The 43,201-nt window shown below is 62.8% G+C and carries 41 protein-coding genes and 2 pseudogenes; 30 read left to right on the top strand and 13 right to left on the bottom strand.

The window, feature by feature from the left end; all coding sequences use genetic code 11:
• Positions 1-59: 59 nt before the first annotated feature.
• The 6 genes from AAHM40_RS22770 to glnT form a co-directional block, all read right to left on the bottom strand.
• Positions 60-398: a P-II family nitrogen regulator gene (locus tag AAHM40_RS22770; RefSeq protein WP_342246703.1), complete on the bottom strand. Its 339-nt coding sequence runs from the start codon at positions 396-398 to the stop codon at positions 60-62.
• Between the two features lie 11 nt (positions 399-409).
• Positions 410-1,729, bottom strand: coding sequence for an ammonium transporter (locus AAHM40_RS22775; RefSeq protein WP_342246704.1), 1,320 nt, complete (start codon positions 1,727-1,729; stop codon positions 410-412).
• 418 nt (positions 1,730-2,147) lie between these two features.
• Positions 2,148-3,470: an FMN-binding glutamate synthase family protein gene (locus AAHM40_RS22780; protein ID WP_028630315.1), complete on the bottom strand. Its 1,323-nt coding sequence runs from the start codon at positions 3,468-3,470 to the stop codon at positions 2,148-2,150.
• A 20-nt stretch (positions 3,471-3,490) separates the two neighbouring features.
• Entirely contained in the window at positions 3,491-4,165 is a 675-nt protein-coding gene (locus AAHM40_RS22785; RefSeq protein ID WP_342246705.1) for a GltB/FmdC/FwdC-like GXGXG domain-containing protein, read from the bottom strand.
• 11 nt (positions 4,166-4,176) lie between these two features.
• Positions 4,177-5,076 (bottom strand): class II glutamine amidotransferase, encoded by a 900-nt coding sequence (locus tag AAHM40_RS22790; RefSeq protein ID WP_342246706.1) that lies wholly within the window; start codon positions 5,074-5,076, stop codon positions 4,177-4,179.
• 39 nt (positions 5,077-5,115) lie between these two features.
• Entirely contained in the window at positions 5,116-6,450 is a 1,335-nt protein-coding gene (gene glnT, locus AAHM40_RS22795; protein ID WP_342246707.1) for a type III glutamate--ammonia ligase, read from the bottom strand.
• Between the two features lie 356 nt (positions 6,451-6,806).
• On the opposite strand from glnT, the gene AAHM40_RS22800 reads away from it, so the two are divergent.
• On the top strand, positions 6,807-7,400 hold the full coding sequence (locus tag AAHM40_RS22800; RefSeq protein WP_342246708.1) for a helix-turn-helix domain-containing protein: 594 nt from the start codon (positions 6,807-6,809) through the stop codon (positions 7,398-7,400).
• Positions 7,401-7,530: 130 nt separating this feature from the next.
• Here AAHM40_RS22800 and AAHM40_RS22805 read toward each other — a convergent pair whose 3' ends face one another.
• Positions 7,531-7,965 carry a helix-turn-helix domain-containing protein gene (locus AAHM40_RS22805; protein ID WP_342246709.1) on the bottom strand — a complete coding sequence of 145 codons (435 nt, stop codon included), beginning with the start codon at positions 7,963-7,965 and terminating at the stop codon, positions 7,531-7,533.
• The gene (locus AAHM40_RS22810; protein WP_342246710.1) at positions 7,962-9,278 is read right to left on the bottom strand and encodes a type II toxin-antitoxin system HipA family toxin; all 1,317 of its coding nucleotides are present in this window, start codon (positions 9,276-9,278) and stop codon (positions 7,962-7,964) included. Before AAHM40_RS22810 ends, AAHM40_RS22805 begins: the two co-directional genes overlap by 4 nt.
• 158 nt (positions 9,279-9,436) lie before the next feature.
• On the opposite strand from AAHM40_RS22810, the pseudogene AAHM40_RS22815 reads away from it, so the two are divergent.
• From AAHM40_RS22815 to AAHM40_RS22825, 3 genes and pseudogenes are all read left to right on the top strand, one after another.
• Positions 9,437-9,643, top strand: a pseudogene (locus AAHM40_RS22815) (cupin domain-containing protein); the annotation flags it as partial.
• A gap of 354 nt (positions 9,644-9,997) precedes the next feature.
• Positions 9,998-11,005 carry an acetoacetate decarboxylase (ADC) gene (locus AAHM40_RS22820; RefSeq protein WP_342246711.1) on the top strand — a complete coding sequence of 336 codons (1,008 nt, stop codon included), beginning with the start codon at positions 9,998-10,000 and terminating at the stop codon, positions 11,003-11,005.
• 288 nt (positions 11,006-11,293) lie between these two features.
• Positions 11,294-12,037: a class I SAM-dependent DNA methyltransferase gene (locus AAHM40_RS22825; RefSeq protein WP_342246739.1), complete on the top strand. Its 744-nt coding sequence runs from the start codon at positions 11,294-11,296 to the stop codon at positions 12,035-12,037.
• Between the two features lie 63 nt (positions 12,038-12,100).
• Here AAHM40_RS22825 and AAHM40_RS22830 read toward each other — a convergent pair whose 3' ends face one another.
• Positions 12,101-12,790 (bottom strand): GNAT family N-acetyltransferase, encoded by a 690-nt coding sequence (locus AAHM40_RS22830; protein ID WP_342246712.1) that lies wholly within the window; start codon positions 12,788-12,790, stop codon positions 12,101-12,103.
• Between the two features lie 406 nt (positions 12,791-13,196).
• On the opposite strand from AAHM40_RS22830, the gene AAHM40_RS22835 reads away from it, so the two are divergent.
• On the top strand, positions 13,197-13,895 hold the full coding sequence (locus tag AAHM40_RS22835; RefSeq protein ID WP_342246713.1) for an ion channel: 699 nt from the start codon (positions 13,197-13,199) through the stop codon (positions 13,893-13,895).
• Positions 13,896-14,069: 174 nt separating this feature from the next.
• Positions 14,070-14,495: pseudogene (locus tag AAHM40_RS22840) on the top strand (GNAT family N-acetyltransferase); the annotation flags it as partial.
• A 410-nt stretch (positions 14,496-14,905) separates the two neighbouring features.
• Here AAHM40_RS22840 and AAHM40_RS22845 read toward each other — a convergent pair.
• Positions 14,906-15,874 (bottom strand): DMT family transporter, encoded by a 969-nt coding sequence (locus AAHM40_RS22845; RefSeq protein ID WP_342246714.1) that lies wholly within the window; start codon positions 15,872-15,874, stop codon positions 14,906-14,908.
• Between the two features lie 159 nt (positions 15,875-16,033).
• Between AAHM40_RS22845 and AAHM40_RS22850 the strand changes: the two genes are divergently transcribed.
• The gene (locus AAHM40_RS22850; protein WP_342246715.1) at positions 16,034-16,921 is read left to right on the top strand and encodes a LysR family transcriptional regulator; all 888 of its coding nucleotides are present in this window, start codon (positions 16,034-16,036) and stop codon (positions 16,919-16,921) included.
• Between the two features lie 138 nt (positions 16,922-17,059).
• On the opposite strand, the gene rlmE is transcribed toward AAHM40_RS22850, so the two are convergent.
• Positions 17,060-17,680, bottom strand: coding sequence for a 23S rRNA (uridine(2552)-2'-O)-methyltransferase RlmE (rlmE, locus tag AAHM40_RS22855; protein ID WP_028628065.1), 621 nt, complete (start codon positions 17,678-17,680; stop codon positions 17,060-17,062).
• A gap of 271 nt (positions 17,681-17,951) precedes the next feature.
• On the opposite strand from rlmE, the gene AAHM40_RS22860 reads away from it, so the two are divergent.
• From AAHM40_RS22860 to AAHM40_RS22935, 16 genes are all read left to right on the top strand, one after another.
• Complete coding sequence (locus tag AAHM40_RS22860; protein WP_342246716.1) at positions 17,952-19,580, top strand: NAD(P)/FAD-dependent oxidoreductase; 1,629 nt, start codon at positions 17,952-17,954, stop codon at positions 19,578-19,580.
• Between the two features lie 11 nt (positions 19,581-19,591).
• On the top strand, positions 19,592-20,323 hold the full coding sequence (locus AAHM40_RS22865) for a TrmH family RNA methyltransferase (protein ID WP_342246717.1): 732 nt from the start codon (positions 19,592-19,594) through the stop codon (positions 20,321-20,323).
• Positions 20,324-20,790: 467 nt separating this feature from the next.
• Positions 20,791-21,657, top strand: a complete 867-nt coding sequence (gene purU / locus AAHM40_RS22870) for a formyltetrahydrofolate deformylase (RefSeq protein WP_342246718.1) — start codon at positions 20,791-20,793, stop codon at positions 21,655-21,657.
• On the top strand, positions 21,654-22,577 hold the full coding sequence (gene folD / locus AAHM40_RS22875; protein ID WP_342246719.1) for a bifunctional methylenetetrahydrofolate dehydrogenase/methenyltetrahydrofolate cyclohydrolase FolD: 924 nt from the start codon (positions 21,654-21,656) through the stop codon (positions 22,575-22,577). Before purU ends, folD begins: the two co-directional genes overlap by 4 nt.
• On the top strand, positions 22,559-23,800 hold the full coding sequence (locus tag AAHM40_RS22880; RefSeq protein ID WP_342246720.1) for an FAD-dependent oxidoreductase: 1,242 nt from the start codon (positions 22,559-22,561) through the stop codon (positions 23,798-23,800). Before folD ends, AAHM40_RS22880 begins: the two co-directional genes overlap by 19 nt.
• A gap of 54 nt (positions 23,801-23,854) precedes the next feature.
• Positions 23,855-24,157 (top strand): sarcosine oxidase subunit delta, encoded by a 303-nt coding sequence (locus tag AAHM40_RS22885; protein WP_342246721.1) that lies wholly within the window; start codon positions 23,855-23,857, stop codon positions 24,155-24,157.
• Positions 24,154-27,060 carry an FAD-dependent oxidoreductase gene (locus tag AAHM40_RS22890; protein ID WP_342246722.1) on the top strand — a complete coding sequence of 969 codons (2,907 nt, stop codon included), beginning with the start codon at positions 24,154-24,156 and terminating at the stop codon, positions 27,058-27,060. Before AAHM40_RS22885 ends, AAHM40_RS22890 begins: the two co-directional genes overlap by 4 nt.
• Before the next feature lie 3 nt (positions 27,061-27,063).
• Complete coding sequence (locus AAHM40_RS22895) at positions 27,064-27,633, top strand: sarcosine oxidase subunit gamma (protein WP_342246723.1); 570 nt, start codon at positions 27,064-27,066, stop codon at positions 27,631-27,633.
• Positions 27,634-27,765: 132 nt separating this feature from the next.
• Positions 27,766-28,554: an IclR family transcriptional regulator gene (locus tag AAHM40_RS22900; protein ID WP_342246724.1), complete on the top strand. Its 789-nt coding sequence runs from the start codon at positions 27,766-27,768 to the stop codon at positions 28,552-28,554.
• 483 nt (positions 28,555-29,037) lie between these two features.
• Positions 29,038-29,628, top strand: coding sequence for an amino acid synthesis family protein (locus tag AAHM40_RS22905; protein ID WP_028628075.1), 591 nt, complete (start codon positions 29,038-29,040; stop codon positions 29,626-29,628).
• 26 nt (positions 29,629-29,654) lie between these two features.
• Positions 29,655-30,488: an alpha/beta fold hydrolase gene (locus AAHM40_RS22910; RefSeq protein WP_342246725.1), complete on the top strand. Its 834-nt coding sequence runs from the start codon at positions 29,655-29,657 to the stop codon at positions 30,486-30,488.
• Entirely contained in the window at positions 30,485-31,966 is a 1,482-nt protein-coding gene (locus AAHM40_RS22915; RefSeq protein ID WP_342246726.1) for an aldehyde dehydrogenase, read from the top strand. Before AAHM40_RS22910 ends, AAHM40_RS22915 begins: the two co-directional genes overlap by 4 nt.
• A gap of 12 nt (positions 31,967-31,978) precedes the next feature.
• Positions 31,979-32,464 carry a flavin reductase family protein gene (locus AAHM40_RS22920; RefSeq protein WP_342246727.1) on the top strand — a complete coding sequence of 162 codons (486 nt, stop codon included), beginning with the start codon at positions 31,979-31,981 and terminating at the stop codon, positions 32,462-32,464.
• Between the two features lie 141 nt (positions 32,465-32,605).
• On the top strand, positions 32,606-32,995 hold the full coding sequence (locus AAHM40_RS22925) for a carboxymuconolactone decarboxylase family protein (RefSeq protein ID WP_028628079.1): 390 nt from the start codon (positions 32,606-32,608) through the stop codon (positions 32,993-32,995).
• Positions 32,996-33,076: 81 nt separating this feature from the next.
• Positions 33,077-33,829 carry a GntR family transcriptional regulator gene (locus AAHM40_RS22930; RefSeq protein ID WP_342246728.1) on the top strand — a complete coding sequence of 251 codons (753 nt, stop codon included), beginning with the start codon at positions 33,077-33,079 and terminating at the stop codon, positions 33,827-33,829.
• A gap of 4 nt (positions 33,830-33,833) precedes the next feature.
• On the top strand, positions 33,834-34,397 hold the full coding sequence (locus tag AAHM40_RS22935; RefSeq protein WP_342246729.1) for an NUDIX hydrolase: 564 nt from the start codon (positions 33,834-33,836) through the stop codon (positions 34,395-34,397).
• 302 nt (positions 34,398-34,699) lie between these two features.
• Here the strand turns inward: AAHM40_RS22935 and AAHM40_RS22940 are convergent, their stop codons facing one another.
• The gene (locus AAHM40_RS22940) at positions 34,700-34,993 is read right to left on the bottom strand and encodes a DUF1330 domain-containing protein (protein WP_342246730.1); all 294 of its coding nucleotides are present in this window, start codon (positions 34,991-34,993) and stop codon (positions 34,700-34,702) included.
• Positions 34,994-35,073: 80 nt separating this feature from the next.
• On the opposite strand from AAHM40_RS22940, the gene ribBA reads away from it, so the two are divergent.
• From ribBA to AAHM40_RS22965, 5 genes are all read left to right on the top strand, one after another.
• Entirely contained in the window at positions 35,074-36,183 is a 1,110-nt protein-coding gene (gene ribBA / locus AAHM40_RS22945; protein ID WP_342246731.1) for a bifunctional 3,4-dihydroxy-2-butanone-4-phosphate synthase/GTP cyclohydrolase II, read from the top strand.
• Between the two features lie 364 nt (positions 36,184-36,547).
• On the top strand, positions 36,548-37,573 hold the full coding sequence (locus tag AAHM40_RS22950) for an ABC transporter substrate-binding protein (protein WP_342246732.1): 1,026 nt from the start codon (positions 36,548-36,550) through the stop codon (positions 37,571-37,573).
• Positions 37,570-38,517 carry an ABC transporter permease gene (locus AAHM40_RS22955; RefSeq protein ID WP_446731608.1) on the top strand — a complete coding sequence of 316 codons (948 nt, stop codon included), beginning with the start codon at positions 37,570-37,572 and terminating at the stop codon, positions 38,515-38,517. Before AAHM40_RS22950 ends, AAHM40_RS22955 begins: the two co-directional genes overlap by 4 nt.
• Positions 38,518-38,520: 3 nt before the next feature.
• A complete protein-coding gene (locus AAHM40_RS22960; RefSeq protein ID WP_342246734.1) occupies positions 38,521-39,330 on the top strand; it encodes an ABC transporter permease in 810 nt (269 codons plus the stop codon).
• Positions 39,331-39,347: 17 nt separating this feature from the next.
• Positions 39,348-40,496: an ABC transporter ATP-binding protein gene (locus AAHM40_RS22965; protein ID WP_342246735.1), complete on the top strand. Its 1,149-nt coding sequence runs from the start codon at positions 39,348-39,350 to the stop codon at positions 40,494-40,496.
• Between the two features lie 91 nt (positions 40,497-40,587).
• On the opposite strand, the gene AAHM40_RS22970 is transcribed toward AAHM40_RS22965, so the two are convergent.
• Positions 40,588-41,493, bottom strand: coding sequence for a LysR family transcriptional regulator (locus AAHM40_RS22970; RefSeq protein ID WP_342246736.1), 906 nt, complete (start codon positions 41,491-41,493; stop codon positions 40,588-40,590).
• Positions 41,494-41,650: 157 nt separating this feature from the next.
• Here AAHM40_RS22970 and AAHM40_RS22975 point away from each other — a divergent pair, with 157 nt between their 5' ends.
• Positions 41,651-42,295, top strand: a complete 645-nt coding sequence (locus AAHM40_RS22975) for a hydrolase (RefSeq protein WP_342246737.1) — start codon at positions 41,651-41,653, stop codon at positions 42,293-42,295.
• A gap of 67 nt (positions 42,296-42,362) precedes the next feature.
• Positions 42,363-42,920, top strand: a complete 558-nt coding sequence (locus AAHM40_RS22980) for an antibiotic biosynthesis monooxygenase (protein ID WP_342246738.1) — start codon at positions 42,363-42,365, stop codon at positions 42,918-42,920.
• The last annotated feature ends 281 nt before the right edge of the window (positions 42,921-43,201 follow it).

Here is a 43,201-nt window from a genome sequence, read left to right on the forward strand (position 1 = left end):
CCCCCCCCCCCCCCCCCCCCCCCCCCCCCCCCCCCCCCCGCTTTGGGGTTGCCTTCAACTCAGAGCGCGTCTTCGCCCATCTCTCCGGTGCGTATCCGCACCACGCTCTCCAGGTCCTGGACGAACAACTTGCCGTCGCCGATCTTGCCCGTGTAGGCCGCCTTGAGAATGGCGTCCGTTGCGGCCTGGCACAGCGCGTCGCTGACCACCAGTTCCAGCTTGATCTTGGGCAGCAGCTCCACCACGTACTCGGCCCCCCGGTAGATTTCCGAGTGGCCTTTCTGTCGGCCGTAGCCCTTGACCTCGGTGACGGTCACGCCGTTGATGCCGGCCTCGGTCAGCGCCTCGCGCACCTCGTCCAGGCGGAAGGGTTTGATGATTGCGGTAATGAGTTTCATGGCTGCCGTCCTCAGCTCGAATACTTGTAGCCGACTTCGCCGTGCGCGGTGAGGTCCAGACCGTCCACCTCGGCCGCCTCTTCGACCCGCAGTCCGCCGCAGAACACCGCTGCCACCTTGAAGGCGATCAGGCTGGTGATGGCCGAGAAGAGGATGCTGAACAGAATGGCGCCACCGTTGACCAGCAACTGGTCCACCAGATCACGGCCTTCGGGAAAGCCCAGGCCACCGATGGCGGTGAGGGCGAATACCGGGGTCAGCAGGCCGCCGAGGATGCCCGCCACGCCATGCACGCCGAACACGTCGAAGGCATCGTCCAGGCCGATCATCGGCTTGAGCTTGTCCACCGACCAGACGCACACGGGACCGGCGATCAGGCCGAGCAGGATGGCGCCCATGGGGCCGACATATCCACAGGCCGGGGTGATGGCGACCAGGCCGGCAATGGCGCCGGATACCGCGCCGAACAGGCTCGGACGACCACGGTGCTGCCATTCCACCAGCATCCAGCCCAACGCACCGGCGCAGCTGGCGAGCATGGTGTTGACCATCACCAGCATGGCGAAGCCGTTGGCGGCCAGCGCGCAGCCGCCGCAGAAGCCCAGCCAGCCTACCCACAGGAGGGAGCCGCCGGTGAGGGTCATGGTCATGTTGTGCGGGGCCAGCGTCGGGGTGCCGAAACCGCGCCGGCGGCCGAGCAGCCAGGCACCCACCAGGGCGGCGATGCCGACGTTGAGGTGCACCACGTTGCCGCCGGCAAAATCCTGCACGCCCAGGTTGAACACCCAGCCACCGCCCCAGGCCATGTGCGCCATGGGGATGTAGTTGATGGTCAGCCACACGGTCATGAACACCAGGACCGCGGCGAATTTCATGCGCTCGGCGAAGGCACCGACGATGATCGCCGGGGTGATGGCGGCGAACAGCAGCATGAACAGGAAGTACAGGTACTCAGGAATGGTGCCGACCACCGAATCCTTGGTGATTCCGCTCATGAACAGCTTGTCCAGGCCACCGATCACCGCCTGCAGCGAGCCGCCGTCGGTGAAGGTCAGGCTGTAGCCGTAGAGGGCGAACAGCACCGACATCAGCGAGGCGGTGCAGAACACCTGCATGAGGATCGACAGCACGTTCTTGGTCCGCGCCATGCCGCCGTAGAACAGCGCCAGGCCGGGCAGCGTCATCAGCAATACCACCAGTGAGCAGAGCGCCACGAATGCCGTGTCGCCGCTGTTGATCACAGGTGCTGCTTCCTCCGCATTGGCGGCGAAACTGCCTGATAGAAGGGAAAGGCCCAACATACCGCGGCCCACATGAGAAAACCGGATCATTGCCTGTAGCCTCCAACCGACGGGGATTCGGCCGGCCCGCTGTCGGAATGGCGAACCGGCATTCAGCGCCCTCAGGGAGAGGCCAGGCCAGCACCTTTATCTTCCTGTAGGGCAATTTTATTTCCCAAGAGGCATAGCAATTGGCCTGCCAAGGTCGAAGCAAGCGTTTACATTTCCACTAAGTCGTTGAATATAAAAAGCTTTATCTAGCGACATAGAGGGGCAGTGAATATCGATGGCACGTCATAGCGCGTTTTCTTGGTGCGAATTTGATTTTCTTGCCAATCAATAAAGCAATGTGCTCACCAGGATGGGGCCCCTCCACCCCGCGTAGTTCGCAGGATGGGTCGGACTTGCCCCAACCGAAAAAGAAAAAGGCCGGCGATCGCTCGCCGGCCTTCTTGCAACGCCTCCGGAGTCAGTAGCCCTGACCCGGAATCCAGCTGGTGCCTGCCAAGGGCACGCGGGCCATGGCGGCGGCTTCCACGGTCAGCGCCACCAGGTCCTCGGGGTCGAGGTTGTGCAGGTGGGATTTGCCGCAGGCACGGGCCATGGTCTGGGCTTCCAGCACCAGCACGCGCAGGTAGTTGGCCAGGCGGCGGCCGGCTTCCACCGGGTCCAGGCGCTTGGACAGTTCCGGGTCCTGGGTGGTGATGCCGGCCGGGTCGCGGCCGTTCTGCCAGTCGTCGTAGTAACCAGCGGCGGAGCCGATCTTCTTCAGCTCTTCGTCCAGGCGCGGATGGTTGTCGCCCAGGGCCACCAGGGCGGCAGTGCCGATGGCCACGGCGTCAGCGCCCAGGGCCATGGCCTTGGCCACGTCGGCGCCGTTGCGGATGCCGCCGGAGACGATCAGCTGCACCTTGCGGTGCATGCCCATCTCCTGCAGGGCCTGCACGGCTTGCGGAATGGCCGGGAGGATCGGGATGCCCACGTGCTCGATGAACACTTCCTGGGTGGCCGCAGTGCCGCCCTGCATACCGTCGAGTACGATCACATCGGCGCCGGCCTTCACCGCCAGCTTGACGTCGTAGTAAGGACGACTGGCGCCGATCTTCACGTAGATGGGTTTTTCCCAGTCGGTGATCTCGCGCAGCTCGGCGATCTTGATCGCCAGGTCATCCGGGCCGGTCCAGTCCGGATGACGGCAAGCGCTGCGCTGGTCGACGCCGATGGGCAGGGTGCGCATGCCGGCGACGCGCTCGGTCACTTTCATGCCCAACAGCATGCCGCCGCCGCCCGGCTTGGCGCCCTGGCCGAGGACGATCTCAATGGCGTCGGCCTTGCGCAGGTCGTCGGGGTTCATGCCGTAGCGCGACGGCAGGTACTGATACACCAGGTGCTGCGACTGGCCGCGCTCTTCCGGGGTCATGCCGCCGTCGCCGGTGGTGGTGCTGGTGCCGGCGATGCTGGCGCCACGGCCGAGGGCCTCCTTGGCGTTGGCCGACAGCGCGCCGAAGCTCATGCCGGCGATGGTCACCGGGATTTTCAGGTGGATCGGCTTCTTGGCGAAGCGGGTGCCAAGCACGACGTCGGTGCCGCATTTCTCGCGGTAGCCCTCCAGCGGGTAGCGCGACACGGAAGCGCCGAGCAGCAGCAGGTCATCGAAGTGCGGCAGCTTGCGCTTGGTGCCGCCGCCACGGATATCGTAGATGCCGGTTTCCGCGGCACGCTGGATTTCCTGGATGGTCAGGCGGTCGAAGGTGGCGGATTCGCGCAGCACCGGAGTGTGTTTTTCGCTCATGGAATTGTCCTCGCTGCGGATCAGTACGCGGATGCGTTATCGACTTTGAAGTTGTACAGCTGGCGAGCCGAGCCGTAGCGCTTGAAGCTGGCCGGGTCTGCGTCGAAGCCAGCCCGATTGAGCAGTTCCTGCAGTTCTTCCAGGTGCTCGGCGCGCATCTCTTTCTCAACGCAGTCCGAGCCCAGCGACTTGACCGTGCCCTTCACGTAGATGCGGGTTTCGTAGAGCGAATCGCCCAGCGCATCGCCGGCATCGCCGCACACCACCAGGCGCCCGGCCTGGGCCATGAAGCAGCTCATGTGGCCGATGCTGCCGCCGACCACGATGTCGACGCCCTTCATGGAAATGCCGCAGCGCGCGCCGGCATCGCCCTCGATCACCAGCAGCCCGCCATGGGCGGTGGCGCCGGCGGCCTGGGAGGCACTGCCTTTCACCCGTACCGAGCCGGACATCATGTTCTCCGCCACGCCGACGCCGACGTTGCCGTGCACGGTGACGCTGGCCTTCTGGTTCATGCCCGCGCAGTAGTAGCCGGCGTGGCCCTGGATATCGATGCTCACGGCCTGGTTCACGCCCACCGCCAGGTTGTGCTTGCCGTCTGGATGGGTCACCACCCACTCGCGGTCCTGCATTTCGCCGTGCAGGGACTGGTTCAGTTCACGCACCGAGGCGCTGGAAAGATCGATCGTTTTCATGTGCGTGCTCCTCAGGCGCGTTCCCAGATGTACATGGTGGCCGGCTCCGGCTCCCACACTTTGGCTTTGTCGATGCCGGGCAGACTGGCCAGCGCCTGGTACTCGGAGGCCATGGCCACGTAGTCGTCGGTCTCGGCGAGGATGGCCGGCTTGCAGGCGATCGGGTCGCGGATCACCGCGAAGCCATTGCGGGTGCCGATGGCGAAGGTGAAGAAGCCGTCGAGGTCTTCCAGGGACTTGTCCAGCGCTTCCTTCAGGCTGTCGCCCTGCTGCAGGCGCCAGGTCAGGTAGCCGGCGGCCACTTCAGTGTCGTTCTCGGTTTCGAAGGTAATGCCCTGGCGCTGGAGCTCCTGGCGCAGGCGGAAGTGGTTGGACAGCGAGCCGTTGTGCACCAGGCAGAGGTCGGCGCCGGTCGAGAACGGGTGGCTGCCTTCCATGGTCACCGCGCTTTCGGTGGCCATGCGGGTGTGGCCAATGATGTGGCTGCCTTTCATGTTCGCGAGGCCGAAGCGCTCGGAGATTTCCTTCGGCAGGCCCATGCCCTTGAGGATCTCGATGCTCTGGCCGGCACTCATGATGCGCACGTCGGGGGCGAGGTCAGCGAGGGCGGCGCGTACGCGCTCTTCATCGCAGTTGACCTTGAGCACCGCGGCGCTGGCGTTCTGGAACCAGTCCAAGGAGCAGCCCAGGCGGCCTTCCAGCGCGCCCATCAGATGCTTCCAGCCATAGTCGGCCTCGATGGCCTGCAGGGTCAGCTTGACCCAGCCATCGGCCACTTCATCGCCATAGATGGCGAAGCCAGCGCTGTCCGGACCACGGTCGGTCATGGCTTCGAGCATGGGTTCGAACAGTTTGCCGAGCTGGCCTTCCAGCTCGGGCTTCTTCAGGTAAAGACCTACGATTCCGCACATGGCGTGTCTCCTCGGGGCAGGTAAATGGGCGACGGGCTGTCAGAAAAATTCGGTGTAGCGCTGGATCTCCCAGTCGGAGACGTGGCGGCTGTACTCCACCCACTCCATGCGCTTCTGCTTGATGAATTCGTCGACGATCTCGGGGCCGAGCACCTCGCGGAACAGCGGGTCGGCTTCCAGGGCGTCGGTGGCTTCCTTGAGCGACTGCGGCAGGGTCTTGATGCCGCGCGCGGCGATCTCTTCGAGGCTCAGGTTGTAGAGGTTCTCGTTGCAGATCGTGTCCGGCTCCAGTTGGCGGTCGATGCCGTCCAGGCCAGCGGCGATGATCGCGGCGGTGACCAGGTAGGGGTTGCAGCCGGCATCCGGCAGGCGGAATTCCAGGCGGCCGTAAGGCACGCGCACCATGGCCGAGCGGTTGTTGGCACCAAAGGCGATGAAGGCTGGTGCCCAGGTGGCGCCAGACAGCGAGCGGCCCACCACCAGGCGCTTGTAGGAGTTCACCGTGGGCGCGGCGAAGGCGCACAGGGCCGGGCCGTGGGCCAGCAGGCCGGCGGCGAAGTGGTAGGCCATTTTCGACAGGCCCATGCCGCTAGGGTCGTTCGGGTCGTGGAAGAGGTTCTTGTTGCTGGCGCTGGCGATGGAAAGGTGGAAGTGCATGCCGTTGCCGGCGCGCTTCGGGTCGGGCTTGGGCATGAAGGAGCAAATCATGCCCATGTCGTTGGCGATCTCGCCGGCGGCCATGCGGAAGAAGGTGAAGCGGTCCGCCGACTCCATGGCGTCGCTGTAGGTGTAGTTGATCTCGAACTGGCCGTTCGCGTCCTCGTGGTCGATCTGGTAGATGTCGAAGCCAACCGGCTGCAGGGCTTCGGTCAGGCGCTCGAGGAATTCGCGGGAACGCGACAGGCCTTTGTAGTCGTAGCAGGGCTTATCCAGGTTGTCGGTGGCGTCCACCAGTTGCAGCTTGCCGTCAGCGCCACGGCGGAACAGGCTGAACTCCGGCTCCAGGCCGGTGTTCAGGGTCCAGCCCTTGTCGGAGAGTCGCTGGACCTGTTGTTGCAGTACGTAGCGGGTATCGAAGGGCCAGGGTTTGCCTTCCACGTGGCCGATGCACACCACCCGGCCGTAGCCCGGTTGCCAGGGCACCGGGATCAGGGTGGAGAGGTCGCCACGTGCCATGAAGTCCGGACCGTGGGGCTCCATGCCCATACCGCAGATGGCGAAACCGGCGAACCCGGCACCGTCCTCGGCCACCGCCTTGAGGCCGGAAATCGGCACGGACTTGGTCTTCGCGGCGCCGTGGATATCGACGAACTGGGCCAGCACGTACTTGATGCCGTGCTGATCGATGATGCGCTGCGTTTCAGTTGGCAACATGAGTCTTCACTCCTGGAAAAGGGCAAGGCGGTCGTTGGATGGCAGGCGATCAAGGACAGGGCGGCGCACGACTGCCACCGGGGTCCGGATCGTCTGAATGAGCAGGTAGCGGTCGGGCTTTTTCATTGAATTCCACGCAGGAAACTTAGTTTCCCATCAGGAATGCAAGCAACTTGCCAATCTGAAAGGCGCGCAGAGGAAGAACTCGGTTTGGCGCCGAGCTACTGTTTATATGGGAAAATCCTTTTCACTGTGGGAAAGTCCCGTGTCGCCATCCGGAGCGGGACGCCCGGGCTCGCACTTTCTCAGTGCGAAATTTACTTTCTTGAACTGAAATCGTGCAGGACTCACCACCCATGACCACCGAGACCCCTCCCCGCCTCCGCCTGGAGCAGTACCTGGGCATGCAGATCAAGCGCCAGCGCCAGGCGCAGGAACTGAAGCTGGCGGACGTGGCCCGTATCGCCGGAATCAGTCAGGGCATGTTGAGCAAGATCGAGAACGCCCAGGTGTCCACCAGCCTGGATACCTTGAGCCGCCTCTGCGACGTGCTGGGCATGCCCATGTCCAAACTGTTCAGCCAGTACGACCAGCCCGACGGCAACGCCATCCTGGTGAAGTCCGGCGAAGGCATGGAAGTGGTGCGCCGCGGCACCGAGAAAGGCCACACCTACCACCTGCTCAACCACACCCGCGGGCCGAAGAAGAACTTCGAGGCCTACATGGTGAGCATGGATGACGCCAGCGAGGAGTTCCCCACCTTCGCCCACCCCGGCACCGAGTTCCTCCACCTGCTGGAGGGCGAACTGGTGTACCGCCACGGCAACCAGCTCTACCACATGCAGGCCGGCGACAGCCTGACCTTCGACGGCGACGTGCCCCACGGTCCGGAAAAGCTGCTGCAGGTGCCGATCAAATTGTTGTCGGTGATGAACTACGGGAACGAGTGAGCGCCGGCCCTCGCGGGGTGGGTTTGGGGTTTGGGCGTTGCCGCGCGAGTTGCTTCATCAGTCCGATGAAGTTTGAGCGGCGATGTGCGAGCAGTCGCGCTTAACGATCAGCTTCGGGACAGGCCATCACTCATTCGCTCGGGCCTTTGTCGCCCTCTTCGACCTTGCCTTTTGCAGCAGCACGGAGAGTCGCAGTTCCGCTGAGCGGACCCGTTTGCTTGCGTTGAGGCCTGGCGCCGCGAGCTGGCGTTCTGGAAACAGGTTGCGGCTGCCCAAGCGGCGGCGCATAGATGGTCCTAGCCGCCATGCACAGACCCAGGCGCAGCCCGAACTTCCGCAGAATGCCGTCGATGGTGTTGATGGTCGGATTACCCTTGTCCTTCTCGATCTGGTAAAGGGCCTTGGTCGACAGGGCGCACATGGCAGCGAAGGTGTCCTGGTCGAGACCGGTCACCTCAAGCCGCAGTCGGCGAATAGCCGTTCCCAGGGTTTCCTCCCCCATCGCGTGCCGCATCATGATGTCGTCAATGAGCCGCTTGCGCTCTTCATTGGTGATCGTTTTCATCGAAGACCCCATTCAGCCAGGCGCTTATCCAGATTGTTCAGCGGGATAGACGGCGCGCTTCTGATTTCCGCAGGAAGTTCGACCAGCAGATCCGGCAAAGCCCGAAACAGCTCAGCGGCTCCACGCAGCCGCTCGAAGAGAATGTCTGGGTTGATCCAGTCCCCGAAGTACCCGCAGATCGCTCTCCAGTCCGGGTTCCCCAAATGCTCGGGCACCCACTTGGTCACTCGAGTGACCCCTTCCGAGTCGAGCACCATCGGAGCGAGATCGTAGATCGGCGCCAGCTCGAATCTGCCCCGATACCTGAAAATGGCCGTGTTGCGCCCATGGTTGTCCGAGTTCCCAAGGATACGGTTGAGCAAGTCGCGCCGCAGGTACTCGCAAACCAGCTCCTCGAGCTCGCTGCCCTGGCCATTTTTTCGCCACAGGTAGATCAAGCGGCTGAGCACGTCCTCATGATTCATCCTCGAACCAGGCACCGTGTTCTCACACACCGAATAGATCGACTCGACCGGAATCCTTTCCACCGCGCCATTGTCGGCTCGCCGATCGAAGCGTGGCATCCACAGGCTCGGCTTATCGGCTTCTTCAAGCACAAGTCCATCCGTGGATATCGTGTTCAAGCCGAGCTGCGAGATCGCTTTGTAGTAGTGGTATTCGGCTCGCAGGATGTTCTTGTCGCGCTCAGTGACCTGGTTGCGAGCAAACTTCACCAGCCAATGGCGGCGCGCAAGCGCGTCAGGGAGCATGGCATCGGCATAAAGAGCCCCATCCACTCCCTCGACCATAATCACCTTCGGCGCCTCTCCTTGCGCACCCGTTGCACCGCCCAGAGCAGCGCCCGATTCGTAGGCGTACTCGAGGAAGTCGTTCGTTCTGTCTACAACCTCCTGGCGCGGGAAGGCTTCCACGCGCGAAGGGGCGATACATTCGAAAGACTCCTTCACGCGCAGGTGCCCGATGGGTGACGGTGTGCAGCGCCCCAGAAGGAAAAAATCCATGTCCATTCCATCGGTTTTTTCGCCGCCGAATCGGCGCATCAGCGACTTGCGGGCGGCGCCAGCCGGAATGATGTCGTAGACAAATGCGGGATACCCTTTGCTATCGGCCTGGTTCCAATTCAGCGGAAGGTTCACGCTGACGGCTGGCTCGAATAGCGTCTCCATCTGTTCGATGAAGTCGAGCAAGTAGGGCTGCTCGTAGGACACACTGCACGACGACTCTTGAGCCTTCACAGGGTCGGAGACAGAAAGCACCATGGCATCGCGCCAATGGCCTTCAACGTAGGTCTGAATCGTGAGATGTCCTGGCATGGAGTGCGCAAGCTAATCGGAACTATGATGCCGAATAATGTAGTTCGCCTCTCAGTTTCCAGCAATATAGTTCCAGTTATCACAAAATCAGCACGATAAATCGGTATTAAAATACCGAATTAACCAGCCTACTGCGTGATGAGGCTGGCGGACGTGGCACCGAAAAGAGCCGCACCTTCGCCCACCCCGGTACCGAGTTCCTCCCCGTGCTCAAGGGTGAACGGGTCTAACGCCACGGCACCCCGCTCTACCACCTGCAGGCCGGCGACAGCCTGACCTTCGACGGCGACGTGCCCCACGGTCCGGAAAAGCTGCTGCAGGTGCCGATCAAATTGTTGTCGGTGATGAACTACGGGAACGAGTGAGCGCCGGCCCTCGCGGGGTGGGTTTGGCGTGGAATGGGCCTGGGGGACGGGCAGAGAAGAGCCCGGTCCCGGTATTGACGACAGGTAGAAAACGGCCACAAGCGGACCTGGGTCGGCCCGACCAATCCCCACCTGATTCTTCCTCTCGCGCTTTCTCTCGGCTTACGGCCGAAGTGACGCTCCAAGTGATTAGCCTGCGCCAACCAGTACTGTTGCGCGGTGCCCAACACATTGCATGCGAGGCTTGACCTTAAAGTTAAGTTAAACGTTAGGGTTTCCGCGCCCGGCCGACTTGACGGCAGCACATATGGGTCCTGGGGCAAGAACCTCATCACGATGCGGAGACGAACAGACATGAATTTCAGAAACGTAGCGGCAGTGGCAGGCGTTCTCCTGAACACCATCGCCCATTCTTCCTGGGCCACGAGCTTGCCCGAGCCTGGCCAGAGCGGGGCTGCAACCGTCGAGATTGCGGGCCAGTCCATTCCCGTAGTGGCGGGCGGACTCTACGACCGCTACCACTCCAACCCTCCGCTCTCCGTAGTTGCGTCCGAAGCACCCGATATCGATCTGAGCTGGTTCAAGGCGCTCAAGAAAACCAAGGTCGACATGGGCTTCGAGTCCTACTCGCCAAACTTCTACTACAAGAACCGCAGAGTCACGGCAGTCTTCACCGCGGATCTGGACAGGCTGCGAGAGTTGATGCCCGCCGAAGTCCTGGAACAGGTCCAACCGATTCAGGTTTGGCCGGGCAGAGGCTTGATCGCGTTGACCGCCTACGCCTATGAGTATTGCGACAATGACAGTTACAACGAGATCGCGTTGTCCATCGTCACCAACAAGCCTGGAAATTCCAATCTGGGTCCGATCTCCCTGATTGGTCAGTCGATGTCGAAGGACTTCTGGGGCTACGTGCTCAAGCTTCCAGTCAATACGGAGCTCGCCAGGGTAAGGGGCGTGGTCGGCTACAACCTGCCCAAGTGGCTGACCGGCATCAACCTCAGGGAAACCGATAAATCGGTGGTCTTCGAGATACTCGACAGCCAGACGGGGAAGGTCGATGTCACCCTCGAGACGGAGAAGCTCAGCGAGCTTTCCAACGAGGTTGACCTGGTCACCAACAGCTTTACCAACATCGGTCACAGTGGCGAGCTCAATTACGGCTATGCGATCTCTCGCCAACTGAGCCACGCCTCCAGCACCGACGAGGGCTCGGTGAAGCTGGTACTGAGCGACGGCAGCCTGTCGACTTACATCAAGTCATTGGAACTGGGCGAAATGATGAAGTACGAGTACGTGCCGGAATTCCAAAGCGCGCTGTACGCACCCGCCCCTTTGAGATCGATGCTGCATAGCGATTGATCCTTCGCAGCGAAGCGTGATTGCGGGCCGGTGCTCGTTTGGTGCAGTCGAACCTACCTGCATGGGCGGCGAATGTCGGTGGGGCCAAGGGATAGACCCTTGGTTCCCCCCTTCCGAGCCTCAGAAAGTGATCCGCGTTCGCCTGGCGAACGCCTGCAGCCAATAGCCGTCGGCCTGGCAAGGCAGCAGCTCGCAGCGGCTGGTGCGGGAAGTCTGTTTTCGGCGGGAAGCGCTCGGGGCTGAGGTACCATGCTGAGCCGAAACCTCCGTCGAACCCTCTGGCTGCTTATGTCCTCCAACGCGCTGTACACCGACCTGTCCTCCTACTACGACCTGATGTGCGCCGACATCGACTACCGTGCGCAAAGCCACAGCGTGCGCCGGCTGCACCAGCTATTCGGCAATCAGGGACTCAGGCACCTCGATCTCGCCTGTGGCACCGGGCCGCACGTGCGCCATTTCCTCGACTTTGGCTACCGCAGTGCCGGCCTGGACATCAATCAGCCGATGCTGGACATCGCCCAGCTGCGCTGCCCCGAGGCACAGTTCAGTCGGCAGGACATGGCGAGCTTTCGAGTGGGCGAGCCGCAGGATCTGATCACCTGCTTCCTCTACTCGATCCACTACAACGCCGGGCTGGAGCAGCTGCGGGCGTGCCTGGCCAGCGTGCACGGCGCGCTTGAGGAGAACGGCGTGTTCTGCTTCAACACGGTGGACAAGCGACAGATCGACAACCGCTCATTTGTGCGCCACACCGTGGAACACGAGGGCAGCCACTTCACCTTCGGTTCCGGCTGGTACTACAGCGGCGAGGGCGAGCGGCAGGCGCTGCGCCTCAGCATCGAGAAGACCACAGCGGGTGTGACCCAGACCTGGCAGGACGAACACGCCATGGTCGCCCTGAGTTTCACCGAGTTTGAGCAACTACTGCAGCCGCACTTCGAGGTGCACGTCTTCGAGCATGACTACGAACGGATTACGCCCTGGGGCGGCACGTCCGGGAATGCATTGTTTGTCTGCGTGAAGCGCTGAGACCTGGTCAACGATTTCTTGATCGCTGGAGCAGGAACAGCTGCAAGCTGGTCGATTTGGCCGTCAGTGAATCGTAGGGAAACGCTCTTTCACCAATGCCTGAGCCTGGTGGGCCATCTGGTCGAGCAGGCGGTCGCGTTTGTTCTCGGCCTCGCTCATGGCCTTCTTGCCGTGTTGCTGCACCAGGTAGGCATGGATTTGCCGCACTTCCCTGGATTGGAATATCGGGGCCAGATCCTGCACCGCCACCATGCCGTCCGAGCGGTGATCGCGGGTGTTCAGCAGCACGTGCGGCCCCTGTGCTGCCAGTACCTGAAACCCCATCGACTCGAAGGTCGGCACCTTGCTCGCCACGCAGGCGAGCTCGGCGTGTGGACGACACTTGACCATCTGCTGCAACAAAGCCCGGGCAATACCGCGTCGGCGGTGGCTGGCCTTGACGGCCATATAGGCCAGCGTGCAGGCCTCGGGATCATCCTGGCTCGGCAGGTACAGGGCAAAACCCAACACCTGGGAAGGATCGTCATCATCCAGGGCCAGGATCAACCGCGCGGTGCTATCCAGAGCGCTGTTCATGGCCTGCAGATACAGGTGCACCTCGTAGCCAATCACGTACTGATACAACTGAAAGAGCGGATTGCTAGGCGTCAGCGACACCGGGCTGATGTCGCTGAAGTAGTCCACCACCATTTGTAGAACCTGACTCTTCAGAGATTCGGGCGGCGATGTGTCCAGGTTTACAAGGGTGAACATCTGAAGCTGGCTCCGGGCGTGCCCGATCCGGGGGATCGGCGCTGGCGCCCATTGTAACGCCCGCGCGCATCGAGCGTTCTCGCCGCACGCCCATGGGCACGCCCAACCAGCGGGATACCGCCCTCATGCACGGTGCGTTGAATAAATCGATTGTTAACGACCGCTTTCGACTGATTCTGTTGAAAAACTCCCACTGCAATTTCTGCCCGCAAAAGTGGGCGACTGACGTTGCAATCTGAACCAATGCCGGCGTTGATCCATGGATCGAACCTTTGCTGTCTGCCAGGCTGAATCCTCTCACACGCATTCGCGACTAGAATTTCGCTGCCGACTCTTCTAAAGCCAGGTCAGATTTCACCATGCAACGTCAGGTCACGAGCGTAAGTTCGATCTCTAGGATACGGGTATGACAAATCCACAAGATAAAGCTGAAGCCGACGAGGATTTAGCACAGCTGGTAATAGGCCATGGACCCTGCACTTATCTAATGCTGCTCTTACTGGGCTTGATCCTCCTGTTTCCCTATCTTGAGGAAGGTTTATTCGCTCGCACGTTGCTCGGCATTCTGTTTTCAATCGTGCTGCTCTTGGGCGCTTTTGCCACCAGGCAGACTCGGTGGGGGTTCGGTCTCAAAGTGGCCTTGGCGTTGCTCGGGGTTGGCCTTCAATGGGCGGCATTGTCGACTGCGAGTATCGCGATTCTTAAACTTGCCGGGGTAGCTTATGCGACGTCTCTTGCAGTCTCGTTCAGCGGAGTGCTTCGCTATATTCTCAAGCGCGGGCCAATTACAGCCGACAAGCTGCATGGCGCGCTCGCGGGCTACATCATGCTGGCCTTCATGTGGTCCTTCATCTATGCCATGGTCGAGATATCCAGCGCTGGCTCATTCGGCCCTGGACACCTCGATTTCACACAGCCCGGCACTTTTTTCAAACTGATCTATTTTAGCCTGACGACGCTCACGACCACTGGTTTCGGTGATGTTCTTCCATTGACCAATCACGCCCGCTCACTTGTGATGGTCGAAGAATTTTCAGGCGTCTTTTACGTTGGTGTTGTGATAGCGCGGCTCGCCGGTCTTTATCCGTCGAATCAGACTAAGTGACGCTCGACTTGCCTGAGCCACCTAAATACACAATCACATCAGTCGGGTAATCACTGAGATCGGCAATTCATCCCACCTACTCGGATGTGAAAATCACCTTGACTCTCTCGATAGGCCAAAGATTGCTTTTCGCCGGTTTCTGCCTGTCTCGATCAGCCGGCTTGGATCTTCATCATCCAGGGCCAGGATGATGCCGAGGCCTGCACGCTGGCCTATTTGGCCGTCAAGGCCAGCCACCGCCGACGCGGTATTGCCCGGGCCTTGTTGCAGCAGATGGTCGAGCGTCGGCCACACGCCGAGCTGGCCTGCGCGGCAAGCAAGGTGCCGACCTTCGAATCAATGGGGTTTCAGATATTGGCAGCGCAGGGGCCGCAGGTGCTGCTGAACACCCGCGATCACCGCTCGGACGGCATGGTGGCGGTGCAAGATCTGGCCCCCATATTCCAATCCAAGGAAGTGCGGCAGATCCACGCCTACCTGGTGAAGCAACACGGCAAGAAGGCCATGAGCGATGCCGAGAACAAACGCGACCGCCTGCTCGACCAGATGGCCCATCAGGCTCAGGTATTGGTGAAAGAGCGCTTCCCCACGGTTCACTGACACCCAAAGGGACAGAATTAACTTTCTGCCTTGAACGTTCGTTTCAGCCAGAAGCGGATGTAGTACAACTCAGAATTCCAATTCCATCGTCTGTGCCATAAGACCAGAACCTTCACGTAATGGCTCCAAGGCTCCGACAGGGCAGAAAGGCAGGCATTGCGAGTAGCAGGTGAGCCCCAACGGGGCCCACCTGCCCCACCCGGTGCAGCGCCAAACCGAAACAGCTCAAGCCCGTTTCAGTTCCTGCACGAACACCCAGCCAACGCGGCTGCCGATTGATTCGTGACTGACCAACATTGGCAGAACGCATTCCTGGCCACCTGTGATACCCCTTTCTATCCGTACCATCAGCCGCGAACTCCCTATGTGGGGCCTGGCCTGCTCAACTGGCTGATGCGCACCCCACAGGCTCATTGCCCTGCAACCGCTCGACCTGAATCGCCATGGAAGGCACTGATGGCTTTGACGACCCCAACGACGATGAGCGCGATACCCAGCGCTTCAGGAGCCGTCGGCCATCTGAGGTGGAAAAGAAGACCCAGACAGGTGGCGAAGACCATCTCCATGGCCAACAACTGACTGGCAAGTGCGATGGGAAGGCGCTGGGACGCTATGGTCCACGCCCATGCGCCCCCAATCGACGCAATGGCCGCAAGCGCGAAGGCTGGAAGATACAGGTGGCTGATTGCACTCAGTCCGAAACCGAGCATCGGGGCCTTGAATAACTCCATGCCAGCACCGACGGGGATGAACACAAGTGTTTGGAGGCTGCCCCCGATCATCATCATGGCCGTCCAGACCCAGGCATTCATGGCAGGCCTTTCCATCAGCGCTCTTTTATTGGCGAGCCCAAACCAGATCCACAGCGCCACAGCAGCGACGGAAGCGGATATCCCGAGTACCAGACCGGCGTATGGCAGCCCCCCGGACTGGAGGATGCCTTGGCCATTGACCAGAAGCAGTCCAATCGCGGCCAGTGCAAATGGAACCTGGAGCAACCGCCAGGAAATTCCACCCTGGACATTCCCGCAGATGGCCAGCGCAACGGGTACTAACCCTAAAAAGGCGGGAGCGATGACAGGGCCCGCATAGGTAGCGGCGAGGACTACCGCCAAGAAGTACCCCACATACCCAATAAATCCCAGTCCGGCAGTAACCAACCAATCCTTCAAGGTCAGGTTCCGGCAGGATTCGATATTTACTATCAGGATCACTACCCCAATTAACCCGGAAATAATGAATCTGCATGCGGCAAGATCGAAAATCGAATATTCACCGATAACTAGCGGGGAGACAAAGTTCATCGACCATGTCAGGGCGGCAAATGTCGCGGCAGCAATACCAGCAGTGGAGACCTGTTTTGCAGGGGAGTCGTTCATCACTTCTCTCTATAAGTAAACCTGGTTGCATGCTGGGCGTCCGACAGACGAGGTAGAGACGTCGGTCCCGCCAGCAGAATTCTCCGGCACGAACAAAAAGAATGGAATTCATTGAATTTTCCAGAGACCTGTTCCATAAGGGAACAAAAGGAGGGGCAAATGGACAGGTATTCCGACATGGCGATCCTGGTCGCCGTGGTTGACGCGGGCGGCTTTTCGCCAGCCGCCCGCAAGCTCAACATGACCCACTCGGCGATCAGTAAGCGTGTTCAGCGGCTGGAGGAGCGACTCGGTGCGCAGCTGTTACTGCGCACGACACGGTCGATGACACTGACGGACGCTGGAGGGAGGTATGTGCGCGAAGCCCGGTCGATCCTCGAGGACATCCAGGCTTTGGAAGCTGCGGTTGTACATGATTCCGATGCACCGATGGGGACTTTGAAAGTTACTTCTTCAAGTGCGTTCGGCCACCATCATATAGTGCCGGCCGTCGTCGACTACATGCGGCAATATCCTGGAATAAAGGTAAATCTGACTCTGACGGATGCGATTGTCGATATCAGACACGAACGCATTGACGTGGCGATAAGGAGCGGTGCGCTAAGCGATCAAAGCCTTGTAGCGCATAAACTCGCGTCAAATGAACGTCTTATTTGCGCATCCCCAGAGTATCTCGCCGCACATGGGGTGCCGGCGAAGCCTTCCGACCTCTCCGGGCATCTATGCCTAAAACTCAACTTTGAAAGCCGTTTCAACGACTGGGAGTTTCGTTCATCTTCCAGCCGGGAGATTCGAATAGAGGGAGACTTTACCTGCAATAGCCTCGAAGCGATTCGCACTGTATGCCTGGAGGGCGCTGGAATCGCTCGCCTGCCCGAATACATGGTGAACGACGACCTGAAGGCAGGCCGTCTTATCCCGCTGCTACAGGAATTTTCACGGTCGTCCAGCTCCGCGATCTATGCGCTCAGGGCTGCAAGCGACTTCGTGCCAACCAGAACTCGGGCGTTTATCGAGTTTCTCTCAGACCGATTCGCTTCGACGTGATTTGGGCGTTTGATCAACGCAAGATCGCCAGCCCTGTCCAGTGGCAAATTGCATCGTCGAGTCAAAGCCAGCCAATCAATGACGTCCGCTACCGGCCCCAGGCCGTGAACAAACGTTTTGAGTGCTTGGGCTGACGCCTTAGCCTTTGAACCCCTTCCCCACCAGGTAAACCTCCCTCGAACGCGGCCGCGACGCCTCTGGCTTGCGTATCACCACCTTCTCGAATGAGGTGCGAACGTCCTTCAGAAACTCGTCGGAGCCTTCGCCCTGAAAGACCTTGGCCACGAAGGTGCCATTGGGCTTGAGCACCTGCCGGACCATATCGAGGACGAGTTCGACCAGGTACATCGAAGACGCCTGGTCAGCGGCAGCGACGCCGCTGATATTGGGGGCGATGTCGGAGATGATCAGATCGGGCTGGTTGCCGTCGAGCTTGTCGAGGATCTGTTGGAACACGGCATCGTCGGTAAAGTCGCCCTGGATGAAGTCGACATTATCGAGTGGGTCCATCGGCAGGATGTCGCTGGCCAGAACCCGTCCCTTCTCGCCCACGAGACGCCCGGCTACCTGCGACCAGCCGCCGGGGGCGGAGCCAAGATCCATGACCAGCATGCCGGGGCGTATCAGCTTGTCCTTCTCGTTCAGCTCGATCAGCTTGTAGCTGGCACGGGAGCGCAAACCATCCTTCTGAGCCCGTTTGACGTAGGGATCGTTGACGTGTTCATCCAGCCAGCGACGGCTGCTTTTGGATCGTTTCATGATAGAGCCAACCACGGAGAATCAATGTGAGGAGCGGACCGATGCATGGGGCAGAGGGGAAGCGGTCGGACGCTGAGCGGCGGCAATTATAAGCCGATAACACGGTGCAGGTTACATTCGCGGGCAGGATCGCACAGCGCCGACCAGCACGGCGCCTTCCGGCGAACCATCGGGCCAGGCCTGACAGGTGCTGGCGGCGGCGGGTACAATTCGCGCCTCACTCTCCCCTCTGTTGCTTCCTTTGCCGGAGTCACCGGCCAGGATTACCGCCATGATTCGCATCAACGAACTGTCTCTGCCCCTCGATCACTCCGCCGATGAGTTGCGCAAGGCCATCATCAATCGCCTGAACATCAGCGACGCCGATCTGCTGAACTTCACCGTGTTCAAGCGCAGCTACGATGCCCGCAAGAAGAACAGCGTCATTCTGTTCATCTACATCATCGATCTGGAGGCCCGCGACGAGGCGGCGATTCTGGCGCGCTTTGCCGATGACCACAACATACGTCCAGCTCCGGACACCCACTACTATCCAGTAGGGCAAGCGCCGGCCGACTTGAGCGAGCGGCCGCTGGTCGTGGGCTTTGGCCCCTGTGGATTGTTCGCGGCGCTGTTGCTCGCGCAGATGGGGTTCAAACCCATCGTGCTGGAGCGGGGCAAGGATGTGCGCAGCCGCACCAAGGATACCTGGGCACTGTGGCGCAAAAAGATCCTGACCCCGGAATCCAACGTACAGTTCGGCGAGGGGGGTGCCGGCCTGTTCTCGGACGGCAAGCTCTACAGCCAGATCAAGGACCCCAAGTTCTACGCCCGCAAGGTCGTGCATGAGTTTGTCCGCGCCGGCGCTCCGGCAGAAATCATGTACGTGAGCAAGCCGCACATCGGCACCTTCCGTCTTACCGGCGTGGTGTCCACCATGCGCGAGGAGATCATCGCCCTCGGCGGCGAGGTGCGCTTTGAAAGCAAAGTCACCGATCTGCTGATCGACGATGGCCAGCTTGAGGGGGTGGTGCTGGCCAGTGGCGAAACCATTCGCAGCCGCCATGTCGTGCTAGCGCTGGGCCACAGTTCCCGCGATACCTTCCGCATGCTGCATCGGCAGGGCGTGTTTATCGAGGCCAAGCCCTTCGCCGTGGGTTTCCGTATCGAACACCCGCAGGGCATGATCGACCAGGCCCGCCTGGGCAAGTATGCCGGCCATCCGGAGCTCGGCGCCGCCGACTACAAGCTGGTGCATCACGCCAAGAATGGCCGCGCCGTCTACAGCTTCTGCATGTGCCCCGGCGGCACCGTGGTGGCAGCCACTTCCGAGCCGGAACGCGTCGTGACCAACGGCATGAGCCAGTACTCGCGCAACGAACGCAATGCGAATGCCGGCATCGTCGTCGGCATCAACCCGGAGGAGGATTTCCCGGGCGGCCCGCTGGCCGGCGTGGAGTTCCAGGAACGCCTGGAATCCCGCGCCTACGAATTGGGCGGCAGCGACTACTGTGCGCCCGCGCAACTGGTGGGCGATTTCATTCGCGGCGTGCCGTCAAGCGAATTTGGCGAGGTGGAACCCTCCTACAAACCCGGCGTACGCCTGGGCGATCTTGCACCCTCGCTGCCGGCCTATGCGATCGAGGCCATCCGCGAAGCGCTACCGGCATTCGGCAAGCAGATCCGCGGTTTTGATCGCCATGACGCCGTGCTAACCGGTATCGAAACCCGCACGTCCTCCCCGGTCCGTATCACCCGCGACAACGAGACGCTGCAAAGCCTCAACCTGCGCGGCCTGTATCCGGCCGGTGAAGGCGCCGGCTATGCGGGGGGCATTCTGTCGGCGGGCGTGGATGGCATCAAAGTCGCCGAAGCGGTGGCCAAGTCGCTGCTGTCTCAGACTGACGTGCAGAGCAACTGAGCGCCGCATTGATGAAACTCGACGACATCAAGAAACTCCACCAAAAAAAGTACCGGGCCGAGTTCGGTCATTTTCTGGTGGAGGGCGAACATCTGTTGCTGGAACTGCAAAAAGCGGCCCTGCAGAATCCACGGCTACTGCGCAGTCAGCTGTATGTGACCGGCGCCTATGAGCACTGGCAAAGTCCGTTTGAAACCCATGTGATCAACGACCGCCAAATGGCGCAGATCGCCGACACCAAAACACCGCAGGGAATTATTGCGCTGGTGCCAATGCCGGCGACCGCCTCGCCGGTTGCTGCGCCCGCTATTAACGAGCGCGCCATCTACCTGCATGAAATCCAGGACCCGGGCAATCTCGGCACCATCCTGCGCACATTGGCGTGGTTCGGTAATTTTCGCTGCCTGCTCAGTCCCGGCAGCGTTGATCCGTATAACCCCAAGGTCGTGCGCTCCAGCATGGGCGCCATTTTTCATGCGCCCATGGAGCTGGATGTGGAACTGGATTCCTTGCGCACGCGCTTTAAGCGCATCGCCTGCCTGGATATGAATGGCGAGCGCTTGCAATCGGCCAGTTTCAAATCGTTCGATTGTTATCTGTTCGGCAACGAAGCACGCGGCGTGCCCCGCGAGCAGTTGCTCGCACTCAACGCCCAACCTTTCACGATTCCCGGTTGTGGCGCCATCGAATCGCTGAACCTGGCCACGACGGTCAATATGTGCGCGTACGAGCTGAACAGATAGAGGTTTGCAGAGCCCGGCCAGTCCCGCGCCTTTCAACGACCCGGGATAGTTCGACACGGGATTGATGGTCGTTGCCGGGCCGGCCGCATCAGCCTGAGTGCCGTCATCGCGATGCCGTCGTAGGTTGGCACCGAGCGCAGCGAGGCCCAACGCAGCGAGGCCAACGCAGCAAGGCATGGGCGCATGGCCCACTCCGCCGATGGCTATCGCCCCGCTCGACCCATCCTACACGCGGTAGCGGGGTCGGCCGGGGGCGTCGGCTTCAGCCACGTCTCCACCCGCAAAACTTTCCTCTCACGATAAAAATTTTCCCAACAGGCTAGACCTGCACCTTCGCTTCGCCTATAAAAGCGCCACAGGAATTTTATTTTCCTACCAGTAAAAATTCTTCACGGACGAAATCCAGTTTTACCCACGCAATTTTTCCGCCTTGCGATGAGCTGCCGCCCCCCAATCGAGGACCCGACATGCAACACGCCACCAGCCACTTCATCCTCAAGATCAGCTGCCCGGCCACGTCCGGCATCGTTGCGGCGGTGACCACCTACCTAGCAGACAAGGGTTGCTACATCAGCGAGATGTCGCAGTTCGACGACGACACCAGCGGCCGCTTCTTCATGCGCGCGGTGTTCCGCTTCAACGACCAGTACGAAGGCGACATCGATGAGGTCGAGCAGGGTTTCGACGCGGTGGCTCGGCGCTTCGAGATGGACTGGTCCCTGCACGGCACTGCCCAGCCGATGCGCGTGCTGCTGATGGTGAGCAAGTACGACCACTGCCTGTCCGACCTGCTCTATCGCCACCAGAAGGGCGAGATGGACATGCAGATCACCGCCATCGTCTCCAACCACCTGGACCTGCGGCCGATGGCCGAGCGCGAGGGCATCCGCTTCATTTACCTGCCGGTGACCCGCGACACCAAGGCCCAGCAGGAAGCCGAGCTGATGAAGATCGTCGACGAAACGCAGACGGAGCTGGTGGTCCTGGCCCGTTACATGCAGATCCTCTCCGATGACCTGTGCAAGCAACTCTCGGGACGCGCCATCAATATCCACCATTCCTTCCTGCCCGGCTTCAAGGGCGCCAAGCCCTATCACCAGGCCTACGAGCGTGGCGTGAAGCTGATCGGCGCCACCGCGCACTACGTCACCTCGGACCTCGACGAAGGCCCGATCATCGAGCAGGAAGTGCAGCGCGTGGACCACGCCTACCTGCCCGATGACCTCGTCGCCGTGGGCCGTGATACCGAAACCGTGGCCCTGTCCAAGGCGGTGAAATACCACCTAGAGCACCGGGTCTTCCTCAATGGCGACCGCACGGTGATCTTCCGGTGAACACGCAAACCGCTCCGAAACTGATCGACGGCAAGGCCGCCGCCACGCGCGTGCTGGCCGAAGTGGCCGAAGAGGTGCGCGAGATGAAGATTCTCGGCATCGAGCCCGCGCTCGCCGTGGTGCTGGTCGGCCAGGACCCGGCCAGCCAGGTCTACGTGCGCAACAAAGTGCTGCGTGCCGAGGAATGCGGCATCCGTTCGCTGGAACACACGTTGCCGGCAGACACGGCTGAAGCCGACCTGCTGGCACTTATCCACAGTCTGAATACCGACGACAGCGTGCACGGCATCCTCGTGCAGTTGCCGCTGCCGGCGCACATCGATGAAACCCGCGTGCTGCAAGCCATCGACCCGCTGAAGGACGTCGACGGCTTCCACGCCGAGAACGTCGGCGGTCTCAGCCAGGGCCGCGACGTGCTCACACCTTGCACCCCGGCCGGTTGCCTGCGCCTGTTGCAGGACACCTGCGGCGACCTCGCCGGCAAGCATGCCGTGGTCATCGGCCGCTCCAACATCGTCGGCAAGCCGATGGCCGCCCTGCTGCTCAAGGCCCATTGCTCGGTGACCGTGGTGCATTCCAAAAGCGCCAACCTGCGCGAGCTGTGCCGGCAGGCGGACATCGTCGTCGCCGCCGTCGGCCGCCCGCGCCTGGTGGATGCCGACTGGCTGAAGCCCGGCGCCGTGGTCATCGATGTGGGCATCAACCGCATCGAGGAAGGCGGTCGTTCCAGGCTCGTAGGAGATGTGGACTTCGATTCCGCCCTCACCCGCGTCGCCGCCATTACCCCGGTTCCCGGCGGCGTCGGCCCCATGACCATCGCCTTCCTGATGAAGAACACCCTGGCCGCGGCGCGCCTCCAGCACCCGGCACCCATCATCCTTGCCCAGCTTCCGGAGGCGCCATGCCTTTCAATCTCCTGAAATACGGCCTGAGCTCCGAATACCAGGTGGAGGTGGACCTGCCGCCGCCCACGGAACTCAAGTCTTCTTATGACGTGGTCATCATCGGCGGCGGCGGCCACGGCCTGGCCATCGCCTACTACCTGTCGAAGTACCACGGCATCACGAACGTCGCGGTGCTGGAGAAGTCCTATCTCGGTGGGGGCAACACGGCGCGTAACACGGCAGTGATCCGCTCTAACTACCTCACCTCCGAGGGGGTGCGCTTCTACGCCGAGTCGGTGAAGTTGTTCCAGAACCTCTCCAACGAGTTCGACTTCAACATCATGTATTCCGAGCGCGGCCAGCTCACCCTGGCCCACACGGATGCCACAGTGCGCGCCTTCCGCCAGCGCGCCGAAGTGAACAAGCACTTCGGTGGCCGCACCGAGATGATCGACCGCCAGCAGATCCGTGAACTGGTACCGACCCTCAACCTCGACCCCGGCCACTTGCCGGTGCTCGCCGGCCTCTGGCACATCGACGGTGCCACCGCCCGCCACGACGCCGTGGCCTGGGGCTACGCCAAGCAGGCGGCCAAGCGCGGGGTGGAAATCCACCAGCTCACTGAAGTCCAGGACCTGGTGATCGAACAGGGCCGCATCACCGCCGTGAAGACCAACCGCGGCACGGTGAAATGTGGCTGTGCGGTGCAGGCCATCGCCGGCCACAGCTCGCTGATGCTGGCCAAGGCGGGCATCCGCGCGCCGATCCACACCTACCCGCTGCAGGCAATGGTGACCCAGCCGTTCAAGCCCTTCCTCGACCCGCTGGTGAGTTCCTCCGCCCTGCACTGCTACGTGCAACAGACCAGCCGCGGCGAGATCGTCTTCGGCGGCGGCTCCGACCCCTACCCGCTGTACAACACCCGCTCCACCCTGGACCTGAAGGAAAGCCTGCTGGCCCACGCCATCGAGATGTTCCCCTTCATGGCCAACGCCAAGCTGATGCGCCAGTGGGCGGGCATCACTGACATGACCCCGGACTACAGCCCGATCATGGGCCTGTCGCCGGTGCAGAACTATTACCTCGACGCCGGCTGGGGAACCTGGGGCTTCAAGTCCACGCCCATCTGCGGCAAGACCATGGCCGAGCTGGTGGCCAGCGGCGGCAAGGTGCCGGAGCTGATCAAGCCCTTTGCCCTGGAGCGCTTCAGCACCTTCCAGCAGGTCAACGAAATGGGCGCCACGGCCGCCAGCCACTGAAAAACCTCCCCTCTCCCGCTTGCGGGAGAGGGGCCGGGGGAGAGGGTTTACCAGATGAAGATCATGAATTGCCCATTGAATGGGCCCCGCAACATCAGCGAATTCACCTACGGCGGCGAGTTCAAGCAGATGCCCGATCCGGCCACCTGCACCGACGCCGAATGGGCCGACTACGTGTTCAACAGCGACAACGCCGCCGGCGTGGTGCGCGAGTGGTGGATGCACAACGCCTCCAGCTACTGGTTCCTCGCCGAGCGCCACACGGTCACCGACCAGATCATTCGCACCTTTGACCCGAAGGAACTCTTCACCCAGCGGGTCGAATTCGCCTCGCACACCCAGGAGATCGCCGGATGAGCCAGCCCAGCCGCCTCCCCGCCCCCATGGGCCTGCTGATCGACCGCGACCAGCCATTGGCCTTCGATTTCGACGGCACCGCTTACCAGGGATTTGCCGGCGACAGCATCGCCAGTGCCCTGCTCGCCAACGGCCGCTGGCTACTCTCGCGCTCGTTCAAGTACCACCGCCCGCGTGGCCCGCTGACCATGGCCGGGCAGGACGCCAACACCCTGGTGCAGCTGCCGGACGAGCCCAATGTGCTGGCCGATGCACAGGCGATTCGCTCGGGGCTCAGCGTCACCGCGCAGAACGTCAACGGCAGCCTGGACAACGACCGCGACGCCTACCTCGGCAAGTTCTCCAAGTTCATGCCGGTGGGCTTCTATTACCGCTCCTTCTACAAGCCCAAGGGCATGTGGAAGGTCTGGGAGCCACTGATCCGCAAGAAGGCGGGCCTCGGCGTGCTCGACCTCAACTTCAAGCCAAAGGTCTACGACAAGGCCTATCTGTTCGTGGATGTAGCCATCGTCGGCGCCGGCCCCGCTGGTCTCTCCGCCGCGCTCACCGCCGCCAATGCCGGCGCCAAGGTGCTGCTGATCGAGCAGCAGCCGGTGCTCGGTGGCTCGCTCACCTATGCCCGCTTCGATGTGGAAGGACGCCGCGCCGAGCTGCTGCGCCGCGAGCTGGTGGCAGCGGTCGAAGGCCACGCGAATATCCAGGTGTTGAAAGAAGCCACCTGCAACGCCTGGTTCACCGAGAACTACCTGCCGGTGATCCAGGGCCGCCGGATGTATAAGGTGCGGGCCAAGCAATGCATCGTCAGCGCCGGTTCCTTTGACCAACCGGTGGTGTTCCGCAACAACGACCTGCCCGGCGTGATGCTCACCAGTGCTGCCCAGCGCCTGATGAAGCTGTATGCGGTGAAGCCAGGCAAACGCGCCGTGGTGCTCACCGGCAACGACGACGGCTACCTCGCCGCCCTCGACCTCGCCGAGCAGGGCGTGCAGGTGGCGGCCCTGGTGGACATGCGCCAGCAGCCCGCCGACGCCGCGCTGAAAAACGCTGTGGAAAAGCAGGGTATCCCCTGCCACCTCGGCAGCACGGTTTATGAAGCCCTGCACGAGAAGGGCATGCGCCATGTCAGCGGTGTAGATATCCGCCGCATCACCGCCCAGGGCCAGGTGGCCGAGCACGGCCTGCAACTGTCCTGCGACCTGCTGTGCATGTCCGCCGGCTACATGCCCGTGTACCAGTTGCTCTGCCAGGCCGGCGGCAAGCTGGCCTACGAGGAACAGCGTGCCGAGTTCGCCATCAGCGGCCTGCCGGTAGGCCTGGCCATCGCCGGCTCGGTGAACGGCCGCCACAGTCTGGACAACGTGCTGCTGGATGGTGCCCAGGCCGCCGCGCACGCCAGCAAGGCCCTCGGCCTGGAGGCCGGCATCGGCGAAGCCCGGTTCAATGGCGAGGCGCGGGTCAACTTCGACTGGCCGATCTTCCCCCACCCCAAAGGCAAGGATTTCGTCGACTTCGATGAAGACTTGCAGGTGCGCGACATCGTCAACGCCACCCGCCACGGCTATCGCGACGTGCAACTGGTGAAGCGTTTCTCCACCGTCGGAATGGGCCCGTCCCAGGGTCGTCATTCGGCGCTGCCCACCGCACGTCTGGTGGCCCATGCCACCGGCCGCAGCATCAGCGAAACCGGCGTGACCACCGCGCGACCTCCGTTCGAGGCGGAGAAGCTCGCCCACGTTGCCGGCCGCGCGTTCGACCCCTACCGGCAAACGCCCATGCACAGCCGTCATGTGGCCGCCGGTGCCAAGCTGATGCCGGCCGGCATCTGGCAACGTCCGGCGTTCTACGGCAAGGCCGAGGACCGCGAACGCTGCATGCAGGAAGAGGCCCGCCATGTGCGCGAGCAGGTCGGCCTGATCGACGTCTCCACCCTGGGCGGTCTGGACGTGCGCGGCCCGGACGCGGCCGAGCTGCTGGAGCGCCTCTACACCCTGCCCTTCAAGAAGCAGCCGGTGGCACGCACCCGCTACGCGCTGATGACCAACGAGCACGGCGTGGTGATAGACGACGGCGTCTGCGCGCGCCTGGCCGACAACCACTTTTATGTCACCGCCACCACCAGCGGTGTCGACCGCATCTACCAACAGATGCTCAAGTGGAACGCCCAGTGGCGCCTGAACGTGGACATCGCCAACGTCACCGCCGCCCTGGCCGCGGTGAACCTGGCCGGCCCGCTGTCACGCAAGGTGCTGGAGAAGCTCTGCGAGGATGTCGACCTGTCCGCCGAAGGCTTCCCCTACCTTGCCGTACGCACCGGCACCGTGGCCGGCATTCCGGCGCGGCTGATGCGAGTCGGCTTCGTCGGCGAGCTGGGCTACGAAATCCACGTGCCGGCCCGCCACGGTGGCAAGCTGTGGGATGCACTGATGGCTGCCGGCACCGAGTTCGGCATCCGCCCGTTCGGCGTCGAGACCCAGCGTCTGCTGCGTCTGGAAAAGGGCCACGTGATCATCAGCCAGGACACCGACGGCATGACCCATCCGGGCGAGATCGACATGGAATGGGCCATCGGCCGCAAGAAGGCCTTCTTCGTCGGCAAGCGCTCCATCGAAATCCTCGAAACGCAGCCGCTGAAACGCAAACTGGTGGGCTTCACCCTGCCCAAGGGCAGCGCGCAGCCGCTGGAAGGCCACCTGGTGCTGAACGGCCCGGACATCAGCGGCAACGTCACCTCCTGCGAGTACTCCGGCACCCTCGGCCAGATCATCGGCCTGGCCTACGCCGGCGCCGACCAGGCCGAACCGGGCTCTTTGATCCCGATCCGCGTCGAGGGCGGCCAGGTGGTCCAGGCCACCGTGGTGCAACTGCCCTTCTTCGACCCCGACAACAAGCGCCAGGAGCTCTGAGCCATGACCAGCCTCAATACCATCGAGCGCTGCGCGCTCATCGACCTCACCGACCTGCCGCGCCTGGGCTTTCGCGGCATCGACGCCGCAGCCTTTCTCAACGAACGCGGCTACACGCTGCCGGAGGCGCCCAACCGGGCGCTGACGCAGGAAGACGGCGCAATGGTGGCGCGCCTGTCGCAGACCGAGTACCTGCTGCTGGGCAGCCTCGCCGACCGGGGCGAACGCATCGCCACCGAAGAGGCAGGCTGGCAGCTCAGCGACAAGGGCAACTACCTGCTGCCGCGCCAAGACAGCCACGCCTGGTTGCAACTCTCCGGCCGCCACGTGGCGGAGGTGATGGCCAAGGTCTGCGGTGTTGACCTGCGCCCCGAAGCCTTCCCGGTCGGCGCCGTGGCACAGACCTCGGCAGCGCGGATCAACGTCATCGTGATCAATGCCGGAACGGACGAGCTGCCGCGCTTCCACATCCTCTGCGACCGGGCATCGCTCGACTATTTCCACGGCGCCATGCTGGATGCCATGGACGAGTTCGGCGGCCAGCCGGTGTCGCTGGAGGCCTTGCTGGCCTGAATCGTTGGGTCTCGCTGCGCTCTACACCCACCTACGAGCCCCGCAACCGTAGGATGGGTGGAGCGCAGCAATACCCATCGACACCCGCCCATGCCCCACGTTTTCCTTTACCTGGTTCAGAGGGAGGCCCCGATGACCGCCATCGAAACCCCGGAACGGGAAGCCGACTACCGCGTGCCCGCCCTGCAACGCGGGCTGACCATCCTCGGCATGTTCAATGCGCGGGTGCGCAGCCTGAGCATGAACGAGATGGCCGAACGCCTGGCGGTCAGCCCCTCGGCCGTCTACCGCATCGTGCAGACGCTCGTGGACATGGGCTACCTGCAGAAGGCCGGGCGCAGCGCCTTCGAGCTGGGTCCCCAGGTGATTGCGGACGGTTTCGTCTACCTGGCCAGCCGCGACATCGTCGAAGTGGCCATGCCCTACCTCAACGAGTTGCGCGACCGGACTTCGCTGTCCTGCCACCTGAGCATCCGCGAACAGACCGAGAGCCTTTACCTCTACCGCGCCTTCGCGCCCCAGCGACTGACGGTGAACATCCCCATTGGCACCCGCCTGCCGTGCCACAGCACCGCACTGGGCCGGGTGCTACTCACCGCACTGGACGAAGTCGAGCTGAGCCAGCTCTACCAGCACGTGCGCCTGGACGACTATCCGCCGCCGGCGCCGCGCACCCTGCCCGAGTTGCAGCAACTGATCCGCCAGGACCGCGAGCGCGGCTGGGTACTGCACCGTTCAGACTATTCCACCGCCATCGCCACCGGCATCCGCGACCACAGCGGCAAGGTGGTCGCCGCCATCAACCTCTCCGGCCCCGATGCCGTGATGGACAGCCCCGATGCCCAGGCCACCTTCCTCCAGGCCCTCGGCCAGACCCAGGCGCTGATCTCAGCGCAACTCGGGGCTCCAGGATTCGCCTGACGCACGCCTGCTTCTTGTAGGAGTGAACTCATTCGCCAAGGGACGCGCAGCGGCCCAATTGGTCCTCTGGGCCGAGCCTGCGGTTCGGTTGGCGAATGAAATGACTATGTCTGCATGACGTGTTGCAAGCACCTGCATCGCCTGTAGGAGCTGGCTTGCCAGCGAATGGCGGCGTTTCGCTGGCAAGCCAGCTCCTACAAGGGTCTTGGCCCGAGGGTAAATCTCTCGCAACCGCTAACGCAGACATAGCGAATGAATTCGCCCCTACAGGATTAGTGGAATCTCGTATTACGGTATTCCATATTTTCCCGTATCCTTCGCGCCCCTTCCGCCGCCCACACGGCGCGGCGGTCTTGGCCTTTCTCCCTTCTCGAACAACCTTCCGTCGCCAAGGACCGCCCTCCCCTGGCGACTGACTCTTGCATATTCAATATTATGGTATACCATCAGACAGCAAGAGACTTCCCAAACCAGGAGAGCCCAATGAGCTTCGAAATCCGCAAGATCGTCAGCTACGTGGAAGAGACCTTCATCGAAGGCGGCAAGGCCACCGACAAGCCGGTGACCATGGTGGGGCTGGCTGTGGTGATCAAGAACCCGTGGCTCGGCCGTGGCTTCGTCGAAGACCTCAAGCCCGAGATCAAGGCCAACTGCTCCGACCTCGGTGCGATGATGGTTGAGCGCCTGACCGCTGCCATCGGCGGTGCCGCGAAGATCGAGGCCTACGGCAAGGCTGCCGTGGTCGGCGCCGACGGCGAGATCGAACACGCGTCCGCGGTTATCCACACCCTGCGCTTTGGCAACCACTACCGCCAGGCGGTGAATGCCAAGAGCTACCTGAGCTTCACCAACAAGCGCGGCGGCCCGGGTACCTCGATCCAGATTCCGATGATGCACAAGGACGACGAAGGCCTGCGCTCCCACTACATCACCCTTGAAATGCAGATCGAAGACGCACCGCGTGCCGACGAAATCATCGTCGTGCTGGGCGCCGCCAACGGTGGCCGCCTGCACCCGCGCATCGGCAACCGCTACATCGATCTGGAAGAGCTGGCCGCCGAGCAAGCCCAGTAATCCCAAGGCCCGTGCAGGAGCGATCCATGATTCGGCTCACCGCTGAACGCACACCGGCCGGCACCAGTTATCTGGCGACCGGCCAAGGCCACCCCGTGGTACTGATCCACGGGGTCGGCCTCAACAAGGAAATGTGGGGCGGCCAGATTGTCGGCCTGGCCCCGCAATTCCAGGTCATCGCCTACGACATGCTGGGCCATGGCGCCAGTCCGCGCCCGGAAACGGGCACCGGGCTGCAAGGCTATGCCGAGCAACTGCGTGAACTGCTGGAGCACCTGAAGCTGGAACGGGCGACCGTTATCGGCTTTTCCATGGGTGGCCTGGTGGCACGGGCCTTCGCCCTGCACTACCCGCAGCATATTGAAGGGCTGGTGATCCTCAACAGCGTGTTCAACCGCAGCGCCGAGCAGCGCGCCGGGGTGATCGAACGCACTCGCCAGGCCGCCGAACACGGCCCGGACGCCAACGCCGAAGCGGCCCTGTCGCGCTGGTTCAGCCGCGAGTACCAGGCGGCCAACCCGGCGCAGATCGCCGCCATCCGCCAGACCCTTGCCAGCAACGATCCGCAGGGCTATCTGACTACTTATGAGCTGTTCGCCACGCAGGACATGTACCGCGTGGACGACCTGGGCAGCATCAGCGTGCCGACCCTGGTCGCCACCGGCGAACTGGACCCGGGCTCGACGCCCGAAATGGCCCGGCAACTGGCCGAGCGCATTCCCGGCGCCCAGGTGGCGGTGCTCGACGAGCAGCGGCATATGATGCCGGTGGAGTCGCCGCGTCTGGTCAACCAGGTGCTGCTGGATTTCCTCCAGCACGCGCAGACCCTACAGAACCAAGCAAAGGGGATCGTCGCATGACGCTCGCACGCTTCCAGATGTGCATCGACGGCCAATGGGTCGATGCACTGTCCGGCAAGACCTTCCAGAGCCTCAACCCAGCGCTCGCCGCACCCTGGGCGGAACTGCCCGACGCTGACGAAGCGGATGTCGAACGTGCCGTGCAGGCGGCCCAGAAGGCGTTCGAAAACCCGGCCTGGCGCGGTCTTTCCGCGACCGCGCGGGGCAAGCTCTTGCGCCGCCTGGGCGATCTGATCGCCGAGAACAAGGAACACCTGGCCCAGTTGGAAAGCCGTGATAACGGCAAGCTGATCCGCGAAACCCGCGGCCAGGTCGGCTACCTGCCGGAGTTCTTCCACTACACCGCGGGCCTGGCGGACAAGCTCGAAGGCGGCACCCTGCCGCTGGATAAGCCCGAGCTGTTTGCCTACACGGTGCACGAGCCGCTGGGCGTGGTCGCCGGGATCATCCCGTGGAACAGCCCGCTTTACCTGACCGCGATCAAGCTGGCCCCGGCCCTGGCCGCCGGCAACACCATCGTCCTCAAGCCTTCCGAGCACGCCTCGGCGACCATCCTCGAACTGGCGCGACTGGCCCTGGAAGCCGGTATCCCGGCGGGCGTGGTCAACGTAGTCACCGGCTTCGGCCCGAGCACCGGCGCGGCGCTGACCCGCCATCCGCTGGTGCGCAAGATCGCCTTCACCGGCGGCGCCGCCACCGCGCGCCACGTGGTACGCAGCAGCGCGGAGAACTTCGCCAAGCTGTCGCTGGAACTGGGCGGCAAGTCGCCCAACATCATCTTCGCCGATGCCGACCTGGACAGCGCCATCAACGGCGCCGTGGCCGGCATCTACGCCGCCTCCGGGCAGAGCTGCGTAGCCGGTTCGCGCCTCTTGGTGCAGGACGCAATCTACGATGAATTCGTCGAGCGCCTGGTAGCCCGCGCCCAGCGCATCCGCATCGGCAACCCACAGGACGAGAGCAGCGAGATGGGCCCCATGGCCACCGCGCAGCAACTCTCCGTAGTCGAAGGCCTGGTCGCTGACGCCCTCGCCGAAGGCGCGCGCCTGCGCATGGGCGGCAAGCGCCCGGCAATCGACGAGCAGGGCTGGTACTACGAGCCGACCCTGTTCGAGTGCGACAGCAACTCGATGAAGATCATGCAGGAAGAAGTCTTCGGCCCAGTGGCCTCTGTCATTCGGTTCAAGGACGAGGCGGAAGCCCTGGCGATCGCCAATGACTCGCAGTTCGGCCTGGCCGCCGGCATCTGGACCCGCGACCTGGGCCGCGCCCACCGCATGGCCCGTGACGTGCGTTCCGGGATCATCTGGGTCAACACCTACCGCGCGGTCTCGGCCATGGCGCCCATCGGCGGTTTCCACAACAGCGGCTACGGTCGCGAGAGCGGCATCGATTCGGTGCTGGCCTACACCGAGTTGAAAACGGTGTGGATCAACCTCTCGCAGGCACCGATGCCCGACCCCTTCGTGATGCGCTGAGAGGACATTCCCATGATCGAACCCGGCATCTACAAAGAAGTGATGGGCTCCTTCCCCTCCGGCGTCACGGTGGTCACCACACTGGATTCGGAAGGCGATATCGTCGGCATCACCGCAAGCGCCTTCAGTGCCCTGTCCATCGACCCGGCTCTGGTGCTGTTCTGCCCCAACTACGCCTCGGACACCTACCCGATCCTGCGCGACAGCAAGCAGTTCGCCATCCACCTGCTCTGTGCCGACCAGCAGGCCGAAGCCTATGCCTTCGCCAAGAAGGGCAAGGACAAGGCCAAGGGCATCGACTGGCACCTGAGCGAGTTGGGCAACCCGCTGCTGACCAAGGCCACCGCGATCATCGAATGCGAACTGTGGCGCGAGTACGACGGCGGTGACCACGCGATCATCGTGGGGGCGGTGAAGAACCTGATCCTCCCCGAGGGCGAGGTCACGCCCATGCTCTACCACAAGGGCAAGCTGGGCGCCTTGCCGGAGATTTCCTGAGTCACCTTCAGGGCCGCTGGTCGCCACTCTCGACAGCGGCTCTTTTTTATTGCCGTACCTGTAGGAGCGGGCTTGCTCGGGAACCTGTCCCAGGAGCCTTCGCTGGCAAGCCAGCTCCTACCGAAGAAAAGGAGTCCCCCGATGAGCAACGAGAAATACGAAAAAGGCCTGGAGATCCGTACCCAGGTGCTGGGCGAGGCCTATGTGAACAAGTCGATCCAGAACGCCGACGACTTCACCCGCCCGCTGCAGGAACTGGTCACCGAGTACTGCTGGGGCCACGTCTGGGGCCGGGACGGCTTATCGCTGAAAGAACGCAGCATGATAAACTTGGCGATGATTTCGGCGCTCAACCGCCCCCACGAGCTGAAGCTGCATGTTCGCGGCGCCCTGCGTAACGGCCTGTCCCGCGAGCAGATCCGCGAGATCCTCCTGCAAGTCGGCATCTACTGCGGTGTACCGGCGGCAGTGGACAGCTTCCGCATCGCCCGCGAAGCCTTCGCCGAGGCCGACGCAGAGGCACAAGGTTGACCGCCGGCACCACCCGATGATGGAGCGCGCGTACGTGCTCCTTCATTCCTTCTACGGACAGCCATAACCAGAGCGGACCACATGAAACGCTTGCCCCTCGACGACAGCTTCAAGGTCAACCGCAATCCCGTCACCCTGCGCGAGATCGTCCTCGACAAGCTGCGGGGCGCCATCCTGAACTTCCAACTGCTGCCGGGCGACCGTCTGGTGGAGCGCGACCTCTGTGACCGCCTGGGCGTCAGCCGCACGTCCGTGCGCGAAGCCCTGCGCCACCTGGAGTCTGAAGGCCTGGTAGAATTCGCCGATGCCAAGGGGCCGCGCGTGGCCATCATCACCCTGGAAGACGCCTGTGATATCTACGAGCTGCGCTGCGTGCTCGAAGGCCTGATCGTCCAGCTCTTCACCCTCAACGCCAAGGCCAAGGACATCCGCGCCCTGGAAAAGGCCCTGGCGGAGAACCGCGAAGCCCTTGAGGAAGGCGACCTGCAACAGGTGCTGGAGTCGGTCCAGGGCTTCTACGACGTGCTGCTGGAAGGCTCCGGCAACCACATCGCCGCCACCCAGCTGCGCCAGCTACAGGCGCGCATCAGCTACCTGCGCGCCACGTCCGTCTCCCAGGAGAACCGTCGCGGCGCCAGCAACCAGGAAATGGAACGCATCGTCGAAGCCATCAAGAGCGGCGACCCGCTGGCCGCCCACCAGGCGTCGGTGGACCACGTGCGCGCCGCCGCCAAAGTCGCCCTGGACTACCTCAAGTCCAAGCAGGACGAGCCGGGCAAGGTCCGCGAGATCGCCAGCCCCATCGCCCTGAAAGAGCCGCGCATCGGGCGCTGATGACATGCCCTCCCCGCGCTTCTGTCCCGGTTGTGGCAGTGGCGGCCTGAGCCGCCAGTGCCCCGCTGGGGACACCCACGAAAGGCTGGTGTGCGCGGACTGCGGCTACGTCCACTACGAAAACCCGAAGATCATTGCCGGCTGCATCATCGAGCAGGACGGCAAGTACCTGCTCTGCCAGCGCGCCATCCCGCCGCGCCCCGGTACCTGGACGCTCCCGGCCGGCTTCATGGAAAACGGCGAAACCACCGAGGAAGCGGCCCTGCGCGAAGTCTGGGAAGAGAGCGGCGTACGCGCCGAAATCGTCTCGCCCTACTCCATCTTCAGCGTGCCGAAGATCAGCGAGGTCTACATCATCTTCCGCGCCATCGCGCTGGAAGAAACTGGCCAGCATGGCCCGGAAACCCTGGACTACCGCTTCTTCGCCCCCGAGGACATCCCTTGGGACGCCATCTACTACCCGGCCATCCGGCAGATCCTCGAACGCTATATCGAGGAACGCCAGGCGGGGGTGTACGGCATCTACATGGGCAATGACGATACCGGGAAGATTCACTTCATCCGCTAACGATTGCTCATTCGCTTGAACATGTAGGGGCGAATTCATTCGCCAAGCAGGCCAAAGGCCTGCCCTTAAATTGTCCGGGGGCGCTTCGCACCCCTTGGCGAATGAATTGGCTATGTCTGCATGACGTGTTGTAGGCAGCTGCATTGCCCGTAGGAGCTGGCTTGCCAGCGAATGGCCCCGTTTCGCTGGCAAGCCAGCTCCTACAAGGCACTTGGCCAGAAGGTAAGTCGCTCGCAACAGCTAACGCAGACATAGCCATTGAATTCGCCCCTACAGGAAAATCGCAGCCAGGGAGGCGCCAATCAAGGCTCCACTCCCTCCACGATGATCACCTCCGCCTTCGCCACGCCCTGACGATATCCACAGGCTTCCTGGTATTCCGCCGAGCGGTAGCAGGCCAGGGCCTGGTCATAGGATTCGAACTCGATCACCACGCTACGCTGGGGAGTAGCGCGGCCTTCCATCGCCTCTGAACGGCCGCCACGGGCCAGCAGCTTGCCGCCATATCTGGCGAAGGCGGCTGGGGCGCGGCGGGTGTATTCGCTGTAGCGTTCCGGGTCCGTCACATCGACGTGGGCGATCCAGTAAGCCTTCATGCTGACCTCTGCAGTTCCGGTTAAATTGGTATTATGGTATACCAGAAACCTTTCCCATTGATCCAGCCAGGTGTCGCACCATGCCGTTCAATCGCATCGAAGAAATCATCGAAGACTTTCGCCAGGGCAAGATGGTCCTGCTGGTGGACGACGAGGACCGCGAGAACGAGGGCGACCTGCTACTGGCGGCGGAAAAATGTACCCCCGAGGCCATCAACTTCATGGCCCGCGAAGCCCGTGGCCTGATTTGCCTGACGCTGACCGACGAACACTGCGAACGCCTCGGCCTCGAGCAGATGGTGCCGGCCAATGGCAGCGCCTTCGCCACCGCCTTCACCGTCTCCATCGAGGCGGCCAGCGGCGTGACCACCGGCATCTCCGCCGCCGACCGCTCCCACACCGTGCTCACCGCCGTGGCCCCTGAGGTCACAGCAGATGACCTGGTACAGCCCGGCCATATCTTCCCGTTGCGCGCCCGCGAGGGCGGCGTACTGAACCGCGCTGGCCACACCGAAGCCGGCTGCGACCTGGCCCGCCTGGCCGGTTTCACACCGGCTTCGGTGATCGTCGAAGTGATGAACGATGACGGCACCATGGCCCGCCGCCCGGACCTGGAAGCCTTCGCCGAGAAGCACGGCATCAAGATCGGCACCATCGCCGACCTCATCCACTACCGCCTCAGCACCGAGCACACCGTCACCCGCATTGGCGAGCACGAGTTACCCACCGTGCATGGCACCTTCCGCCTGGTGACCTACGAGGACCGCATCGAGGGCGGCGTGCACATGGCGATGGTGATGGGTGATATCCGACGTGACGAACCAACCCTGGTGCGGGTTCACGTGATCGATCCGCTGCGCGATCTGGTGGGCGCCGAGTACAACGGGCCGAAGAACTGGACCCTCTGGGCCGCCCTGCAAAAGGTGGCGGAAGTCGGCCACGGCGTGGTGGTTGTCCTGGCCAGCAACGAATCCTCCCAGGCCCTGCTGGAGCGCGTACCGCAGCTCACGCAGCCACGCCGCCAGTTCAGCCGCTCGCAATCGCGCATCTACTCCGAAGTGGGCACCGGCGCGCAGATCCTCCAGGATCTGGGTGTGGGCAAGCTGCGCCACCTCGGCGCCCCGCTGAAGTACGCCGGCCTCACCGGCTATGACCTGGAAGTGGTAGAGACCCTGCCGTTCGAGGGGTGAGCCCCTCCCCGGCTCCTACAAGAACAAGTGCCAACCAGGTAGCCCGGATGCAATCCGGGAGCAAGGGTGCATGCAATTCCCGGATTCCATCCGGGCTACTTCTCCTATGGGGCCCCCACTCACCATCACCTCCTGGGATTCAGCGACAACCGGCAACGCGGAGGACTTGCACAAAGTTTGGAATACCATAATATGACATTCCGTAGGCCGAAGATTTTCTGCGAGTGCGCCCGCCAGGGACCAGCATGAACAAGAGCACTCGACACGGCCGCCCTTGAAGGCCCCACTGGGGTCCCCTGCTCCTGATAAGCGGGTAGAAAGCGAAGCCCGCTTGCGTACAAACACAACAATGAGGGCAAGCAAGATGGTGTTCAAAAAACGTGCAACCGCGGTACTCGCCGCAGCATTCCTGGCCGCGACCGGCACCGCCGCCCTCGCCGCCGACAGCCTCAGCTTCGTGAGCTGGGGCGGCACTACCCAGGATGCGCAGAAACAGGCCTGGGCCGAGCCGTTCAGTGAAGCCAGCGGCATTCGTGTGATGCAGGACGGCCCCACCGACTACGGCAAGCTCAAGGCCATGGTCGAAAGCGGCAACGTGCAATGGGATGTGGTGGACGTCGAAGCCGACTTCGCCCTGCGTGCCGCCGCCGAAGGCCTGCTGGAACCCCTGGACTTCGGCGTGATCCAGCGCGACAAGATCGACCCGCGCTTCGTTTCCGACCACGGCGTCGGCTCCTTCTTCTTCTCCTTCGTACTTGGCTACAACCAGGGCAAGGTCGGCGCCAACGCCCCGCAGGACTGGACCGCCCTGTTCGACACCGCCAAGTACCCGGGCAAGCGCGCACTGTACAAGTGGCCGAGCCCCGGCGTGCTGGAACTGGCCCTGCTGGCTGACGGCGTAGCCGCCGACAAGCTCTACCCGCTGGACCTGGACCGCGCCTTCAAGAAGCTGGACACCATCAAGCAAGACATCGTCTGGTGGGGCGGCGGCGCCCAGTCCCAGCAACTGCTGGCTTCCGGCGAAGCCACCCTCGGCCAGTTCTGGAACGGCCGCATCTATGCCCTGCAGCAAGATGGCGCGCCGGTGGGCGTGAGCTGGAAGCAGAACCTGGTCATGGCCGATTTCCTGGTTATCCCCAAAGGCGCCAAGAACAAGGACGCGGCCATGAAGTTCCTGGCCAACGCCAGCAGTGCCAAGGGCCAGGCCGACTTCGCCAACCTCACCGCCTACGCCCCGGTGAACGTCGACAGCGTCGGTCAGATCAAGGAAGACCTCGCCCCCAACCTGCCGACTGCCTACGCTAAAGAACAGATCACGCTCGACTACGCGTACTGGGCCAAGAACGGCCCAGCAATCGCCGCGCGGTGGAACGAATGGCTGGTCAAGTGAAGATGGCTGCCATCCAGCCCAACCCGTCGGCCAAGGTCACCGGAAGCGCAGCCCGCGCTTCCGGCAGCCCCCAGCCCAAGGCTGCGTCGATGAATCAAGTCAACGAGACCACCCTGCGCTGGCGCGGTGCCCGCAACCTGATCCCGGCCCTGCTGTTCCTCGGTCTGTTCTTCCTCGCACCGTTGATCGGCCTGCTGCTGCGCGGCGTGCTCGAGCCAACGCCGGGCCTGGGCAACTACGAGCAGCTGTTCGCCAACTCAGCCTATACCCGCGTGCTGTTCAACACCTTCGCCGTCGGCGGCCTGGTGACCCTGATCAGCCTGCTGCTGGGCTTCCCGCTGGCCTGGGTGATCACCCTGGTACCGCGTGGCTGGGGCCGCTGGCTGCTGAACATCGTGCTGCTGTCGATGTGGACCAGCCTGCTGGCACGCACCTACTCCTGGCTGGTGCTGCTCCAGGCCTCGGGCGTGATCAACAAGATGCTGATGGCGCTGGGCATCATCGACCAGCCGCTGGAGATGGTGCACAACCTCACCGGTGTGGTGATCGGCATGAGCTACATCATGATCCCGTTCATCGTGCTGCCGCTGCAGGCCACCATGTCGGCCATCGACCCGATGGTTCTGCAGGCGGGCTCCATCTGCGGTGCAAGCCCCTGGACCAACTTCTTCAAGGTGTTCCTGCCGCTGTGCCGTCCGGGGCTGTTCTCCGGTGGCCTGATGGTCTTCGTCATGTCGCTGGGTTACTACGTCACACCGGCCCTGCTGGGTGGCGCGCAGAACATGATGTTGCCGGAGTTCATCATCCAGCAGGTGCAGTCGTTCCTCAACTGGGGTTTGGCCAGCGCCGCCGCCGCGCTGCTGATCGGCATCACCCTCATCCTGTTCTACCTCTACCTGAAGCTGCAGCCGGAATCGCCGGTGGCTTCTAGCACTGCGAGGTAAGCCATGCTGCTGTCACCCAACGCCATGGGCCTGCGCCTGCGCATCGGCCTGTACCTCACGACGGGAGCGATTGCGGCCTTCCTGCTGCTGCCGATCCTGTTCATCGTGCTGCTTTCCTTCGGCTCCTCCCAGTGGCTGGTGTTCCCGCCACCGGGCTGGACGCTGAAGTGGTACGAGCAGTTCTTCTCCAACGCCGAGTGGATGGAGTCAGCCCTGGCCAGCCTCAAGGTCGCCGTGCTGACCACAATCTGCTCCGTGGCCCTGGGCCTGCCCACCGCGTTCGCCCTGGTGCGCGGCAAGTTCCCCGGCCGCGAGTTTCTCTACGGCCTGTTCACCCTGCCGATGATCGTGCCGCTGGTGATCATCGCGGTGGCCGTGTACGCGCTGTTCCTCAAGCTGGGCTACACCGGGACGCTGTTTTCCTTCGTGGTCAGCCACGTGATCGTCGCCCTGCCCTTCACCATCATCTCGATCATCAACTCGCTGAAGCTGTTCGATCAGTCCATCGAGGATGCCGCGGTGATCTGCGGCGCTTCACGGCTGCAGGCGGTGTACAAGGTGACCTTCCCGGCGATCCGCCCCGGCATGATGGCCGGCGCCCTGTTCGCCTTCCTGGTCTCCTGGGATGAAGTGGTGCTGAGCGTGATGATGGCCAGCCCGACCCTGCAGACCCTGCCCGTGAAAATGTGGACCACCCTGCGCCAGGACCTGACCCCGGTGATCGCCGTCGCCTCGACGCTGCTGATCGGCCTGTCCGTACTGGTCATGGTGATCGCCGCCGCGCTGCGCCGGCGCAACCCTGCAAGCGCCTGAGCGCCGAGGTAAAGAAAATGAGTGCCGTTATCCAAGACACCCGCGAAAACAAGACCCTGGTCAGCCTGCGCAACCTGAACAAGCACTACGGCGACTTCGCCGCCGTGGACAACATTTCCCTGGACATCCAGGACGGCGAGTTCCTCACCTTCCTCGGCTCCAGCGGCTCGGGCAAGAGCACCACGCTGTCGATGCTGGCCGGCTTCGAGACACCCAGCTCCGGCGAAATACTCGTGGACGGCAAGTCCCTGGTGAACGTGCCGCCGCACAAGCGCGACATCGGCATGGTGTTCCAGCGCTATTCGCTGTTCCCACACCTCAATGTGCGCGACAACATCGGCTTCCCCCTGGACATCCGCAAGCAGGCCGCTGGCGAACGCGAGCGCCGCGTCGAGGCCATGCTCAAGCTGGTGCAACTGGAGCAATTCGCCCAGCGCCGTCCCGCCCAACTGTCCGGAGGCCAGCAGCAGCGCGTGGCCATCGCCCGTGCGCTGGTGTACGAGCCGCGCATCCTGCTGATGGACGAACCCCTGGGCGCGCTGGACAAGAAGCTGCGCGAAGACCTGCAGGATGAACTGCGCCACCTGCACCGTCGCCTCGGTATCACCATCGTCTACGTGACCCACGACCAGGAAGAAGCCATGCGCCTGTCCCAGCGCATTGCCATCTTCAGCCACGGCAAGATCGTCGGCCTGGGCAGTGGTTATGACCTCTACCAGAGCCCACCGAACGCCTTCGTCGCCTCCTTCCTCGGCAACTCCAACTTCCTCAAGGTGAAAGCCCAGGGCAACGCCGGCGCCAGTTTCGAAGGTCAGCCGCTGGCCATCCGCCCCACCCCCGGCCTGCACAACGGCCAGGACCTGATCCTGATGGTGCGTCCGGAAAAGGCCCAGGTGCTGAGCCCGGAACAGGCGGCCAGCGAGCCATTGGCCGCCGGTTGGAACCAGATCCAGGCCAAGGTGGCGGAAACCGTGTTCCTCGGCGAAAGCCTGACCTGCAGCGTAATCACCGCAGGCGGCACCAGCCTGACCTTGAAGGAACTCTCCGGCACCACCGCGCCCCTGCAACCGGGCGCAACGGTGATGGTGCGCTGGGCCGCGGCGGATGCCTGCGTCTACACCGAGTGGAAGGAAAGCGACCTGGCCAAGGGTGCCGGGGCGCACTGAAGAAACAGGCACCAGGGATGGTTGATGCCCTTCATCCAACACCGGCGCATGGGAGCACGCCGCGTTGTGGACGGGAAAGCGCACGGTCGCCTCAGCACGTCACCCGCTCGTTCGCCCGGCTCATTTCCTCCACCAGAAAGTCGATGAAGGCCCGTGTCTTCTGCGGCAGGCGGCGCGCCGAGGGGTAGACGGCGTTGATGCTGATGGGCGGTGCCTGCCATTCGCAGAGCACCCCCACCAGTCGCCCGGCCGCCAGGGCTTCGTCGACGATGAAGCTCGGCAGCAGGGCGATGCCCATGCCGGCCTCGGCGACCTGGGCGAGGAAGTCGCCATTGTTGGCCTGGAGTGGACCGTTCAATTGCACGCGGCGGGTTACTTCGCCATTGCTGAGCGCCAGGCTGACACCGCTCTGCAGGTAGCCGTACCCCAGGAAGGCATGACTGGCGAGTTCCTCCGGGGACTGCGGCACGCCGGCCCGTTCCAGGTAGGCCGGTGAAGCCACCAGGTAACGGGGTGCCGGCGCAATGGTCCGGGCGACCATGGAGGAGTCCGCCAGGCTCGCAATGCGTATGGTCACGTCGAAGCCGCCGCGCACCGGGTCCACCTGCTGGTCGCTGAGTACCAGCTGCAGTTCGATCTGCGGATGCCGCTCATGGAACAGCGGTATGAGCGGCCCCAACTTGCGCAGCCCGAAGGACATGGGCGCGTTCACCCGCAATACGCCTCGCAGCTCCCCCACACCATCCCGCGCGCGTTGCTCAGCCTCGTCCAGGGCTGCCAGCAGGTCCCGCGCCGACTCGAAGTACTCCGCCCCCGCCTCCGTCAGATGCAGGCTGCGCGTCGTGCGCACCAGCAACTGCACACCGATGGCCTCCTCCAGCGCCTGCACCTGCTTGCTCACGGTGGAGCGCGGTACGTCCAACGCCCGCGCCGCCGCCGCAAAACCGTTGCTGCGCACGGTTTCGATAAAGGCGCGCATGCACTCGACCCTGTCCATCAATGTCTCCATTCAAGAATCAATGAAGTTCAATTATGCATAATTGTTTCTCTTAATGGGCGCGATCAGAATTCATCCCACGTCGGAACCAAACAGCCTTACGAACGAGGCACCGGCCAGGAAGAAATCAGACAACCCACGCTCCAGGAGAAATGCCATGTCCATCCGCGAACTGCTGAACCCGACCAATTCCGCACTGATCCTGATCGACCACCAGCCGCAAATGGCCTTTGGCGTGCAGTCCATCGACCGCCAGCAACTGAAGAACAACACCGTGGCCTTGGCCAAGAGCGCCAAGATCTTCAACGTGCCGACCATCCTCACCACCGTTGAGACCGAAAGCTTCAGCGGCTACCTCTGGCCGGAACTTCTGGGCGTATTCCCCGGCCAGCAACCCATCGAACGCACCTCGATGAACTCCTGGGAAGACGACAAGTTCGTCACCGCCGTAAAAGCCACCGGCCGTAAGAAACTGATCATGGCCGCGCTCTGGACCGAGGTCTGCCTGACCTTCCCCGCACTGGAAGCCATCGAAGCCGGCTACGAGGTCTACATTGTCACCGACGCTTCCGGCGGCACCTCCAAGGAAGCCCATGACATGTCGGTGCAACGCATGATCCAGGCCGGCGCTATTCCAGTGACCTGGCAACAGGTCCTGCTCGAGTACCAGCGCGACTGGTCGAAGAAGGAAACCTACGACGCCGTGATCGGCCTGGTGCAGGAGCACAGCGGCGCCTACGGCATGGGTGTGGACTACGCCTACACCCTGGTGCACAAGGCACCACAGCGCCAAGTGAAGTAAGCCCCGGCAGGCCGGAGGCGCCCAGCGCGTCCGGCCTTCTTCATCGCCTTGTACGGAGCACCTCGCCATGAGCACCGACGACATCGTCACCCTGCTGATCCGCCATCGGGTCAAGGAAGGCCGGGAACAGGAATACGAAGGCTGGCTGCGCCGCATCATCGGCATCGCCAAGGGCTACCCCGGCCACCTCGGTATCGACGTGGTGCGGGATCGCAAAGATGGACTGCACCTGTTCACCTGCGTCCTGCGCTTTGCCAGTGCGGCACAACTCCAAGCCTGGCTGGACTCAACCGATCGCCGCAGCCTGGTCGAGGAAGTCAGCCACCTGCTGGCCGATGGCGACCAGGTGGAGATCAACCCCGAGCGCGAATTCTGGTTCACCCCGGCCCCTGCCACCGTGCCTCAACCGCCTCGCTGGAAACAGGCCTGCGTGACCTTCCTGGTGATCCTGCCGCTGGCCCTGCTGGTGCCGCTGCTCTGGCAGCCGCTGTTCAAACTTCAGCCCTGGTTGGCCGGCTACGTCGCGAGCAACGTCGTGATCACGGCCAGCATCGTGCTGCTGGTGGTCTATCTCTTCATGCCTCCGGTGACGCGTTTCTTCGCCGGCTGGTTGAACCAACGCTGACATCGGGAGGGGTGCATGGGCGAGTAAACATCCACGTTCGTAGAACGTGGACTTGCCTACGGCCCCTATAAGGGGACATCGCGGATTCAGCCGGCCAGATCGTAGCCCGATGTAATCCGGGAGCGGCGATTGGACTTTCCCCGGATTTGATCCGGGCTACTGACTGCGGACTCGAAGGGTAGACCTTCGCCTGCTTGGTGAATGAATGGGCTAGGTCTGCATGACGTGTTGCAGGCAGCTGCATTGCCCGTAGGAGCTGGCTTGCCAGCGAATGGCGGCGT

This window comes from Pseudomonas sp. OTU5201, assembly GCF_038440135.1.
Lineage (GTDB): Bacteria > Pseudomonadota > Gammaproteobacteria > Pseudomonadales > Pseudomonadaceae > Metapseudomonas > Metapseudomonas resinovorans.

Coding starts and splice junctions, on each gene's coding strand:
- AAHM40_RS22910 (WP_342246725.1), top strand. CDS start 29,655: ATGATTCGGCTCACCGCTGAACGCACACCGGCCGGCACCAGTTATCTG.
- AAHM40_RS22860 (WP_342246716.1), top strand. CDS start 17,952: ATGATTCGCATCAACGAACTGTCTCTGCCCCTCGATCACTCCGCCGAT.
- AAHM40_RS22835 (WP_342246713.1), top strand. CDS start 13,197: ATGACAAATCCACAAGATAAAGCTGAAGCCGACGAGGATTTAGCACAG.
- AAHM40_RS22980 (WP_342246738.1), top strand. CDS start 42,363: ATGAGCACCGACGACATCGTCACCCTGCTGATCCGCCATCGGGTCAAG.
- AAHM40_RS22825 (WP_342246739.1), top strand. CDS start 11,294: ATGTCCTCCAACGCGCTGTACACCGACCTGTCCTCCTACTACGACCTG.
- AAHM40_RS22780 (WP_028630315.1), bottom strand. CDS start 3,470: ATGAGCGAAAAACACACTCCGGTGCTGCGCGAATCCGCCACCTTCGAC.
- AAHM40_RS22770 (WP_342246703.1), bottom strand. CDS start 398: ATGAAACTCATTACCGCAATCATCAAACCCTTCCGCCTGGACGAGGTG.
- AAHM40_RS22975 (WP_342246737.1), top strand. CDS start 41,651: ATGTCCATCCGCGAACTGCTGAACCCGACCAATTCCGCACTGATCCTG.
- AAHM40_RS22790 (WP_342246706.1), bottom strand. CDS start 5,076: ATGTGCGGAATCGTAGGTCTTTACCTGAAGAAGCCCGAGCTGGAAGGC.
- AAHM40_RS22940 (WP_342246730.1), bottom strand. CDS start 34,993: ATGAAGGCTTACTGGATCGCCCACGTCGATGTGACGGACCCGGAACGC.
- AAHM40_RS22960 (WP_342246734.1), top strand. CDS start 38,521: ATGCTGCTGTCACCCAACGCCATGGGCCTGCGCCTGCGCATCGGCCTG.
- AAHM40_RS22845 (WP_342246714.1), bottom strand. CDS start 15,874: ATGAACGACTCCCCTGCAAAACAGGTCTCCACTGCTGGTATTGCTGCC.
- AAHM40_RS22935 (WP_342246729.1), top strand. CDS start 33,834: ATGCCCTCCCCGCGCTTCTGTCCCGGTTGTGGCAGTGGCGGCCTGAGC.
- AAHM40_RS22920 (WP_342246727.1), top strand. CDS start 31,979: ATGATCGAACCCGGCATCTACAAAGAAGTGATGGGCTCCTTCCCCTCC.
- AAHM40_RS22880 (WP_342246720.1), top strand. CDS start 22,559: ATGCCTTTCAATCTCCTGAAATACGGCCTGAGCTCCGAATACCAGGTG.
- purU (WP_342246718.1), top strand. CDS start 20,791: ATGCAACACGCCACCAGCCACTTCATCCTCAAGATCAGCTGCCCGGCC.
- AAHM40_RS22925 (WP_028628079.1), top strand. CDS start 32,606: ATGAGCAACGAGAAATACGAAAAAGGCCTGGAGATCCGTACCCAGGTG.
- AAHM40_RS22775 (WP_342246704.1), bottom strand. CDS start 1,729: ATGATCCGGTTTTCTCATGTGGGCCGCGGTATGTTGGGCCTTTCCCTT.
- glnT (WP_342246707.1), bottom strand. CDS start 6,450: ATGTTGCCAACTGAAACGCAGCGCATCATCGATCAGCACGGCATCAAG.
- AAHM40_RS22800 (WP_342246708.1), top strand. CDS start 6,807: ATGACCACCGAGACCCCTCCCCGCCTCCGCCTGGAGCAGTACCTGGGC.
- AAHM40_RS22885 (WP_342246721.1), top strand. CDS start 23,855: ATGAAGATCATGAATTGCCCATTGAATGGGCCCCGCAACATCAGCGAA.
- AAHM40_RS22965 (WP_342246735.1), top strand. CDS start 39,348: ATGAGTGCCGTTATCCAAGACACCCGCGAAAACAAGACCCTGGTCAGC.
- AAHM40_RS22850 (WP_342246715.1), top strand. CDS start 16,034: ATGGACAGGTATTCCGACATGGCGATCCTGGTCGCCGTGGTTGACGCG.
- AAHM40_RS22785 (WP_342246705.1), bottom strand. CDS start 4,165: ATGAAAACGATCGATCTTTCCAGCGCCTCGGTGCGTGAACTGAACCAG.
- rlmE (WP_028628065.1), bottom strand. CDS start 17,680: ATGAAACGATCCAAAAGCAGCCGTCGCTGGCTGGATGAACACGTCAAC.
- AAHM40_RS22820 (WP_342246711.1), top strand. CDS start 9,998: ATGAATTTCAGAAACGTAGCGGCAGTGGCAGGCGTTCTCCTGAACACC.
- ribBA (WP_342246731.1), top strand. CDS start 35,074: ATGCCGTTCAATCGCATCGAAGAAATCATCGAAGACTTTCGCCAGGGC.
- AAHM40_RS22905 (WP_028628075.1), top strand. CDS start 29,038: ATGAGCTTCGAAATCCGCAAGATCGTCAGCTACGTGGAAGAGACCTTC.
- AAHM40_RS22950 (WP_342246732.1), top strand. CDS start 36,548: ATGGTGTTCAAAAAACGTGCAACCGCGGTACTCGCCGCAGCATTCCTG.
- AAHM40_RS22805 (WP_342246709.1), bottom strand. CDS start 7,965: ATGAAAACGATCACCAATGAAGAGCGCAAGCGGCTCATTGACGACATC.
- AAHM40_RS22915 (WP_342246726.1), top strand. CDS start 30,485: ATGACGCTCGCACGCTTCCAGATGTGCATCGACGGCCAATGGGTCGAT.
- AAHM40_RS22865 (WP_342246717.1), top strand. CDS start 19,592: ATGAAACTCGACGACATCAAGAAACTCCACCAAAAAAAGTACCGGGCC.
- AAHM40_RS22810 (WP_342246710.1), bottom strand. CDS start 9,278: ATGCCAGGACATCTCACGATTCAGACCTACGTTGAAGGCCATTGGCGC.
- AAHM40_RS22970 (WP_342246736.1), bottom strand. CDS start 41,493: ATGGACAGGGTCGAGTGCATGCGCGCCTTTATCGAAACCGTGCGCAGC.
- AAHM40_RS22830 (WP_342246712.1), bottom strand. CDS start 12,790: ATGTTCACCCTTGTAAACCTGGACACATCGCCGCCCGAATCTCTGAAG.
- AAHM40_RS22890 (WP_342246722.1), top strand. CDS start 24,154: ATGAGCCAGCCCAGCCGCCTCCCCGCCCCCATGGGCCTGCTGATCGAC.
- AAHM40_RS22900 (WP_342246724.1), top strand. CDS start 27,766: ATGACCGCCATCGAAACCCCGGAACGGGAAGCCGACTACCGCGTGCCC.
- AAHM40_RS22895 (WP_342246723.1), top strand. CDS start 27,064: ATGACCAGCCTCAATACCATCGAGCGCTGCGCGCTCATCGACCTCACC.
- AAHM40_RS22930 (WP_342246728.1), top strand. CDS start 33,077: ATGAAACGCTTGCCCCTCGACGACAGCTTCAAGGTCAACCGCAATCCC.